This is a genomic window from Anabaena sp. CA = ATCC 33047, assembly GCF_963870205.1.
In the GTDB taxonomy this organism is placed as follows: Bacteria; Cyanobacteriota; Cyanobacteriia; order Cyanobacteriales; family Nostocaceae; genus Trichormus.
Genome location: NZ_CAWMSA010000071.1, coordinates 22,641 through 80,311 on the forward strand (window position 1 = coordinate 22,641; position 57,671 = coordinate 80,311).

Here is a 57,671-nt window from a genome sequence, read left to right on the forward strand (position 1 = left end):
AAACTCAAATCCCTTTTCAGCTAAGTCTAAAACGCCATTTGTAGCACCAGAATAGCCAGAACCACCACCATGAACAGAATCATCAAGATTGTTCAATTCGTTGAGGAAGCTTTCAGAATCTTGGAACAATTCTGAGCCAGTAGCACGTAATTCGTTAACAGCAATAAACGCCATGATAGACTCCTAAAACAATGTCTAAATTTAGTAGAAGCTGCTGGCGATTAAGTGGGATAATTTTATCTGACTTAATCGCTCATGCCAGCATTTCAACAGAGCTATTAGCTCATCAATTACTCATCAGTAATTGGAAATTATGACTACCAACCACCGGTAGAAGCGTCACTGAAGGACTTAGCCATGTGGCCAATCGCATCAATACCATAAGTGATGACACCGAACTCAAATCCCTTTTCAGCTAAGTCTAAAACGCCATTTGTAGCACCAGAATATCCATAACCACCACCATGAACAGAATCATCAAGATTGTTCAATTCGTTGAGGAAGCTTTCAGCATCTTGGAACAATTCTGAGCCAGTAGCACGTAATTCGTTAACAGCAATAAACGCCATGATAGACTCCTAAAACAATGTCTAAATTTAGTAGAAGCTGCTGGCGATTAAGTTGGATAATTTCATCTAACTTAATCGCTCATGCCAACATTTCAACAGAGCTATTAGCTCATCAATTACTCAGCAATAACCGGAAATGATTAGTACCAACCATTTCCAGCATCACTGAAGGACTTAGCTAAATGGCCAATCGCATCAATACCGAAGGTGATGACACCGAACTCAAATCCCTTTTCAGCTAAGTCTAAAACGCCATTTGTGGTTTTAGAATAGTTACCACCATGAACAGAATCATCAAGATTGTTCAATTCGTTGAGGAAGCTTTCAGCATCTTGGAACAATTCTGAGCCAGTAGCACGTAATTCGTTAACAGCAATAAACGCCATGATAGACTCCTAAAACAATGTCTAAATTTAGTAGAAGCTGCTGGCGATTAAGTTGGATAATTTCATCTAACTTAATCGCTCATGCCAACATTTCAACAGAGCTATTAGCTCATCAATTACTCAGCGATAACCGGAAAAGATTATTAATAATAACCATTTCCAGCGTCACTGAAGGACTTAGCTAAATGGCCAATAGCATCAATACCGAAGGTGATGACACCGAACTCAAATCCCTTTTCAGCTAAGTCTAAAACGCCATTTGTGGTTTTAGAATAGTTACCACCATGAACAGAATCATCAAGATTGTTCAATTCGTTGAGGAAGCTTTCAGCATCTTGGAACAATTCTGAGCCAGTAGCACGTAATTCGTTAACAGCAATAAACGCCATGATAGACTCCTAAAACAATGTCTAAATTTAGTAGAAGCTGCTGGCGATTAAGTTGGATAATTTCATCTAACTTAATCGCTCATGCCAACATTTCAACAGAGCTATTAGCTCATCAATTACTCAGCAATAACCGGAAATGATTAGTACCAACCATTTCCAGCATCACTGAAGGACTTAGCTAAATGGCCAATCGCATCAATACCGAAGGTGATGACACCGAACTCAAATCCCTTTTCAGCTAAGTCTAAAACGCCATTTGTGGTTTTAGAATAGTTGTAACCACCATGAACAGAATCATCAAGATTGTTCAATTCGTTGAGGAAGCTTTCAGAATCTTGGAACAATTCTGAACCAGTAGCACGTAATTCGTTAACAGCAATAAACGCCATGATAGACTCCTAAAACAATTCTTGTTTTGAGTATTTTCTTGCGGTAAGTTAAGCTGGCTTTGCTTAACTGATGATTCAATTTTTATTTACTTTTTTTGTGAAAATCAAGAGAAAAAACTTGATTCAAGAGACATAAATCAGTTATATATGTCTATTTTGAGATTGATATTGACTAGATTTAGTATTGATATATTTTTGAGAAACCTTGCATTAGTAATCACAGATTTAGGATAAGGTTATTGGTTTCTATAGCCACGACTTCCAGTCGTTCTGGCTTGCTGATTTTCAAACATCTTCTAAACGTAGAGAAGAAAGAATACAGAAAACAAGTAGGGTGAACAGTCAACGCCCACCCTACACCACATACCATTGAATTTTGCAATTATCATTGAGGATGCCTGTATAATCGCCTCAAAATACATAATGGTTTCCATTAAAAATCGTGTGTTTAACTTAATCTGCATTCAAACACACGATAATCATGAATATTAAGTTGTAATTGGTTAAAGACTATTGAGGTATACCAAGTTGTCCTCGCAAATCTTTAAGTTGTAAGTCTAGATTATCCATCCATTGACTAAGAATTGCATTTGTATCAGGCATTGAGGCTGGACTTGCTTCTTCTATAGGGGCAGGATTTGAATTTCTCCTTCTTCCGTATCTTCTTTCCAATCCAGCATATACATTCATCATTTCCCAAAGCGTCAGATCATGAATAAACTTTTGGTCATCGCTTGGAGAAAGATCAGAGATAATTATTTTTACCATTTGCTTGCCTCCGTCAATACGGTCATGCCAATTAACACGGTACAGAGATATAACTAATTTGCCAAATTAGGATTATCCCCTTATATTTTGATTTGCTATTGCAGAAAGTCAAGATTTTTTCTCGATATTTTCAGACAGAATACAAGGTATTTTGTCTATAAAAGCCTAGAATTTCTAATAGTAAAATTCATTTGTCTAGGGTTAAACAAAAACCCCGCTTTCTTCGAGAAGCGGGGTGATAATGCCCTAAATATAGGGAAATTGAAATACATCTCAGCTATTACTTTTTAGCCTGTGGTTGTGAATTAGGAATTGTCACATCTATTGGTGTCACCTGCGCTGCTAGCTGCGTCAATGGTGGTTGAATGGCGGTTTGATTACCAACGACTAAAGTTACTAAGTTATCTGGCTTGAGGTATTGCTTGGCTACCCGTTGCACATCTGCGCCTGTGGTTGCAGAGACGGCTTTTTGATAGCGGAACAGAAAATCAGCCGGATAGCCGTAATATTCGTAGCGCATCAACCGCGATAAGGTTTGAGCAGGGTCTTGAAAGTTGAACACAAAAGAATTGAGTGTAGACTCTTTAGCATAGGCTAATTCTTGTGCTGTGATTGGTTGGGTTTGGATGCGCTGAATTTCTGCCTGTAAAGCTTTGACAAACTGCACAGTGGCATCAGAACGAGTTTGTCCACCTGCAATGAAAATTCCAGGATAGTCAAAGCGGGGACTCCAGATACCATAGACAGAATAAGCTAAACCTTGACGCGATCGCACCTCATTGAATAACCTACCCCCAAACCCATTTAACACCCCATTCAATACATCCAAGGCTGCATAGTCAGGGTTATCAAACCTACCGCCCAGATGTCCCACTAAAATACTACTTTGCGTTAACTGGGGCTGATTCACCATAAATACCCCACCTGTATTAGCTGGTGATACTTCTGGTAAGGGAAGTTTAATCATTCTGGGATTACGTCGCCAATCACCGAGTTTAGCTTGGATGAGCGATCGCATTTTTTTAGCGTCAAAATCTCCCACAATTCCCAAAATCATCTGATTGGGGTGGAAAAAATCCTGATGGAAGTTAACCAAATCTTCGCGAGTAATCCTATCTACAGTCGCATATTCTGTAGTGCGAGCATAGGGGCTTTCCTTGCCATAAATTAACTTGCGAAACTCACGACTAGCAATATCATCTGGGTCATCGTTACGCCGAGCAATCGCACCCTTAACCTTAGTTTTCGCTAAATCTAGCTGTTCTTGAGCAAATACAGGCTCACGCAGCACCTCAGCAAACAACCCAAACACAGTTTCAACATCTTCACTAAGTGCATCAAAACTCGCACTAGCCGCAGCCTCACCAATGCTAGTTTCTACAGCTGCCGCCCGTTGTTCTAAAATTTCATTGAGTTGATCCGGTGAATGCTTTGTAGTTCCTCCAGTCCGCATCACCGTACCTGTAATACCAGCCAGTCCCACTTTATCACTACCTTCCCAACGGCTTCCAGCCCGTATCAACGCCGTACCACTCACCAAAGGTAGTTCGTGATCCTCCATTAAATAGACAACCAAACCGTTGCGTAATACATACCGTTCATACTGGGGTAACTTAATCTCAGGCAACGGCGCAAACTGCAACTCTGCATAATACTTGGCTGCTGCTGTCGCCACTGGAGAAAAGTTAAAAGTTACCAGTAAAAAGGCGCAAGCAACCATCAACACATAAATCAGCCTTTTTCCCGTAGTAACTTTCTTGAACATCTGCTGTTTAACCCTCTGCATAACTCGCCACATACAACATCATTATTTTTACTTGTCTGGTTTGTAGTAAGGACTTTAGTCCTTACTTTGAACTGGAATTGTTTAACCCTGTTTTGCTAACAACTTGCCAATTGTGCGATTTTCCGGCGTGAATGTGGCTTTTGCGACTCGCTGAATATCCGCAGGAGTCACCGCCGCAATATCATCTAATTGTTGAAACAAATTCCGCCAAGAGCCAGTTTTGACTTGATATTCTAAAAGTTGCTGTGCCATGCCCATGTTAGAGTCGAGGCTGCGTAATAAACCCGCCCTTGCTTGGGTTTTCACCCGTTCCAATTCCGAAGCGGTGACAGGTTCAGTTTTCAACTTCTCAATTTCTTGGCGTAAACCCGCCCCTACTTCGTCAACTGTGCGACCAGGAGCAGTGAGAGCATAGAATAACATCAGGTTTGGGTACTTATCTCCGGGGAAGCCGCTAAAACCTTGAGCATTTAAAGCCAAACGTTGCTGTTCTACTAAAGATTTATACAACCGTGATGTCCGCCCGTTGCTCAATAAACTGCCAATGATGTCATAAACTGCATTATCTGGGTGAGTGACAGCCGGACGGTGATAACCTTCTAAATACCAAGGTTGGGAAGGTAACTCTACCGTCACTTCTCGCGTTTGGGTTTGTTGCGGTTCGGTAGGAATTTTTGCTTGATATTTGGGTTTAGCCTGATAGCGTCCAAAATAAATCTGTGCTAATCTTTTCACCTCAGTTGGGTTAACATCTCCCACCACAGCAATAGTGATATTACTGGGTACATAGTGAGTTTCAAAAAATGTTTGCACATCTTTTGGTGTCAGGTTACGGATATCATTGTCGTAACCAATCACAGGCCGCCTATAGGGATGGACTTTGAAAGCTGTATCAATAAATTTCTCTACCATCAACCCGATAGGTGAATTGTCCACCCGCATCCGGCGTTCTTCTAAAATTACATCTCTTTCTTTATAAAATTCACGCCGAATTACTGGATCAAGAAATCGTTCTGATTCTAGTGACATCCACAGTTCCAACTTGTTGGCAGGAAAACTGTAAAAATAACGTGTTGCTTCTGCGGAAGTTGTGGCATTTAAACCTACCCCTCCGGCTTGCTGGACAATTTGCCCTAATTCGTTTTGCTTGACAAATGTAGCAGCTTGTGATTCTACCTGCTTGAAAGTGGTTTGCAACTTAGTAACTTCATCTTGTTTACCATTTGCTTTTGCTGCTTGAATTTGCTCATCCAACTGTTCCAAACGCTCAAGCAGGATTTTTTCAGCTTGGTAGTCTTTTGTACCAATGCGGGTAGTGCCTTTAAATGCCAAATGTTCTAGAAAGTGTGCTACACCTGTTTTACCGTCGGGTTCATCCACACCCCCCACATCAGCGTAGGTGAGAAAAGATACTACTGGTGCTTGGTGGCGTTCCAAGACAATGAACTTCATGCCGTTATTCAACCGAAACTCTGTGAGATTTTTAATTACCTGATCTAAATAGGGTTGAATTGAACTTTTAACACCAGGTGTGGAACTTTTGCCCCGTTGTAATGTGATTTCAGGAGTAGGTGCGGTTGTGGTTTGAGCTAAAGCGATGTCTGGTATTAGCCCTAACCAAACAAATGTAAGGAAAAGTAAAGTTATAACAAATCTCCGCGCTAAATTCGCCTGAGTTCTTAAAATGGGAGGAATATAAACCTGAGTCTTTGTTGAAGGCTGAAAATGGTTATCTGGTGTGTGTGAGCAAGGAAACTGATTCATAAGCAACAAGTAGAATAAATTTTCACTACCTAAGCAACAGGGAAATTAACAAGCAGAGCGTTAATCTTGTATTAAGCTTTCTATGGTTTTTGTACCTGAAGGTAGACAATAATGCTACAAACCATGTTCCGAAGATTTTACAATAACTATTATGCGAGTTTTTCATTCTTCCCCACCTTCAGAGGCACAAACACGTACCCGCATTTTAGAAGCAGCGTTAAAACTATTTGCTGCTCAAGGATTTGATGGTACTACCACCCGCGACTTAGCCCAAGCGGCTGGAGTCGCTGAGGGGACTTTATTTCGCCATTTTCCCAATAAAAAGGCCATTTTAGTAGAGGTGGCGACTGGTGGCTGGGTGGAGATTCTCACGGATTTGCTCACAGAATTGAGTGAAATGGGCAGCTATAAGGCTGTGGCTCAAGTAATGCGCCGTCGGATGTGGAATTTGCAAAAGAATGCGGACTTGATGCGCGTTTGCTTTATGGAGGTGCAATTTCATCCAGATTTGCGCGATCGCATTCAAACAGAAGTCATTACTAAAATGACAGATGTGGCTCAAGCTTTCTTCCAAACCGCAATGGATAAAGGCATTTATCGCCAAATGGATGCGAATCTGGTAGCGAAAGTATTTTTAGGAATGTTTGCGATCGCAGGTTTTTCTAACAACACCGTCATGGAACCCGACGCTTCCCCCCAACAAATGCAAGAAATGGCAGAAGGTTTAGCTGATATCTTTCTCAATGGCGTACTAGCTAAGGATTAATTTGAGAAGCTAGAGCTTAGTATTACTCATTTCCTGCTCACCATTCCCTAACCCCTAATATCTTCGCTTGTTGACTCCACTGTTGAACCAGTTCAATGGCTGGACACAAATCTCTGCGCTGCATGGTTGCAACCTGCAAGCGCATAATTTGTTGATGTAATCTGTGAGTAGGAGTCTGCGCTAACTGTGCTACTGAACCTACCCCAGTGTGTAGCAACAAACCACAATATTGAATTCCCACACTAGGAACACGCGCCAAATCAGCCAAGGCTATCCACTTATTAACATACTGAAGGTGAACCTGTAATTTATTAGCCAAGACTAGCCTATCTTGGGGGGTTTTACCTTGTTTGACTAACCCGCCTGTGGTTGTAATTCCGCAATTTTGCAATTGAGATTGTTCTTGTGAACTTAATCCCGGTAATTGTTCAATCGGCCAGTCACAAGATTGCATCTGGCTGCGCTGGGGAATACCCGTTTTTTTAGCACACATCTTTAATAAATAATCATAAGTTGTCTTTAATATTGTGGCTTTTTCTTCAGGGAATTGGGGACTCTTGACTGGGGAGATGAGGGGTATGAGGAAGCAGGAGAAGCAGAGTCAAAGAATTTTTACCCAGTCAACCGTCAACCCTCAACAGTCAACCGTCAACAATGACTAATCAACTCTCCCCTTAAAACTGTAACAGCTTGACCTGCTAAAAACACGCGATCGCCTCCTGGATAATTCACTTTAACTACACCGCCACGGCTCGATGCTTGATATGCTAAGAATTGATTTTTATTTAGGCGATCGCGCCAATATGAAGCCAAGCAACAATGAGCCGCACCCGTCACCGGATCTTCATTAATCCCCAAACCCGGCGCAAAGAAACGCGACACAAAATCGTATTCTGAATCAGGGTGCGTAATGCTAGTAACAATCACATCCGCCATAGGCAGAGTTTTCAATCGTGGAAAATTCGGCTGCATTTGCCGGACTAAATCTTCAGATTCGACTTCTACCAAATAACCTAAATAATTCTCTACCACTGATTTTAAAGGTACTCCTAAAGCCTCACTCAGTCCTGACGGTGGCATAATTGCTTGTGAGTGAGTCACCGGAAAATCTAACTCAATCCAATCACCTTGTCGTTGAGCAATCAATAACCCGCTTTTAGTATGAAAACGTGCAGCTTCATCCGTTGATAAATGTCCCTCAGACCATAATACATGGGCGGTTGCTAAGGTAGCATGACCACAAAGCGGTACCTCTGTCGTTGGTGTAAACCAGCGTAGATAAAAACCATCATCCTGTTTCACAACAAAAGCCGTTTCTGATAAATTCATCTCTTGCGCTATATTCTGCATCCACTCATCCGCCTGGGGAGTCTCTAAAACACAAACTGCCGCAGGATTTCCCGCAAAAGGTTTGTCAGTAAACGCATCAACCTGAGTAATTATCTGTCCCATAAAGTCACCCTGATAATCAGGGAACACCAAAAAATCAATTAATAAGACTTACGCAAAAATATAACGTTTTCTAGCCCAATCAAGTAAAAATTTATCTGCGTTTATCTGCGTCCATCTGCGTTTGTATTGATTCCGGTAAATTAAAAGAAAACTAGAGGTTCTTGGAGTTTTGATTTATGCTGATTCAAAACAGTGATAGTTCCCTGGCTGAAACCCTACGGCAACGGCGACAACGACTAGCCGAATTGATTGATTTTCCGGTGATTCTCTGGTCATGTCAGAGTAAACCGCGCAATTTTCCCGCCAATCTTTACCCCTTTCGTGCTAGCAGTCATTTCCTGTATTTTGCTGGCTTGCCTTTACCTAACGCCGCCATTCGCCTAGAAGCCGGGAAACTAGAATTGTTTATGGATAACCCCGAACCTAGTAGCGCACTTTGGCATGGAGAAATGCCTAAACGTGACGAAATAGCCAAAAAAATCGGTGCTGATGCTGCTAGAACCATGTCAGAGTTGAAGCATCGGGGCAGGGATGCAGCATCAATTCCCGTGCAGAATTATCGGACGACGCTTGTACAGTCACAAATTTTACAAAGAGAAATTTCTTCACCCTATGATTTAGAAGGAATAGACCGAGAATTAGCACAGGCGATCGCTACTTTACGTCTGACCCATGATACAGGCGCGTTAGTGGAATTGCGGAAAGCGGCGGCTGTGAGCATAGAAGCACACAAAGCCGGAATGACTGCCACACCCAAAGCTAAACTAGAAGCAGAAGTCCGCGCCGCAATGGAAGGGGTAATCATCGCCCAAAATATGACTACCTCCTACAACAGCATTGTCACAGTTCACGGCGAAGTTTTACACAACGAAGCATATCACCATGCTTTGCAACCAGGAGATTTACTACTAGCTGATGTCGGTGCAGAAACCCCGATGGGTTGGGCTGCTGACATAACCCGGACTTGGCCTGTTTCTGGCAAGTTTTCCCCGACGCAACGGGATATTTATGATATTGTGCTAGCGGCTCATGATGCTTGTATCGCCAAAATTGCCCCCGGTGTAGAATATCGGGATATTCATCTGTTAGCAGCGCAAGTTATAGCTGAAGGTTTAGTAAATTTAGGGATTTTGCAAGGTAATCCAGAGGATTTAGTAGAAATGGATGCCCATGCCCTGTTTTTCCCCCACGGTATCGGACATTTACTCGGTTTAGATGTGCATGATATGGAAGATTTGGGGGATTTAGCAGGGTATGAAGCAGGGAGAAAAAGAAGCGATCGCTTTGGTTTAGGCTACCTGCGTTTAAATCGTCCCTTAAAATCAGGAATGTTAGTCACAATTGAACCAGGATTCTATCAAGTTCCCGCGATTTTAAACGATGCCAACAACCGCGCTAAATACCATAATATAGTCAATTGGGAACGTTTAGCACAATTTAACGATGTGCGTGGAATCCGCATTGAAGATGATGTGTTAGTTACCGACACAGGCAGCGAAGTATTAACAGCCGAGTTACCAAACAAAGCTGAGGCTGTAGAAGAATTGGTACGTTGTTAAAATACCACCCTGCTCAACTCGCGGGAAAAACGACTAAGCTGGTAAATAGCACATTAAAATTTGCAAACTTCTGAATCGCAATTAACGCTGGTTCTGACATCCCGATTGGCTCAATAAGTGTAATTAAGATATGTTTGACGCATTAGCAGACCGTTTAGAATCCGCCTGGAAGAAACTGCGCGGGCAAGATAAAATTACTGACTCTAATATTCAAGATGCTTTGCGGGAAGTGCGCCGCGCCTTGTTGGAAGCAGATGTTAACCTCCAGGTCGTCAAAGCATTTATTAGCGAAGTTGAAGCCAAGGCGCAGGGAGCCGAAGTTATTAAAGGTGTGCGACCTGACCAACAGTTTATCAAGATTGTTTATGATGAGCTAGTCAAGGTGATGGGGGAAGAAAATGTTCCCCTAGCCGAAGCCCAAACAAATCCCACTATTGTCTTGATGGCTGGTTTACAAGGTACTGGTAAAACTACAGCTACCGCCAAGTTAGCCTTACACCTCCGCAAATTAGACCGCAGTTGTTTGTTGGTAGCAACTGACGTATACCGCCCAGCCGCTATTGACCAGTTACTCACCCTTGGTAAACAAATTGACGTACCAGTTTTTGAACTAGGAAGCGACGCAGACCCGGTAGAAATCGCCCGTCAAGGTGTGGAACGTGCCAAGGCTGAAGGCGTAAACACAGTTATTATTGATACAGCAGGTCGTCTGCAAATAGACGCAGACATGATGGCGGAATTAGCCCGCATTAAGCAGACAGTCCAACCCCATGAAACTCTGTTAGTCGTGGATGCGATGACGGGTCAAGAAGCAGCAAATTTGACTCGTACTTTCCATGAAGAAATCGGTATTACCGGGGCAATTCTCACAAAGTTGGATGGTGACAGCCGTGGTGGTGCAGCTTTGTCAGTCCGCACAATTTCCGGCGCGCCGATTAAGTTTGTGGGTGTGGGTGAAAAAGTCGAAGCCCTACAACCGTTTTTCCCAGACCGGATGGCTTCGCGGATTTTGGGTATGGGTGACGTTCTCACCTTGGTAGAAAAAGCCCAAGAAGAAATCGATATTGCTGACGCTGAGAAAATGCAGGAGAAAATCCTGTCAGCAAAATTTGACTTTACCGACTTTCTCAAGCAACTGCGCTTGTTAAAGAATATGGGTTCGTTGGGCGGTATCCTCAAGTTAATTCCGGGGATGGGTAAACTCTCAGAGGATCAACTTAAGCAAGGCGAAACTCAGCTAAAACGCTGTGAAGCCATGATTAATTCCATGACTGCCCAAGAACGTCGTGACCCAGATTTACTGGCGAGTTCTCCCAGTCGTCGGCGCAGAATTGCCTCTGGTTCTGGCTATAAAGAAGCAGATGTGAGTAAACTGGTGGCTGACTTCCAAAAAATGCGATCGCTCATGCAACAAATGGGACAAGGTGGCTTACCAGGAATGCCAGGAATGTTTGGCGGTGGCGGTATGGGTAACGCCTACGCCGGCATGGGCAACCGTCCCGCACCTCCCGGCTGGCGTGGTTATAACGCTGGCGCAGCTACGAAGAAGAAAAAACCCAAAGATAAGAAGAAAAAAGGGTTTGGCAATCTTTAGTTATTAGTCATTAGTTATTAGTCATTAGTCATTAGCTTGGTTGGTTTTCCCAGGAAATATCAACTCTGGGCTAGGGACTTTTGACTTTTGACCATTGACTCATAGCCGTAAACCCTGAGCAAGTGCTAAAATTAGCATTTCAGTACAGGAAGTTCTGAACTCAGACAGCTGCTTCCTAAAAATATCAACAAACAGGAGAATGTTTCTTCAATCATGATCAAATTGCGCTTGAAGCGATACGGTAAAAAGCGGGAAGCGAGCTACCGCATTGTCGCTATGAACGGCCTTTCTCGCCGTGATGGTCGTCCCCTAGAAGAACTGGGATTTTACAACCCCAGAACCGATGAAGTCAGATTGGATGTTCCCGGCATCGTCAAGCGACTACAGCAAGGCGCACAACCTACTGATACAGTACGTCGCATCCTACAAAAAGCCAATGTCTTTGAACAGGTCAGTGCCAATACCGCATCTTAGTACAAATTTACCAAATGCTAGTCCCAATTATGTGGGGCTAGTTAAGTTTTTGATGCAGCCGTTTTTAGAATTTCCACAGTCTTTGAGCGTCGATTGTGAAATTTCTCAAACCCTTAACCGGGTTTGGGTTCGCATCGCCTTTGACAACACAGATAAAGGGAAAGTCTTTGGCCGAGGAGGACGTAATATCCAAGCGATTCGGACGGTAATGACTGCTGCGGCAGAATTAGCCGGACAATCAGTTTACTTGGATATCTACGGTAGCACCAGCACAGGCCGGGATGGTATGTCTTTTGATGAAGAGCAACAAGAGCGATCGCCTATCCCCAAAACGCGAGAACGGCGCACAAATTCCTCTAGACCTGTTGTTAAACCCCGCTCCCGCTAGGATAAAAATAGAATCAGAAGCCTGAGCGGTAATCACCTCCGCTCAGAACCTTCAGATAATTGCGGGAAGCAATAGAAAGATTGTGCAATCTTTTGAGAGCTACCTACAAAATTTACCCACTAGATACAGTTAGTAATGCTTGTACATAACTCTGATAATCTCTGTCAGGAGGTGAACACAGGGAGTGGCTGAAGTCCGTTTGGGTGAAAATGAGTCTATTGACTCGGCACTAAGACGTTTTAAAAAGAAAATTCAAAAAGCCGGCATTTTGTCGGAAGTCAAACGTCGGGAAAGATACGAAAAACCCAGTTTGCGCCGGAAACGCAAGGCAGAATCAGCAAGGAAAGTTGGTCGCTACTAAATCAAAATCATGGTTTTGATGAAGTCAGTTAACCTACTAAATTCGTCAATTTAGGTTGGGCAGTATTTTTAGCTCAAACCTGAAAAAGTAGAGATGCCAGCGCGTCTCTACTTGTTACATATAAAACTAAATATTTCCAGATGATTGTAAATTATATCATTAAAAAAAATTAATATTTTTCTCTGATAAAAACCGATAAAAGCTTTGTAGAGCTTGGTATTAACAAGATTTTTTATTATAAAATAGTATAAAAATAAACTTGAGCAAAATGAGTTAGGACAACTCAAATACTTAACTTTCGTAACAATTGCTGCTAACCAATTAAAAAATACTTATGGCAGATGCCTTAATAATTCAGCTGCCTAACATTCCAAGTACAATGGCTTTAGCGGGCGATAGAGAAGAAAATCTCAAAATTCTATCGCGGCAAACAGGCGCGAACTTGGTAATGCGTGGGCAAGAACTACATATTTCCGGCACAGAAAGTCAAAGAGACTTAGCTGCAAAATTAGTGCGATCGCTCGAAAATATCTGGATTCAGGGCAATAATATTTCTAGTGCCGACATATTAACAGCCCGCCAAGCCTTAGATACTCACCGGGAAGACGAACTACGAGAATTACAGCGCGATGTCTTAGCCAGAACTCGTAGAGGTGAAGAAATCCGCGCCAAAACCTTTAGACAACGCCAGTACATCGAAGCTATCCGTAAACATGATCTTACCTTTTGCATCGGCCCGGCGGGAACTGGTAAGACATACCTCGCCGTAGTTGTCGCTGTGCAAGCACTCCTCGCCAACCAAGTAGAAAAACTCATTTTAACCCGTCCGGCAGTAGAAGCAGGGGAAAAATTAGGATTTTTACCTGGAGATTTGCAGCAAAAAATTAATCCCTATCTCCGCCCACTTTACGATGCAATTTATGAATTCATCGATCAAGAAAAAGTCCCTAATTTAATAGAAAGAGGCATCATTGAAGTGGCACCCCTAGCGTATATGCGAGGACGGACTTTAAACCATGCTTTTGTGATTGTTGATGAAGCCCAAAACACCACACCAGCCCAAATGAAAATGGTGTTAACTCGTTTAGGTTTTCGTTCTCGCATGGTAATTACAGGCGACACCACACAAACAGATTTACCCTTAAATCAAGCATCCGGTTTAACAGTTGCTTTGCAAATATTAAAGCACGTTGAAGGCATAGCTTTTTGCGAATTTACGCAAAAAGATGTTGTCCGACATCCCCTAGTGCAGCGTATTGTCAGTGCCTACGAAAAGCATGAAATTAGTCATTAGACATTAGGCATTAGTCATTGGTCATTAGTCATTAGTTATTAGTAAAAACTGAGAGTAGGATACAGAAATGAGTGTTAGTTTAAAAGACTTTTTAGAAGCTTGTGAAAAATTGGGAACTGTGCGGTTAATAGTTACTAGCAGTGCTGCTGTGTTAGAAGCACGGGGTAGAATTGAAAAGCTATTTTATGCCGTATTGCCTAAAGGTAGATATGCCAATATGCACACCGAAGGTTTTGAATTTCACTTGAACATGGACAAAATTACTCAAGTGAAATTTGAAACAGGTGAAGCGAAAAGAGGTAATTTTCCAACTTATGCCATCCGGTTTTTAGATGAGAATCAAGAACCTGCTTTGAGTGTATTTTTACAGTGGGGTAAACCCGGAGAATATGAACCGGGGCAGGTGGAAGCGTGGCAAGCTTTAAAAGAAAAATATGGCGAAGTTTGGCAACCTTTAGCAGTAGAAATTTAATGATGTTCGTAGTGGGTGGCTCTAGCCCTCATTAAAATTTAATAGGAGGACTAAAGTCCTCACTACAAACCAATAAAAATCAATATTAATGCTTACTATCAGGGTAATTTTTAGTATTTTCCTCGCTATTTTCCTCCTCTTGGGGTGGAATGAACCAGCAACCGCCGGTGAGTTATCTCAACGTTTAGCTAACTTTACCCAATGGGAAAAATTAAAGACTGTGCAACCAGCTAAAGGCGATTTAGTTTATCCTGAATGGATGGCAGGAACTTGGCAAGTTAAAAGCACTTTGGTAGACTTAGCAGCACCTCTAGCACCGGATATTGTTACACCTGGATTTGCAGGGAATCGTCAACAACTTAATCAACCCATGAGTTTTTTAGTCCGGTTTGTTAAACAGCAACTAGCTGAGTCTATTGCTAGTGTAAAATTCCTACCTCAGATAGATAATAAATCCCAAATTTTAGTAGCAGATAGAGAATTTAATAGCTTGAATTTGGCTAGGGCTTATTTAGGGGATGAAGCTGTGTTATCAGTGAAAGTAGATCCAGATTCGCCTAATCGTCAGATTACCTTTTTACGTGGCGATCGCCAATTAGTTTCTCTTGTCACTGCACGCGCTACAGAAACAACGCCAGATGGTGAATTCATCGCCGCAGAAGTATTCCAACAATTATTTAAAGGTGGTTCTCGACCTTATTTAAACTCAGTTGAATCTACCACAGCATATCATAAACTGCCTGCATCTACTCCAGCCATAGAAGCAGACCAAGTTACTGCTGTTTACCTTTCACCCCAAGATCCAGATTACTTTACCGCAGGTTCTCGACCAGTAGCCCTTTATCGCTATCGCCTGGAATTTTCCAGAGCAGACTAATCAATTCACTCGTAGGGATGATTTAACCATTGAACTCTTGACGACAATTGTATTATATATGTAGTATGTTTACTCCCAGCTAACACTCGCGCTCCTGGGCAGTGTGCATCATGGCTAAATTTCAAGACTTGATTAATTACTTTCGTTCCGACTGGAAGCTGAGTATTTTCAGCATTACAGCCTCTAGTATTTACGAAATTATCGATTTGGTAGTTCCTTACGGGATTGGGCAGATTTTGAACGTGTTGTCTGATCAACCTTTGGATCAACCATTGACACAGGCGATCGCCATTATTTCCAACTTTACCAATTATCCAGCAAATAAAACACTAAGTTTAGGTGTATTGCTGGGTTTAATTTTCCTGGTGACGGTAGTCAAAGCACCGACACAGCCTTGGTTAACCGCCTGGTTTCACTGGGATATAGCTTTAAGAGTGCGTCGAGATAAAACCCAGACAGCGATCGCAAAAATTCTGACTCTACCCCTGGAATTTTATGATGTCAATAACCCTGGACGCATCGCCGGCAGAGTAGCCAGAGGAATTTCTAACCACACATGGACATATCCGGAAATCGCCGGACAGTTAATCCCAAAATTGTTGCGGGTGCTGGGAATATTTGCATTTATCTTGTTCATTGAATGGCGAATTGCGCTGTTATATTTAATTTCCTTTGTAGTTATCCTCGGCTTGAGCTTGAAGAAATTACAGCGTCTAATTTGGCATGAAAGTCTTCTAGATAAATACATGGAAGACACCGAAAGCCGGACTTCAGAACTAATTACCAACATCAAAACAGTCAAAGCTTTCGCTACAGAAGCTCAAGAATTAAAAAGGCAAACACAACGTTTGGATAGGGAGTTAAAATTAGTCGATTATCGCATTCATAAAGGATATGTGAATCTGATAACTTGGCAAAAAACTGTCATCCAATTTTGTGTGTTTGCTATCTTGGGTTTAACTTTAGCAGCAACAGTCAACGGTCAAATTTCTCTCGGTCATTTTGTCATGACTTTAACGCTTTCTAGTATGGCTTATGCTGAACTAGAACCAATTAGCACACTAGCAGAAGTTTTTTCTCGTCGCTATGTTTCCATGTTGCGGTTTCATGAATTTCTGCAAGAACCAACTGGTAATGAATCAGTGGGGATTTTAACACCGGAAGATGAGACAACATCACCTTACAAATTTACTGGCAAAGTGGAATTTTCTCATGTCAGTTTTGGTTATGATGATAGCCGTCAAGTCTTGCAAGATATCAACTTATTGATTGAGCCATACCAAACAGTCGCCTTAGTCGGACGTTCTGGTTCTGGTAAATCTACACTGGTGAAATTGCTATTGCGGTATTTTGAACCTCAAAGCGGACAGATATTGATGGATGGTGAAGATATTCGCACCTTGAATGTAGGTAAGTATAGACGCAGACTAGCGATCGTTCACCAAGAAGTAGACATTTTTAACGGTACTGTTTTAGATAACCTCACCTACGGTAGACCTAACGCTACATTTGAGGAAGTTGAACAAGCCTGTAAAATTGCCAGAGTTGACGAAGTAGTAAAGCAGCTACCCCAAGGTTATTACACCGTCGTGGGAGAACGTGGAGTCAGGCTATCTGGTGGACAAAGACAGCGTTTAGGTATTGCTAGAGCCTTGCTAGTGCAACCCGATGTCCTGATTTTTGACGAAGCCACCTCTAGTTTAGATTACGAGTCTGAGCGTTCCATACAATTAGCCATGCGATCAATTCAAGGTACTTGTACCACAATCGTCATTGCTCACCGCCTGAGTACAGTACGGGAAGCAGACAAGATAGTAGTTCTAGACAAAGGCAAGATTGTAGAAGTCGGTAGCCATGAGGAACTCTTGCGTCATCAAGGTATTTACCGCCGCTTGCATTCCCTGCAAGAAACCGGAGAACTTCTAGAGTAGATTACAATTTTTGTAGGGTGGGCATTGCTTGCAGATTGCTAAGACCTTTAGTTTTACATTGTTGGCAATGGCCACCTGACGCTGATAGGACTGCTGAAGTGGGTTAAAGTAGTTAATTTGTAGGTAAACAGAATTATTGATCAACCCGCCCCTACTACGAACAGAAAAAATTTTTTCTCCACCCCTTGTCATTTCTAAAATCTGCTGCTAATATTAGAAATCGTGGGAGATACGGGTCGGTGTCCGAGTGGTTAATGGAGACGGACTGTAAATCCGTTGGTTTACGCCTACGCTGGTTCAAATCCAGCCCGGCCCACCTTCAATTCTAGATTTTGGATTTACGCAAATTCAAAATTTAGAATTATCCAAATTTTGCCCGTGTGGCTCAGTGGTAGAGCACACCCTTGGTAAGGGTGAGGTCACGAGTTCAATCCTCGTCACGGGCTTTTTATAAAACATCGAAAACTCAATCTTTTCAGCAATTTGCATATTTGTTGTCTCCAGCATATTTAGCTGGAATTTTTTATAATTTATTGTATTTATATGCAACAAAATCAAAAGGTGAATGTTCACACACACCAGGTGCAAGAATCAAGTAACCTTTAAGGGTAAGTTCAGCGATCGCTTTCGTAACTGCAATATCGCCTTTATGCTTAGTATGGTGTAACACCAAAAAACCCTTTTTATCAAAGATGATCACTCTAATTTACAGTTTTTAGAAGTGTGTATTAAGTTAAAACGAGCGCGGCAGGACTCGAACCTGCGACAGACTGCTTAGAAGGCAGTTACTCTATCCACCTGAGTTACGCGCCCAAGTCAAGTTTTTGGCTCAAAAATAAGTTACCTACAACATTATATCTTGTTAACTCATAATCAGCAATCAAAAAATTGCAGATTTAGCAGTAATATAACTAAGAAGCTATAAGCAAGTTAGCGAATACACCCTAAAAACAGCACAAAGTGGCTATTAATTAGCTACATTAACTGGTCGATGAGTGGTTATTTGGGTGTTGATGCCTATACTCTAGGGATAGGGTACTCTAGGGTAGTTGGTCAAACCCAACCACGTAAGTAATCGCACTCTTGGCGATGTTGCCAAATCCGATTATAAAACGCATATCTACAAAGCCCCTGTGAGGAGTGATTTGCTAGTGCCATGTTTATTTTGAAACGGCAGGATGTTGAAATATCAAGCATTCAGCACCCAAAAAAGGATCAGCAGGTGCCGATTCTCCATTATCAGGGGCAGGCTTTTCGCTTGATTAGTGTGTTCAAAGCTGGACAAGAAGAAGAAGCAAGAGCCTTATGGAGAGAATTAACAGATAATCGAGGTAAGGCTTGTGTGTTGCTAGAAGAACCAGAACGTTTTAGCGTCTGGGGTAAGGTACGCTTAGAGCAGATAGAAAATGAGACTGGCGGCAACAGCAAAAGCGGAATTTTTATCCAAGCGAGTATTTTACTGTTGCAAGCTGTCCACATGGACATTGAAGATTTTTTGGGGACAAAGCAAGCTTCATTATTTGAAAAAGATATTACGGAAGTTTTAAAACAGCAACAGTTTCCTGAGACTAATACCATAGAAGCCATAAAATATTGGGTGTCGATTAATCCCCTAGAAGCCCCTAAACTTCCACCTTGGAAAGAAAATCATGTAGTTAGCTTTCTACAAGAACTACATAAGTTAGGAAAAACATATTTTGGTAACGCCAACTTCGCCAATCAGGTGGCAGATAAGTTACAGGAGATGCCAGAAGGTGAGCGATCGCTCTTCCTCTCTTGGCTAAATCAATCTTCTCTGAGTAAACTGTGGCAATAGCATCAACAGTGTTAGCAAAAATACACTAATTAGCAGTTGCTACAAGGCTGCAATTATACTTGACACATTTGATGCCAGTTCAAATAAAGCCAGAGTGCATTGAGTCGATTACTATGAATAGTTCTTACAAAAATTCGCCATACCCGTTTAAATCTCTGCTGACTACCCAAAACATTGTCTTGGCTAGCATTGGCTGGGGGGTACTAGCTCTGCTATACTTTTTGTTGTTTAGTGCCAAAGTCCCAGGAGCTAATGGTGTAGAAAGCCGTGCCGAGTGGTACGTGATTGGTACAAATATCTTTGAAGCGGTAGCTTATCTGGGTGCCGGGATTTTATGCTTAAGGAATTGGCGCAGTCCACAAATTGTTAGTAGTCGCAAGGTGTGGCTAGCCATTGCCATAGGCATGCTTTCTTATTTCCTGGGAGGGATATTTTTTGGCTATACAGAAATAGTTTTAAAAGAAGAACCGGATGTATCTATCGGCGACGTGTTTTTTGTACTCAGTTATATATCCCTAGGCGTAGGCATGATTTTAGCAGTAGCAGCCAGACGAATTAATCTCGAAAAATGGCAATGGCTCATTGTGTTAGGAATTGGAGTATCCGGAAGTTTTTTAGCATGGTGGATTTCTATGCAACACAAAACCGGCTCAGATGAATTATTAGCCCAGATTCTGAACTGGTTTTACATAGTGAGCGATGTACTACTTTTAATTATCGCTACTACCGTGCTGTTAGCTTTTTGGGGAGGACGAGTTGCCCAATCCTGGAGAATGATTGCGGCGGCCGCGTTTTCGCTCTACATTGCAGATATGTGGTTTAAATATGCCCAGGGTCCTAATTATCAAAGTGGAGAAATCTTAGAAGTGTTTTGGGTGTTTAGTGGAGTGTTATTTGGTATGGGTGCTGCCCTAGAATATGACGCATCATTAAGCCGGAACCGGCGGGAGCGCGGACGAAAACGAGCATAAAAAAGATTGGTGTCTACCGTGAGAAAACTAACAAATTCTGACAAACAAGAAATTCTCAAACTCTATCGCGAAACTGCTGAAACAACCTCAACTTTGGCAGAACGCTATGATGTAAGCAACTCAACCATTAGCCGCTTGCTAAAAAGCACCTTACCAGAAGATGAGTACGAATACCTCGTTTCTTTAAAACGTGCGGCTCGGACTCCTGAAGGTAGGGCGCAGGTAAGTTATGACAACATCCCTGTTTTTAGTCGCGAACCAGAGCCAGAAGCAGAACCAGTTCCTAGCAAGGAAAAACCACGCTTGAAGACGCGAGAGGTTGAGCTACCCAAGCCAGTGGTAAAACCAGAGCCATCCCCACAAGAGGATGAGGAGAATCAAGAAACTCCTGGCTTGAGACGGGTGCGACGGCGTTCTTCAGCAGAGGAAAAACCCCGGCCCAAGCCAGCAAAGCAGTTGGAAATTCCCATAGTCAATCCACCGGAAATCACGCCTATTTCCAGTCCTTTGCTTGAGGATGAGAAGCCTGATGTGACGGCGATTGCCCAAATGTTCGGGGAAGACTTGCTAGATGAGTCTGAAGATTTGGAAGATTTAGAGGATGAGTTAGAGGAAGATGAAGAAGATTTAGAAGAGGAAGACTACGAGGAAGAGGAAGATTACTTTGAACGCCCCAGACCTATAGTCACAAAACGCCGATTGGGAGAAATTCCAGTTCAAGTTTTACCATTATCGGCGGCGGCTTTGCCCAGAACTTGCTATTTAGTAATTGACCGTTCCGCAGAACTAATTACTAGACCACTCAAGGATTTTGGGGATTTAGGGCAGATTCCCAGCATCGAAACTCAACAGAAAACTCTACCAGTGTTTGATAATCACCGAGTTGCCAAGCGGTTTTCTACCAAGCGCGATCGCGTGATTAAAGTTCCTGATAGTAAAATGCTACATAAGGCTCGCACCCATTTGCAAGCTAAGGGCATTACCAGACTATTAATTGATGGACAGGTCTACTCTCTATCTCTGGTGTAAAACCTCAAAGTGAGGAAATGCCTCACTTCCACCCCCTAGTAAATACCTGCCAATCCCCCTGTCACCACAGCAGTTGAATCTTTGTGTCCGCCCAAACTCCCCAAGATTCGCTGTTTGACAATATCACCACTACAACTCTAGTTGTAGTGGTGATATTATTAATGACTCAGCTTGTGCCAGTTTTAAATACAACCTCCAAAATATCTGGAACATTTCAATATCTTTTTCGACCAATGATTTAGCACTAAAAATTACAAAATTTTCGCAAAAATATGAAAAAAATACTCAAATCTGTGATGACAATCTCTGCATTGTCTTCCTTAGCCATAGCTGCTGTGACAATTAATCCTAGTCAAGCTGCGGCTGAAACGAAAAAAGGTACTGATGCTAGTTATATCGGTGCTGGTGTAGCAGCAGGTGTTACCAACGGCGGACAAAATAACGATGCTGCTAACTTTGGTGGTAACATCACAGGACGGGTGAAATTAGGCAATACACCATTTTCTGCACGGGGTAATGTGTTGTGGAATGATAATACAACGGCAATTATTCCTGAAGTTTCCGTAGATGTGCCGATTGCTAACGGCACTAATGCCTTTGTCACTGGGGGTTATTCTTTTGTAGAGAAAAATAACTCACCTAGTCCTTTGGGTAATCGAGAATCTGTGGTGGTGGGTGCTGGTATTGAGTCAGAAGTTGCTAACAACTTCCTGATTTACACCAATGCCAAAGTCGGTTTACGTGCTTACCAAGATAGTCCTGCTTCTGCTGTCAGCATCAATGGCGGTATCGGTTATCGTTTTAGATAGATAAATGCTGAATTATTTTTGGGTTAGTATAGTATATATTTAACTCAGCACTGAAAACTCAGAAACATAAAAAGCTGGTTTGATTAAGTGTAACATCACTAATACAGCCGGCTTTTTGTCATGTTAAAATTGAGGTATTATTCATATTTCCGACCGGATTACCGGGAAATATTCAGCCGAAAAAGTGCTGTTTGCTTGTTGATTCGGCAATTACCGATGCCTAATTGAGAATACTATAGAATCCTGATGGTTAAATCTGCTCCTCCCCCCACAACCGCTAATCGTAAACCTTCCAAAGTCGAAGGTCTGAAAGAAAATAGTAATTTTTTACGTGAACCTGTAGCAACGCAGATTCTTGAGGATACCACTCACTTTAGTGAAGATGCTGTACAAATCCTGAAGTTTCACGGTTCTTATCAGCAGGATAACCGCGATAATCGCGTTAAGGGACAGGAGAAAGATTATCAGTTTATGCTGCGGACAAAAAATCCGGGTGGGTTAGTACCGCCGCAGCTATATTTGGCTTTAGATAAGCTGGCTGATGATTATGGTAATCATACTTTGCGGGCAACGACTCGCCAAGGGTTTCAATTGCACGGGATTTTAAAGAAAAATCTCAAAGCGGCGATCGCTACTATTGTCAATAACCTGGGTTCAACCTTGGGTGCTTGTGGCGACCTCAACCGCAACGTTATGGCACCACCAGCCCCTTTTAAAAACAACCCTGAATATCAGTATGCTTGGGAATATGCCCAAAATATCGCTGACTTACTTTCACCCCAAACTGGTGCTTATTACGAAATTTGGCTAGATGGGGAAAAAGCCATCAGCGCGGAAGAAAGTCCAGAGGTGAAAGCCGCTAGACAACGCAATGGCAACGGCACAATTTTCCACAACACAGAAGAACCGATCTACGGTACGCATTATATGCCCCGTAAGTTCAAAGTCAGTGTCACAGTGCCGGGAGATAATTCCATTGATTTATATTCTCAAGACTTGACTTTAGTAGTTATTACTGACGAACAGGGCAATCTAGAAGGATTTAATATCTTTGCGGGTGGTGGTTTAGGCAGAACACATAACAAAGAGGAAACCTTTGCCAGATTGGCTGATGCCATTGGTTATGTCGCCAAAGAAGACGTTTATGATGCAGTCAAGGCGATTATTGCCACTCAGAGAGATTATGGCGATCGCACTGACCGCCGCCACGCTAGGTTAAAATACTTAATCCATGATTGGGGTGTAGATAAATTCCGCGCCCAAGTAGAAGAATATTTGGGTAAACCTCTTGCACCCTTTAAACAGCTACCAGAGTTTAAATATCACGACTTCCTCGGTTGGCATGAACAAGGCGATGGCAAACTATTTTTAGGCATTTCCATTGATAATGGACGGGTTAAAGATGAAGGTTCATTACAACTGAAAACCGCCTTCAGAGAAATTGTTGAGCAATTTAACTTACCCATCCGCCTGACACCCAACCAAAACCTGATTTTCTACGAAATTGAGCCAGCAGACAAGCCAGCCATACAACAGATTCTCGACCGTTGTGGTGTGGTTTCTGACCCCAGCACCATCGACTCTTTAGTACGCTATGCTATGGCTTGCCCAGCTTTACCTACTTGTGGTTTAGCAATTACAGAATCAGAAAGGGCAATACCTGGAATTCTCGAAAGAATTCGCGCTGTTTTGGATAAAGTAGGTTTACAAAATGAGCATTTTGTGGTAAGGATGACAGGTTGCCCTAATGGTTGCGCTCGTCCTTACATGGCAGAATTGGGTTTTGTGGGGAGTGCGCCAGAAAGCTATCAAGTGTGGTTAGGTGGTTCACCGCATCAGACAAGGCTAGCGCAACCTTATGTTGACCGCTTGCATCATAATGATTTAGAAAGCTTCCTAGAGCCGATTTTTGTCTATTTTAAGAAATCTCGGACATCTGGGGAAAGCTTCGGGGATTTTTGCGATCGCGTTGGTTTTGATGCGATTCGGGAATTTGCAGACAAGTATAAACCAGAAGCAGAGGAAGCGATCGTAGAACCAACCGTTAAGAATCGTAAATCAGCACATCGCATCAGTGTGCAAGATGATGTTTACGACAAACTCAAACAAACAGCCGCTAGCCAAGGTAAACCAATGTCCGCATTGGTGAATGAGGCGTTGAAAATTTACTTGCAGATGGAATAGAAAACTGAATTCCATTGCCAGTAAAGAAACAAGAAGATTAATATATAAAATGGCTGTACCGATGTTTTGGTGCAGCTTTTTCGTATTTATAGCGGTTTTCAACGAGATTGAGAAGAAAAATATTTGAACGCCGATGAACGCCGATGAACGCGGATGAATCCTTTAGAAGACAAAACTTCGTTTTTAGGCGATCGCTGTGCTTATTCTGAGGAGAGGCGATCGCGCAAATCTGCTAAATTTTTACGATAAATAACAGTCTGTGGGTGATTTACTCCTAAGCGTCTCTCGGCAATATCTATAGCTTTGATGAACAACGGTTCTGCTTCGCTGTATCTGCCTTGGGAGTTGTAGAGTAATGCTAGGTCGTTGAGGCTAATTGCGGCATCGGGATGTTCTTGTTCTAGCAAGCACTGATCTAGTTCTAAAACTCGCAGATACAAAGGTTCTGCTTCGCTGTATCTGCCTTGGGAATGGTAGAGTTGTGCTAGGCGGTTGAGGGTATCAGCGACCAGGGGATGCTCCGCTCCTAATAGTTTTTGCTTGAGTACCAATGCTTGTGTGTACAAAGTTTCTGCTTCGCTGTATTTGCCTTGGGAATGGTAGAGTAATCCTAGATTGCTGAGGCTGGTGGCAAAATCGGGATGATCTTCTCCTAAAAAGCGTTTATCTAATTCTAAAACTTGCAAATACAGAGATTCAGCTTCTTGATATCGTCCTTGACAGCAGTAGAGTAAAGCCAGGTTGTTCAGTACATGAGCCAGAGCAGGATATTCTACTCCTGGCATTTTGCGGCAGATTTCTAAAGCTTTTTGATATAGCGGTTCTGCTTTATTGTAAAGTTTTTGTTTTCTGTAAAGTTCTGCCAAACCGTTAAGGCTAAGTGCAACATCAGGATGTTCTTCTCCCAGCAGTTTGCGTCTGAGTGCCAAAGCTTGAATGTACAAGGGTTCGGCTTGGCTGTATCTGCCTTGATACCAGTAGAGTTCTGCTAGGTTGTAGAAGCTAGTGGCTAAGTCTTTCTCTAAACCTAAATGTTTTTGCAGTTCCACAGCCTTGCTTAAATACTCAATTCCTAATTCCTGCTCTTTTTTATAATCCTGACATTCGCCCCGTTCAAGTCTTGTTCTGTAAATATTTCCTATGCTACAGTACAAAGTCGCTAAAGTTGCATCTTGCACACCTCGCTGTTCTGCATCTTGAATAAATTTTTGTAAATCTTCTATAGGTAATAAATAAGGATTATCATCATCAAAGCGTGAAATTTCATTATCACTAAAAGCAAAACGAATCGGCTCTAATTCCCTACTTGAAATTGTGTTTTTCTTTCTAGACACAAACCGAAATACACCATTGCGCCAACTCCAAAAGTCAGGAGCTTTCTTCATCAACTCAACTAATATTTGATTAGTCACCCACAGCACGATTGCAAAAGGGAATTCTCTTAATGCTTCCCTAGTCCATTGCAAGTAACCGAAAAAAACATCTTGTTCTGAACGCTCATTGCCAAGTTTGAGAAAATAAAGCTGTTCTGCACCAGTCACAGTAATTACTGCTGGGTGATGTTGACGCAAATACTCTTCACTTTTTACCAATTGAGAAATAGCAGCCGTTAAACTCGGTTCACCCCTTGCCAATGTTACCCGATAGGTACGAAACAGAGGTTGTAATTCTGCTTCATACTGAGCAATAATTTCATCACGAAAACTAGCATTATCACAAACGGCAATTAGTAAATTTAATCGATGTGCTTTAGCTTCAATGGAAACAATTAAGTCATCATAAGCATCTCGATTTTCGTCATCTGGTAATAAGTCTTCATTCACCATTAATCAACCCCCTGCGTTTCAAAGTTTCAACAAGAATGGGGTGAACATCATACCAAGTTTCATCATTACGATATTCCAAAATATACAAACCATGCAGTAATTCTAAAAATTCCGGCTGCTGTACATCTTGAGGCTCGAACTGCTCATAAGTTATTTTCAAAATTTCAAAATCGTCTCTTCCTAACCGCAGAGACAGGTCATTACGAATTTGCTTAATTGCTTGTTCTATAATTTGGTCATCAATGACAATTCTTTCTCCTGGTGTTTGTCTGATGATTCGCAAACAAATACGACAACATACATTACCCAAACGAATCAACTCCCGCAGCACTCCTCCACTGTAAACAACAATTTTCTCTGCGGCTGACTTGTCGATTAATTCACTAGGAATTCGTTTTTGTAATATTTCACATAAAATATCTTTTGCTTCATTCCGGGGTTGGGCATCAGGTAAGCGGTTTTCACCCTTACGAAAAATTTTGATCACAGGCATCACCACAGTTTGGTAGTTAGTTTCTGCACCAATAAGTGGCCAGAGAAAAGTATCGCACATTACTGAAATAGGAATAGTATATATAATTCTAAAATTAGGTTGAAATAAAGCTTTAATATTATCTCGATAAATCTCGTTTACCCTTCCCAAGTCTAGTTTATCTAAATCATCGATGATGACTATCACCTCTTTTTGAGTAGCAACTTGAATCAAAGCAGCAATTTCATTAATCCGGGCAACTAAATCAGATATTTTGCGTTCAAATTCCTGTGTAATTTCCTCTCTAACTTTCGCATCAGCTTTTAATTGAGCTTTCAGGAAACTGAGTAAATTAAAACCCAACTCAAGCCCACCCCCTAACTCTGCTTCTGTAGTTCGAGTGCGAGTGGCAAACCACCCATAGATTTGGTTTTTAGTAGTTTTAGGAATTTCTACCTTGCGTGCTTCCGCCTCATACATTAAATTAAGTGCAATAGCAAATAAAATATTGATATGATTAACAGCCGACATTTCAATATTGTCAGCAATAGAGAATAACACTACAAAATAATTATCTTGAATTTGCCGACTAAACTCAGCTAACAAAGAAGATTTACCACATCCCCGATGACCAGTAAATACAATCTTGCCATCACCATTAGGACTGTCTTCAACTAATTGAATTAAATCTGCTATTAAATCATCACCATAATCTACTCGAAATTGCTCCATTTCTCTCTCACCCATCAGTGGAAACAATTCAAGATTGCTATAAGCTTCTTTAAAACACTGTAGTAATTCTTGAGACATTGGCTATGACAAAATCAATTGAATATAGGGTAGGGTGTGTGAGCGCACAATACGGCACTATTGTCTAAAATTCAGATGCCTTACTACAAAGATTTTAGTTTTATTTACTGGACTTACTGATCATCACCCATCTAGCTTCAAGTCTAATATATCTAACCACAATCTTCTCCCCTCCTCTCTGCGCGCCAGTTGCTTCAAGTCGGCAGAGCCGCCCAACGCACTGGCTTGCCTCTGCGCGACGGACACTTTGCTCAAGTCGGCAAAGCCGCCCACGCAAGTGTCCTCCTCTGCGTGAAAAAATCCCAACCATCCCCAAAAAACATTACCCCCCTCCGTCGCCGGAGAGGGGTTAGGGATGAGATATGAAAATTCTCACTAGCTGCAACTCAGGAATTTTTAGTAAGCGTCCTGCAACTCGTAGAAATCAGGCGAAATGTAATCCTTCCGCAAAGGCCAACCTACCCAATCTTCTGGCATTAAAATCCGTTTTAAATTGGGGTGTCCTTCGTAGATAATGCCGAACATATCGTAACTTTCCCGTTCCTGCCAGTCTGCTGTTTTCCAAATCCAGTAAACAGAAGGTACTACAGGATTTTCTCTCGGCAAGAACACTTTCACCCGAACTTCTTCAGGTTTATCAGCATTATCACCAACTTTAATCAAATGATACACGCTGACTAAATCTTCGCCAGGGCCGAGGTCAATACCGCCTTGAAACTGGAGATAATTAAACCCGTAAGCATACAGGGCTGTAGCGATAGGAAGCAGAAAATCAGGCTCGACTTTAATGATTTCTACACCATTTTTATCAGCTTCCAAAGACTCATGAGCAAAGCCATTGTCTGCCAACCACTGAGAAATAGGCCCGGCTTGAACTATAGCTTCTTCTCCTGCTGGTACTGGTTTTAAATCTTCATCAGCCACGTTTCTGTTCCTCCTTCTGAGTTTGGGCTGTTAACAGTGCAGGGGGAACTGGTAAACCAATTGCTTCTGTCAATTCTTTCGGTGGGTTGAAGCGAGTGTCTGACTGCATATACTTACCAGTTAAAATTTCTGGCACTGGCTTGAGGTTATGAGTTGTGCTGTAAAAACGGTGGGTTTGCTTAATTTGACCCCGTTCTTGCATGGAATCATTAGCAATTTTTTTCCGCAGCTTGATAATTGCGTCAATAATTGCTTCAGGACGGGGAGGACAACCAGGTAAGTAAACATCCACGGGAATTAACTTATCAACTCCGCGCACAGCCGTGGGAGAATCCACACTAAACATCCCGCCTGTAATTGTACAAGCTCCCATTGCAATTACATACTTTGGTTCGGGCATTTGTTCATAAAGACGCACTAATTGAGGTGCCATCTTCATGGTAATTGTCCCGGCTGTAATAATCAAATCGGCTTGACGGGGACTAGAACGGGGAATTAACCCGAAACGGTCAAAGTCAAAACGAGAGCCAATTAAAGCCGCAAATTCAATAAAGCAGCAAGCTGTCCCAAACAGCAAAGGCCACAGACTAGAAAGCCTAGCCCAGTTGTAGAGGTCATCAACCGTGGTTAAAATCACGTTTTCAGAAAGGTCTTGAGTGACTGTAGGACGCTCAATGGGGTTGATGATTCGCTCTTTACCCTGTGTGGTTAAATCAGAATTCAAGACCATTCTAAAGCTCCTTTACGCCATGCGTAAACTAAAGCGACTACGAGAATTGCAATGAAAATCAACGCCTCAATGAATGCCAATAGCCCCAGACGGTGAAAAGCAACTGCCCAAGGATATAAAAACACAGTCTCTACGTCAAAAACAACGAAGACCAAGGCAAACATATAATAGCGGATATTGAATTGAATCCAGGCTCCGCCAATGGGTTCCATCCCAGATTCATAGGTGGTGCGACGTTCCAGGCTATTACCAGTAGGTCTTAAAAGCTTGGACGCGGAAAGTGCTAAGGCAGGAACTAGGCTACAGATAATGAGAAAGCCTAGAAAGTATTCGTAACCGCTAAGAACAAACACAATGAATATGTACCGCTTAAGGTGTAAATAAGGCTGTTACTTTCTTTTACATTATATCTGTTTAGTTTTTCTGAAATCTGGGAAACAGACGGATTTCAAGTATTTGATTCATTTTTATAGGTGATAGAAAAGTCTAACGAATATGTCATAATTTTTAACGTATATTTAATATTTCCTCTCTGCGAGACCTGAGTCATGAGCGAACAAGCTGTTGAAACTACAGTGTTAGACCGCTACGAGTGTCGCGCCTGCGGTTATGTTTATGAACCTGAAAAGGGTGATGATAAGCATGACATTGCTCCAGGGACACCATTTGCAGAATTACCCGTTAATTGGCGTTGTCCAGTGTGTACGGCGAAAAAAGTAGCTTTTACCAACATTGGCCCGGTTGGTCAAGCGTCGGGTTTTAGAGAAAATCTTGGGTATGGTCTTGGTGTCAATAATCTGACTCCAACTCAAAAAAACATCCTGATTTTTGGGGCTTTGGCTTTAGGCTTTTTGTTTTTTATGAGTCTCTATGGCTTGCAATGAGCTAGGAAGCAATTCAGCCTTGAGGCTTTAGTGTTAAATACTTACTGTGTGTCATCACTCATCCACTTAAGGTAAACCTTCTAGAGAAACCTTACACAAATTGAGAAACAGCTACAAAAATTCTGATGCAATCAATGGTTATTTTGAAAAGTTGGCAAAAAATATTTGCTCTGTTGTTAGTGGTGTTCCTCTGTATTGGTTGTAGTAAAGTTCCATCTACCAGCTACAACCCTTGGGCGGTAATTTCTTTACCAACAGAGGCAAAAATCCTAGATATTGCCTTTACTGGCGATCCTCAGCATGGCTTCTTAGTTGGTAGCAACGCTACGCTGTTAGAAACCCATGATGGTGGTGACACTTGGGAACCTCTGACATTGGCGTTAGATGATGAACGGTATCGTTTTGATTCAGTAAGTTTTGCTGGTCAAGAAGGTTGGATTGTGGGAGAACCTTCTTTACTACTACATACCACTGATGAAGGTCGTTCTTGGTCACGGATTCCTTTAAGTGAAAAGTTACCGGGTAATCCGATTTATATCCACGCTGTCGCAGATAACACGGCTGAGATGGCGACTGATGTAGGAGCAATCTATAAAACTACTGATGGCGGTAAACACTGGAAAGCTCAAGTAGAAGCAGCCGTAGGTGTGGTGCGTAACTTGGAACGTTCTGCTGATGGCAAATATGTTGCTGTTTCTGCTAAAGGTAGCTTTTATTCGACTTGGGAACCAGGACAAAATGCTTGGGTTCCCCATAACCGCAATAGTTCCCGTCGGTTAGAAAATATGGGATTCTTGGAAGACGGTCAAATGTGGTTATTAGCACGGGGTGGTCAGGTACAGTTTAGCGAACCCAATCAACCGGAAGAATGGCAAGAAGCCAAAAATCCTGAATTTTCTACCAGTTGGGGTTTACTAGATTTGGCTTATCGCACACCCGCAGAACTTTGGGTTGGTGGCGGTAGTGGTAATTTATTGCTGAGTACCGATGGCGGTCAAACCTGGGAAAAAGACAGGGATGTAGAAAGTGTCGCTGCTAATTTTTACAAGGTTGTGTTTTTACAACCTGATCAGGGATTTGTGATTGGCGATCGCGGTGTTTTGCTAAAATATCAACCCAATGTCGCTAAAGCAGCTAAGACTGAAGCAGCAGCCTAATAACATACCAAGTTTTATGAGAACAAGTTTGCAACTTGTTACTCTTTCTAAACTTTGTAGGATAATAAACTCAATAACGTCTTTGTTGAAGGTAGGGATCTAAATGTCAGGTACCACTGGAGAACGTCCGTTTTCCGATATTGTTACCAGTATCCGTTACTGGGTAATCCACAGTATCACCATTCCAGCATTATTTATTGCTGGTTGGTTATTTGTCAGCACCGGGCTGGCTTATGATGTGTTCGGCACTCCTCGTCCTGATGAGTATTACACACAAACACGGCAAGAATTGCCCATTGTGAATAATCGTTTTGAAGCTAAACAGCAAGTTGAACAATTTATCGACAAGTAATTTGAAATCATGACTAGCGGTAACAATATCAATCAACCAGTTACTTATCCAATTTTCACGGTTAGATGGCTGGCAGTGCATACACTAGCTGTACCTACCGTATTCTTTCTGGGCGCGATCGCCGCTATGCAGTTTATTCAACGCTAGGAGTCGTCAATCATGGAAAGAACGCCCAATCCTAATAATCAGCCGGTAGAATTAAACCGGACTTCTTTATACCTGGGATTACTGTTAGTGTTTGTCCTGGGAATTCTGTTTTCCAGTTACTTCTTTAACTAACTGGAACAGTTTTTGTGAATCTTTGTTGATCTAAATTCTGCGTTGATTTTTTCATTTAGGGAGGAGGAAAATCTGTGTCAGCTGGAACTGGGAGAATTCCCCTGTGGGTCGTCGCTACGATCGCAGGTTTAGGTGTAATCACTGTTGTAGGCATTTTCTTTTACGGAGCCTACGCTGGTATCGGTTCTTCAATGTAATTTGGGTTTGAATCGAATACCAGATCATATTTCGAGAAATTGTTGAGAAATCAGCATAAAAAAAGCCGCCTGTCTCTTACAGATAGGCGGTATATTATTTACTGATTTATTGTCAAATCAGGTGAATCGAGAACTAAAAACAGATACTGGGTAAAAATTACAGCAAGCAATTGCTCAATTAACCAATATCATCGCGTTCAATGTATAGCAACATAAACGCCATTGCGACGGCTGGAAACACTAAGCCAGTCAGAGGCACAAAGATGGAAGGCAAAAATGAAGCTGCCATAGTAAAGATTCCTGTTAAATTACACTACAATTCAAGACGAGCTTACTGCAAATTCAGGCAATTTTTTTTAAATTCTAAAGATTTTTAACACTGGCTGGAAAGGGAGTAATCACAAATCGAGTAACTCATCTAGCTGCAAAGAAGGCAAGTCTGGGGGAACCACAGTCCGCAGCACGGTGACTTTATGACTTTCTTGCTGCGTCACCAGATTGAAAGCGATCGCCTCTATGCGAATTTCTAAGCAACCAAAGGGAATAGTCAATTGCATCATCACCTCTACCCCTCCAGATGCACTCTTAACCAAATCTTTCAGCAAGTGAGGCCCATCTAACAACCAGCGAGTCTGACAATCTTCCACCCATAACTTCACCGCTACTTGTGGTGATACTTCAGGTAGTTCTACTCTCACCCTGACAGCATTACCTGCGATCAACTCTCCTTCTGGAAGGTAAAGTTGAGGAATTGGTAAAGGCTCGGTGAGTGTTCCCACCATCTCTGGAGAACTAAATACATCTGTAATATCCGTATTTTCCACTTGTGAGCTATAGCTGTTGCTTACGTCCTCTTCCTCCATATCATCTACAACGATTTCTTCTGCTAACCAAGCTAAAGGAGTTTTAATTTGCTCAACCGGTGGTGCTTCTGGTGACAATGGCACTAACTCCGAAGATTCAGAAACAATATTTTCTGGCTGTTCATCTTCCAGATTTTCCGGTTCCTGTGCTACCACTGTCTCCATCGGCACGCTTGGTATTTCAGCATGATCATTGACTGCCGCATAGGGAAGAGAAACCGCAGGTACTTCATCCTGTATAGTCTGGTTCTCCGGCACATCATGAGATTGTGTATCTGGTAATTCTGGCAAAGAGTATCCTTGGCTGTGCATCCATTTTCTAATCAGAGGCGATGAGTAAGAAATTGCTGGAATGGGTTGTTGACTCACAGCATCATCAATGGATTCCTGATCAGGATTTTCTACCAGTTCTACCTGAGAATTATCACTGACTTCTATGGGTTGTTGGCTGACAATATCATCAGCAGACTCTCGACTGGAATTATCTGCTAGTTCTACCTGAGAATCATCACTTAATTCTAGAGTGGGTGAAACTTCTAGTTCTGCCACAGCCGGGTTATCTGCTGATTGTGTATCACCATTGAGAAATTCTGAGGGATGTTCAACCTCAGTTATGGGGAGATTGATCTGTGGTAAGTCTTTAGCCACCTGAACATCCGATGTTTCAGGCATCGGGCTGGGTAGGCGTTTCAAGTAGGGAAAACTACTGCTGAGTATCTGCCCTCGACGATTTGTAATCACCAGCTGCTCCAAGTTAATCGGAGCCGGGGTTGTGGTTACTATTGCTTCATCCTGTTCTACAGCATTTGCTAACAGCATTTGTGCGATTAAATCAGCACTAGCCCCATCAGTTTGATTCTCAGGTAATTTTGGTAGTTGTAACCCACGGGAATCGGCTAATTTCTTAAGTGATAACTTATCAATTTGCGCTGGTAAGGGCTGGTTAGGAGATGGAGAAATCACAAGCTGAGATTTTTCTGGTGTCGGAGTTTTGACCAAATTAAACAGTTCTAAATTAATGCTGGTAGTGACTTCATCCGTTGGTAATGCGAGTGTGCTAGTCTCGTTTGCTAGTTCTAGGGCGCGAGATTGGGCAGCCGTGACTGCCAGTAATTCTGTGACATCTGCTGTAATAGTAAAGGACTGGCTAGCTAACAGCGTCACTTCTCCACCTTGAGTCAAAGCCCCACATAAATTAATATCTGCCAAGATTAGCTTCGATTCACAGTCAGCAGGAATATCCAAGACGGAACGAATCGTAAAAGGTAGAGATTTATCTGTTAAAGTTTGGCGAATTTGGGTGAGGATTTCAGAGCTAAGAGGCGATCGCAGTTCAATGCTCAGTTCTAAAGCGTAAAGATTGTCTGACAATAAGTCTTGAGCATTCTGGGCATTTGGCTCTAATTCTACACGCCCCTGAATGGTGAGGACATGACCCCAACGAGTAATATAGGTTGCCTTATCCAGTATCAGTGATAAAGGCAATAATGGTTGTGTAGGTGGAGTATGCTCAACTTTTTCTTCTTCTAGTAAGTTGGCAGAGGTAGGTAAAGCTAAATCAATTAAATTTTGTAAAATTTGCTCTGCCGTTTCACCTTTAAACCAAACTGGACTGACAGGTTGATCAATTAATGCTTCTTGCCCATGATCTGTAGTTAAAAATTGGCTGTGTTTGGCAATTAAGAATTCTGAAGAATTGAGTGAAATTGAGGCTACATTCTCCCCTGTATCCGGTTGTCGCTCTGCCCCGTCTACTGACTCAGACATCACTTGTAAATAAACACCAGACTGCCAAGACTTACCTAGCATATCTGACATCAAGTCGCCGGAGCAGCGTAACTCCCATATTCCCGCCTTCAGGTAAGTAAAGGGAATCACCGCCATTAAGCCGTCGGAGTTAGTGCGTCGCAATTGTTTTTGAACGCGCCGCTTTGGCGGTACTTCTTGAGTTGACAAGTGAATAACTCGCACTTCCACATCTGTATTAGGAAGGCTAGAACGAGCTAAAACCCTATATTGTCCTTCCTGAATTTGTGTGTTTGGCGATTCTAAAGCGTACCATGAGCGATCGCCCTGTTTCTGAATCAGAAATTGCCAGTTTTCCATTGTAAATGATGCCCAGACCGAAGAGCAGCTGAGTAATATTTTGCATTATCTTGCTTGCCAGTTTACCTCAGCAATATCTAATTGCATGATTTTCATGTCATGTTTTTATTCAGACACGATAAATCAGAGTTTTGGTAGATACCAAGGCTTGTTGAGATGGCATACGTCAAGTTAGTAGTTGGTTACTTGACTTCTCGCACTTCACCCAGGCGTGTGAAGCGAATTTCAATTCTTCGGCGTGTGACATCATTTTGACGAGCGATCGCCGCCAATTCCCCACTTGGTAAAATCAACTGCGCCGCAGAGTAGGCGCGAAACTTCAACCCCTTTAGCCTTCCTTGTTGAGTTTGCAAATTACGTAGCACCTGAACTACTGCTAAAGCACGCATCAAGCCTAAATCAGCATTAGAACCAGCTTGAAGATTAGCAATGGGTAGTTGACCAATCACTACTTTTTCTAAATTCACGTCTAAGTTACTGACAACCTGACCATTTGGCTGTCCATCAGTATGACCAATCACTTCCACAACATTAATTTTATATTGTTGTGTTGTCTTTTCTATCTCTGGAACTATTTTTCTGACAATATAATTAAACATTGCTGGCGGAATTTGTGCACTACCAGAATTAAACCGATAAGCACCTTCGTCTTTAATCTCAATAATTGGCGGAACCTGATTATTTTTGATATTCTCTTGGAATATTTGTTGTGATATTGATGATGTAACAATAGTCAGCAATAAAAACAAAATCAATATCAAAAAAGCATTAGACATTAAATCTGTAAACGCCGGCCAAATATTCAACTCCTCATAATCTTCTCTATGCTTTAACCGACGAGCCATAGTCATCCCAGGATTTTTAGATCAAAAATTTTATTCTGCGGGAAATGCTTTTAAAAAAGCTTCTTCATCTTTCATGTTTATCACATTTTTATCCTGACTGCTTGAATTAGCATCTTGATAATTTATATTAGTTACTTTCTTGATACCTTTTGCTAAAGTTTCGCCAAATTTATGATATTCCTGAATTAATTTGCTATTATCTGTGTGGATTGACTGCATTTCTATAATTAAGCTTTCTAGCTTCATGCTGATTTGATTCGCCAAAACTTCAATGTTATTTGCCACATTCTGCAAATTCTGACTATTACCATCCATCTTATTAGATACATAAGCCAAAGATAAATTTACTTTTCCTGTATATTGATTGATAGAATTTATTAATTCCTTTAAACTCACTTCAACAACATTCAAACTATCAGCTTTATCTATAATTCTTTGTTCTAATTTGTCTAGCTGATTAATCGCTTGAGAAAATCCATTCACCCCTTGCTTGATTTGGGGGATGATTTTCTCCAGATTGCTTTGATTAGACTTATTTAACGCGAATACTTCTAAGGAAGTTTGAGTCAGATTTTTAATATCTCCTCCTAATCTAATCAATTCTTGATTACAAACCTGTACCTCTTGCAATACTGTGGCAAACGATGTAACTGTATCAGCTAAACTTGCAGCCGATGCTGAAAATTTTGATTGTGTTCTACTCAAATCTGCTGTAGCTGCTGACAACTTTTGGGGAAATTTACTTTTTTCAAAAATTTCAGCAGACTGTTTAAATATCTGAGATTTTTCATTGAGTTCAGCAATTGTCTGTTTAAATTCATCTGCTGCTTTGGATATAGTACCAGCAGCATGATAAAAACTCTCATAGACTTGCTTGGCTAACTTAACAGTTTCTTGGTTTCCTTGAGAAATTTGTTCAGCTACTTTTCCAATAGATTGTTCTACTGCATCCCTGACTGTAGTACCAAATCTAGTTAAAAATTCATCCTGCTGTTTTACCATTCTATTAACGATTTTATCTAGACGAGTATCACCCTGTACTTCAGGTTGATAAACGTTATCTAGGTAATCTTCTAAAGAACTTAACAGTCTGTATTTAACAAAGGTAGTATTTTTAAACCAGTTAAATAATGTCAGTATTGCACTGAATACAAGTCCAATCAAACTGGTTGTAAAAGCAATACTCATACCTTCCAATGGTTTTTGTAGCTGCGCTACTAACTCATTAATATTACTGGCATTTGTTTGATTGATTGTTTGACTCAGTGCTGATAGATTTATTGTAATCCCTAAAAACGTACCCAGTAAGCCAAAGGCTAACAGCAAATTCGGCAGAATTCGACAGAAATAATCAATCTGTTCACAGGTGAATAACCAAACCTTTTCTCGACTGTAAATCTGGTCTACTAATGCTGCTGTGTTCACCTGATCTAACTCTTTACTAGCCAGCTTAAACCTGTATTTTATTTCCTCTAATATTTTTTTCTGTTCTCCGGGTGATTTTCTATCAATTAAGCGTCTGACACTCTCCTCTAAAGATAACAGATGTTGATAGAGTGCTAGGCGGAGAATAATAGTACCGATAGATGGGATGACGACGAGTACAAAAGTGAAGAAAATTAAATAAGGTGGGATTGATGGCATGAAAGTAATTGGTGTGTGAGGATATATTTAAGAGATATTGGGGGATGCTAATTCTAAAGAGGATATTTAGCAAAAATTCTTTGTTTTTCCCGTTCGTATTCCTCTTCATTCAGGAAACCTTCTGCTAAATCTTGTTTTAACTGCTCCAATTCTAAACGTCGTTTGGTTCTATTATCATTACCATTTACATTGACAGGTGCATCAATAACTATTTCTCCACTCAGCACTTTTTGATTTAATGTATCGCTAGTTGGTGCAAAAGTAGGAGTTTGGAAGGTTCTAAATTTCTCATTCATTTTTCTCCGAAACCGATTAATAATTCCTTCTTTAGCGGTAGGATCTGTAGTGTCGGAAGTCCCCACTACGGCGAGTTTATAAGCATAGTTAGGACTATCTGGGGGTAAATTATCTACTGCTTGTACAAATTGACGTAGTTTTGGTAAATATTTATTTTCCCAGAGTTGAGGTTGTGCAGCTATTGTGTTAATTTCTTGGTCTAAAAGCTGTTGCAATGCTGCTGTCATGTCACTGCGGTTAGCGAGTTCTTCTAAAGCTTGATTCCACTCAGGACTCAATGCGGCAGTGTTGTAAGTATCTCGCAAGGAATCATAATATTGAAATTCCAATTGCTGATTTTGTGGGTTTTCTGTCAGTAACCCAAACGCTAAACAAGGATAGAAGATATCTTCTAGTTTTTCCAGTGCGATCGCATCCGGTGGAATAATATCAGGGAATGTAACCCGATAATCGTTATGTAAAAAAGCTGTAGCAGAATTCTGTTCTCTCAAGTAAGGGTTTCTCATTCTATCTAAACCACCAATTAGTCTCAAAGGAAACCCAGCATATTCATTAACAATTAAAATTTCGTCTTCTGCTTGTGTCGGTTTTAAAACAGTTGCATCAACTCCCAACTCTTGTTCTAATAAATTTTTAAACTGTTGTACTTCTAACTCATCTGTATTTTTAAACCCAATTAACTTACTACTTTTAGCGGGATCTTCCCGGAAATAAGGATCAGCTAAAGTCAGTCTGAGCAAAGGTTTAGCTTCTTGCATCACTTGTGCTAACCGAGTCGAACGCGCTGCTAAAGGATACTTTTGCATAAACCGCTTAATCACAGAATTAACAATATTGATGACACGCGCAGCAAATAAACTGTCAACATTACGATTAATTTCTTTTTGCAACTGTTCTTGAGTGGTGCGTTCTTTATCTATAAAAATTGCTAAAGATTGACCTCTACCAGTTGGTTCTGTAATTTCAGCACTTACTAACACTAACTGTCCGCGAAAACCATCTTCTGGTAACATTGTTTGATAACAACGTTCAATATCTTCACTATCAAAGATAGCTTCGCCACTCATTTCATCAAAATTTAATTGTCTTAAGTCGCCGTCTTGCTTCTCATAGCTAGTTTGTAAATCTTCCACTAATCTGCTAAAAGCAGTCACTTGATTACTTCTCTCTTGAATATGCTTTTGTAATTCATTGACAATTTTCAATGCTTCCTGACAGACTGTAAAATCAAAGTTGTGCTGAATAGTTTTGCATACTTCCTGCACTACTCTTTTAGCTTCCGCTTGTACTGGTGTATTCTTATTGTTAAAGAAAGGAAGACTGGCTTTATTCTCAATATCTTCTACTGTTTGTTCAGCATCCCGCCATTTTCTTTCAATATCTTCCCAGCGTTTCATCCCATTAAAATCAGTAATAGCTTCTTGCAAATTACCTTGATAATTATTCAACTCATGTTGCAAAGCGTCTAGCCAATCCCGACAACTTTTGATCGAAAAGTTCAAATCGCTGGGTGTAAGCAACTGAATTATATAATCATCAATATTATGTTTTAGTTCTTTAGCGGTGTTTGGAGAAGTCTGTAAAACTTTTGTGAGCCAAATTCCTCTGGTACTTTCTGTTTCCCCTGGTTGAAATTTACGGAATTGCTCCCGAAATTCTCTTGGTAACTGTTGGCGAATGCCATAACGAGCATCTTTATTTTGACAATCAGAAATTGAACGTTCTAATTTACTTCTCCAGGTGTTGATAGTATTACTAAAATTTTTATTGGCTTCTTCTACTGACTCTGATATTTTGGTTCTGAAGCAATCTTTATTAATTAGGTCATTTTGCCAATTATATTGGATTAAAAATTGCTCTAATAATTTGAGAGTATCTGGACTTTGACCCTTACCATATAACCAAAATTTTACCAGGGATAAACTCACCTGCATTAAGGCTATTTGTACAATAGTGTCACGAGGGAAATAAATAGCCGCTAACCCAAATGTTAAATATCGTTGTACATTAGGACGTGGGTGTTTATCCCACTGAATTATGTGTTGCAGAAAATTATCTCTATTTCCTTTAATTACAGGTGATAACTCGCCAGAAAAATCTAAAGCAATCTTATGAGCAATAACATTACATAATTTACCTTGTTCAAGTATTTGATATTCACCACCTGTCTGATGCGAAACTAAATAAGTATAGTCAAATGGCGGACGCTTTTCTTGAATAAATACTAAATTTTGAATATCATAACAAGCTGCAAATTGTGTACTGGGATTACTGTAATAATCTAATTCTTTGAGAGCCGCATAAGTATTGGCACTCATATTAGGAGTATTGCCATATAATTCAGGACTAATTACTAAATAGCTGACAATCTGAGTTTCTTGTTCTTGATAAAGATGTCTCAGGCTATAAGCAATATCCAAAAACATCCCGCTTCCTGTACCGCCACATAAAGAACCAATGACGAAAATATTTAAACCAGATGCGACTCTGATACCTTTTCTGAGTAATAAAGAATCATGTCCTCTGGTAAGTCTTTCTGCGGTTTCAATCGCTGTTTTTATCTTTTGATAGTTATGAAAAAAAGCTAGTCTACCTACAGGTCTAATTCCTTTTGCACCTTCTTCAACTGCTTTTATATTTCGCAATAGTTGGGGAGGAAACCATCTAGCAATATGCTCATAGGGGCCATAACGAGTATATTCAGAACGCCGTTCTAGTCCTTCCACAAACATTGTTACTTCTTTGGAGGACATAGTGGCACTAACTTTTTCTGCTTCGCGGAAACTTAGGTCAACACCGTGATAGGTACTACCTGTACGAATACCAGCTACTTGTGTTGCGGCTTTATCAGTGTCGATATGCACAAAACTCACAATTGGCAGATTATTTAAATCTCCATAGCGGTCAACAATTAGCCGCCTAATTCGCATTAAAACATCCCTTCCAGTACCACCCAAACCAATACAAATTGTGCGGTTAATACCTCGATATTGTAGGTCATTGACAGTTGCTTGGCTCATTTGATGCACCTTGTTTGCTATTTTTTGACTTGAATATTTATCTCGTAGTCACGCTTACGATTATCTGGACAATTTAGCCGAAACCGAGAACTAGATATCAGAGTACGTGAAGTAATTTCTCTACCTTGATAGTAAATAGGGGCGGAATTAGTTGGTACTAAATAAAGCTTTTCTCCTTTACGTTCTAAATATGCTCTGACTTCTACACCAGGACAATCAATAGAATCTACACAAGTAGAGTCATATTCACCAATAGCAATGCGTTTTTTAGGAGGTAATCGGCATTTTTGGTCTTCTGGTTTTGCTGTGGCTTCAAAATCTACGCTTAACTCCCATGTTTTCTGTAATCGATAAATTTTTACAGCAGCTACAAATGCACTAATTAATGTTACTAATGCAATTAATCCTGGTAGCCATAATTGTTTAGTTAGATAAGGATTAACTAAACAAGTTTTTTCACCACCTGGTGCTGGGGTACAAAATTCTTGTACAGTAGGAGCAATATCTACAACCGTGAGTTTATATTGTTTATTTTGCTTAGTTGTAATTAACTGCGATCGCTCCTTAATTGGTAAAGCCTTTAACCAAGCTTGTCGCTGTTTACTTCCTGGAGAGTCGGCAATGCGAAAAGGACTCTCAGCCGGGGTTTCAATCCAAACTTGAGAAGTAATTCCTGGTTGGGTAAATAAAGGTGCGTCAGTAATCCACACTACTGACTGCGCCTTAATTGGTTGCTGCTTTTGCAGACGATTTTGATTAATTTGAGCAATACCTTGATAAATCTTTAACTCGGCTTGCTGAATATCTGTGCCATAGCGATTGGGGTCAGAAACAAAAGGTATTTTTGCTAAGATTTTGTCAATATTTTCTTGATTTTTACTATTAAAATATATGGGTGTTCCCAATTGATTGCTATCTGATGTCACCTCGTTTAAATTGACATCCCTAGCAAAAGGAACAACGTAAACTAAATCTCCCGGTTTGAGGCTATCTTCTACTATCTGACGTAAGCGGATACGACCTTCATCATTCAATCCCACACTTTCGGTCATATCTATCGCCAAGACAACATCTCTTCCGCCAGCCAAAGCGGAAATTAATTCTAAACCGAGTTTTTGTGTAGATGTAAGCGGTTGTCCAGGAACAATTCGTGTGATTGTCACAAGTAAGGCAGCCTATCAATTAACAGGATTAGATACGCATAGATACCCGATTAAGTAAATTTTAAAATATAATTCTTAAATTAAATTAGTTTTATTTCAACTTATTTAATGATTTTTTATAAAAATCAGTATTTTTTAACTTATTAAGTTAAGAAAATTTTATTACATAGGGATTTTACCTGAGAATCTACGTTAAAATCAAGTATTTATTATAACTGAGCATTTTAGACATGGGTTTAAAGAAATGTAAATTTAACAAATTGTCTGAGCATATTAAATTCCCCCAACAGCTATTTTAAAAAGCACTGCTGGGGTAAAAATAATATGGCATTTAAGTTAACTCAGCTTCAGTTTGATTGCACTCAATTCCTCAGCAACCATAGCGTTGTTGATAGTAAGCTAAAATTTCCTGAACACGTTGCCGACTCTCAGAATTAGAGTTAGCAGCCCAAGAAATAGACAAGCCTCCTATTTGACTTTGATAGTAATCAAAATGTGGAGAGGATTGGGGCATTAACTCCACTGCCACCCCCTCAACTTGACGCAGATGAGCAGCTATCTCTCGATATACTGCTAACGGTAAACCAGGAAATTCAATTTTTTCTGTCGTCTCCATCCTTATAGAGTTCCCAGCGCAACGCTATTTGAGGTGGGTGTTGTCACCGAAACCGGAGTGCTAGGTGGATTTGTAGTTGAAGGTGTAGAACCAACTGCTGCTTCACCTACCATTCTGGCGACCTCAATACCGTATTGTTCCAGAATTACAATCGGATTGGAACCTTCATTCATTTCAATGCGTTTAATCAACAGACCATTTGCGAGTCGCTGTCCTGCTTCTACATAACGGCTGTTGGTTTCATTTGGTATTTTAATAATTGCTTGGGGTTCTTTCCCCACAACCACTACACCAGTGACGACAACTGCTTTGGCTAAATCAGGCTCGGTTGGCGGTGGTAGGACAGAAACTAAAGTGGGATTGGGGACAACTTGCGGTAAAACTTTAGGTAAGACGGGAGTTAAGCTAGGGGGTTTTGCTACTCGTGCTACCTTGTTTGGGGTTGTAGTTTTCTTCGTATTGCCATTATTAGGATTTCCCGCTTGTGGTTTGGTAGCTATTGGTAGAGGCGGCAAGGATGGAACTGTTCTAGTAGTTGTATTTTGTCCAATTTCGGCGACTGGTTGCCCGACAATTTGGGCAAATGGATCATTTCGCCCCTTGGAAACTACAACTACCCTTTCTGTGGCATTGGTAAGTTGAATCAAGCTAGGGCTGGCGGTGGCGCGCTTTGTTTCCTGGTTACCAGAAACTACAGGATTATTAAAAGACTGAGCTGCTGGGGGTGGGGTTTTAGCAGGCGGTGCTGCTTGAGGCACAGGATTGACAGCTTGTGGTGTTTCTTCCGAAGCACAGCCAGCGATCGCTACGGTAACAATAGCTGCAACTAAAATTTTGGTTTTTCTGCCCATTAGCCGTTCTCAAAAGCTATAGGAAAATTGATCGGTTAAAATCCGCTATGCCTGTGTTTCAAACATAGCATTGTTACCTTTATAACCTAAATTTTGACATTTAAACGGTTGTTTTTAACACTAAAATTTCAGGATAAATGCTGATGGCATAGTGAGAACTTAATCCTCTGCCGCACACATCAGATTTTTCAACAAGTCCAACCCTTTTTTAACTCGCCGGGAAACTGTCACCACACTAATCCCCAACTGTTCTGCTACTTGCTTCTGAGTTAAATCCTGCAAAAATACACATTCTAAAACCTCACGGGTGCGTTGTTCTAGCTGGAACAAAGCTTGTTGCAGACGAATTTGGTCTTCTTGCGCCAATTGAAAACTACGATACTGATGATCAGGAACTAATTCTCCCAGGCTCGTAGCTCCTTCATCGCTATCTTGTACTGGTACATCCAGACTCAGAGGTGAACGATTCACCCATGCTAATTTGATATCCTGCCACTCGTCTGGGGAAATCTGTAGTGCAGCTGCTAATTCCGCATCAGTGGGTTGACGATTGTATTGTTCTCGTAAGCAACGTGAAACTCCGATTGCCCGTTGTTGTATGGCTAAGTAGCGTCTGGGAATTCGGACTGTCACACCTTTATCTCGAAGATAGTGTTGAATTTCACCCCGAATATAAGGAATAGCAAAGGAACTGAAGGCGTGTCCTTTGACAAGTTCAAATCGTTCAATCGCTCGAATTAAACCCAGACAACCAACCTGAACTAAGTCGTCATAGCTTTCACGACATTGATTCATCCAATAGTGAGCTTCTTTTCTCACCAGTCCAAAATTAAGTTGTACCAGTTGATTGCGAACAGTTTCTGAGCGAGATTGTTGATATTCTCGCAATAACTGCCAAATTTCTTGCTTTAGTTCGTTGGTAGTTGTAGTAGGCATAGCATCGCGTTTATTGAGGAAATAAACAATCTAATACTCGGTGGAAAACCAGGCTGCGATCGCGCGATATCAAAGCAAATATGATGCTATATGCCCCCTGCAAATTTCTAGTCATTTAAACTTGTAATTATTTAAATGCGTAGAGGCTGATATCGAGCTAAATTTAAATAAGCTAAAATGGCTTTGTCTTTTGATTTCTTGTGGGTATTTAATGTAGCTTTAACTGAGCTAACTAGAGCCACAATATATAATTTTTGGTTATATTTGAAACCGAAATAGTACCTAATTTGATTTATAATAATAAGGTTGACCCTTCACTATATTTTGGGAAGATGTCCCCAAGAAATTCTCAGTAAAGTTACTAACAATTCATCTAATCCTTAAATCTGCTTAGTCAAATAGCCGTAAATTAACATAGTTATCTAGGTTGTTTCTTAAACTAAAAGAGTAGTCTGAGCCACTAATAGCTCCATCCTGATTACGGAGAAGTAACAAAACTTTACTTGTTTTTATTCGCTTAAATATGGCAAAAAGCAGCTTAACCGGAGACAAAAACTAAACTCTGGCAATGACTAGCATTCACGCTTTCAAAATACCCTCATCTATGGTTCGACTGCCATATTAATCAATCATGATTTCAACCCATAAAAAAAAGGGCTAACTAGCCCTTTTTGTTGGTCAACCTACTGTGATTTAGTTCGAGAAGGTAATTTGCCAGGTACAGAATTTGTTCGTGAATCCTAACTGATAGAGGTTATCAGAAGAATTAAGCACGATTGGGTTCAACCCTAGCGTAAAATAGACCACGAATTTTGACTTCTTTGGGTTCAGCCGAACCTAAATCAGTATCAGATGGTTGTTCACTCTCGAAGGTTCCAGCAATTTCACCAGTAGAGCTGTCTACTTTAGCTACTTGCAGAGAGATTTTGCCGTTGAGAATTTCAGCGCGCTTAACGTTAGCACGGGTTAATTCTTCGTCATCAGCTTGTGCTGGGAGAGCTACGGCATTATCATAGCCGCTAACGATACCACGACCTTTAGGATCTAAGAAAGCAGCACCACGGTAGGAAGGTACTTTGAAACTGCCTTCAAAGTCAGTGGAAGTATTCAGACTGTTTAAACCAGGTTGTGTTTGAGCTACTAAGTTTTTAATGGTGAATAGGAAAGGTACGCGTTCACCACCAGGTAGCTGCACGGTAATGGCTTGGAAGTCCAAACCATCATCTTCTACAAAAGTCAAGCTGTTATCTGGGTTAATTTTCAGATTACCAGAAACTTGGTCAATAGTAGAAGTGTATCTGGTTAACAATTTGCCAGGTACGAATTCTGCTACTTGACGTTTATTCGCAGGTTCTTCCTTAACGAAGAAATTGGTTGGTTCCAAGCAGAGTTCTTTAATCGCATAGGATTGGCTAGAATCCAAAGGAATGGAACCACGGCTGGTTTCTCCCAGTTGGGGGCATTTGTTCGCCAAGCCAGTGCCGCGAATTTGTTCATAAGTGAGTACATCTCTACTGCTAGCAGTAGGAGCTTCACTACAAGCAGTGATTAGTCCCAGGCACAAAGCCAAGAATGCCACAATTAAAGCGCGATACCTCATGATCAACCTCAATGTCAAAAATTAATATCTCAAAAGTTTGGGCAGGTGAATAAGCACATTTTGACAGAGAAGTGCGTACTTTCAGTAACACGAAACTGTTGATGTTCGTGTTTGGCCAATGGGTAGACATTGGCAGCGTCGCTACAGTTTTTCTGTACTATGTATGTAACATTACTACACACAGCCCATAGCTTTATAGGGAAATCAGCCAGATCATACGATTTTTTTTAACTCAAAATCAAAGCAGTCTAAATCTCAATTGAGTAGCTTTGATCCCATCTAGCTACCTTTGAGCCTGTGGGAAGCGTTACAGCTCACCTATATGAATGCCCACAATCTTCGGTAAATTTGAGGAGACAGGATTTTAACGGAGCGGTTGAGATGAACAAACACAATGATTCTGAATCAGGGCTGTTGCCGGATGAGATGCACAAAATTGTGGCTGTAGTGCATGATGTGGCATTGGCCTATCAAGGGGATGTGATGGCTCTTTTACAATTGCTGCGCCAGTTGGAGCAGTTACACCGGGAGATTCGAGATGGTGCTTTTCATGAGAGTTTGCCGAATAACCGTCAGCAACTCTATGCACTACTGAAAGATATAGAGTCTGAGGGAGGTTGGCCTTATATTGAGCGTATGAGACTACAGCGATTTTTAACCAATTTTTTCCCAGAAGCAATTGATGAAGATAGCCCACAGGAAATTAGTGAAGATATGTTAAGTAGCGATCGCTCTTGAGCTAGTCAGCAGTTAGACGGCTGTGAGTGGAAAACTATTTGGAAATGGTAAACTTAATCACATAAGATAATTTGTTGTTCAATGTAGCAGTTTGTCATTAAACTCAGTAATTTATCCTCATGGAACAGGAAAAATAACTCATGCCTAAATTCTAATCAGGTTGCTGTAATGTATTACTAGAAATCAGTTTTCTGAGCGCAGGAAAGCTAGTCAGCCCTAGTGATTGTACTGAGATTAACGATGATTCAAGGCTAACAATGAATTAGACTGCAAACGACAAGAGGTATCAATGCCTGGCATAGTATCCGTTTCCCGTAAAGATTTATCTCAACGCCGTCAGCAGCTACGCCGACAGCGACAAATGCAAATTTTGCAAGCTATTTGGCGCACAGGGGCTATTACTGGATTGGCGGGTGGGTTGCTGTGGCTGGCAATCCAGCCAATTTGGATACTCAAAACGCCTCAACAAGTATCGATCACATCCAATAATCAATCCTTGTCACAGGAGGCAGTGCAGTCGCTATTAGTGCTGTCATATCCGCAATCTTTATGGCGAATTCAACCAGCAGCGATCGCCGAATCATTGAAAAAACAGCCAGCTATTGCCCAAGCTACTGTCAACCGTCGCCTTTTTCCTCCAGGTTTAATCATTGAAGTTCAAGAAAGAGTACCTGTAGCAATAGCTCAAAAGTCTCAATCCCAAGCTAATGACACTAGCAAAAAACAAATATCTACAGGGTTATTAGATGCTCAAGGGGTTTGGATTCCTTTAGAAAAATACAAAATGATTAACCCCGAAATTAAATTACCTAGCCTGAAAGTGATCGGGTTTACGGAAGAATACGGAAAAAACTGGAGTCAACTTTATTCTTCTGTTAGCCAAAGCGCAGTAAAAATTACAGAAATAGATTGCCAAGACCCAGCTAACTTAAAGCTGAAAACTGAAATCGGAACTGTCTATCTTGGCTCTCTCAGTCCCCAGTTACCTGAACAAATTAATGTACTTGACAAACTACGCCACTTGCCTAAAAAAATTAATCCTCAAGAAATAGATTACATTGATTTGAAAAACCCTAATTCTCCATTAGTACATATAAACCAAAAGAAAGAAATGGTTAATTCTCAGACTCCCTCAAAAATTTAGTAGGTTTTATGTTTTAAATTTCCCAGACTGTTAATCAATTAAGAAAATTTATTTTTATAGAAAAATATTTAGAGTAGTCAGTTTCAGACCTGACAATGTTGCTTTCCAATTACCACCATAGGAATTCTCCGTCTGCCCATTCTCCCATAAAGAAATGCACAAGTTGATCATGATCCGCCTAACCTAGTATTTCCTTGTGATTTCTCGCAGTAGTGATGTATTTCATCCCGATGAAATTTAATGTAGCTAAAACTTCACTTGAGTCACTACTCGACAACCAGCCAATGAAGTAGGGTTTAAAGACTAATTTTGCTCTTACTCATGGGAATTTCATCAACACAGGCTGAAATCTGATTACTGTCAAGCTTTTCTCTAGCTACAACGACCAACACAGCAAGTAAAGTGTTATATAACTAATTGGCATAGTGTTTATAGCTGTAAATTTCGGCATCAACAACCCGTGAAACTAAATTTTTGTTTAAAGTAGCAATTATCCCCAATTGACAAACCTATCAACTATATTATTAATGCAGACAAGACCTGCTTTTGCTCAGGCTGACAGGTTTTGCCCTCACCTCAAAATTGTGATTGTTTTATAACTTGTATTTTTATTAAGTTGATGTTTAATTGCTGAGATTTAGCCGCTAAAACTAATCATCCAGGAATAGAGAACAAGATTTTTCAGTGTTGCATTCCTGAAAATGTATCTAAAAACACAAAAAACATGATTAATATCAGGCAGTGAGGTGAAAACCAACGTTGTGAGTAGTAATATCAATGACCAATTACAATCATCAGCAAAACTAGAAAGAATGTATCGGTTATGTCAGAGATATACTAGGGAAAATTGGCGATATAGTGACAATATTCATGTCTTATTGCAGTTATACAGCTCAATTTTAGTGAAATATAGGTATACTTCTCTAGAATTAGCTATGCAATGGTCTGCATTGCTGGCTGATCCCACAGCAAGACTTCACACTTGCAATCCACTTCAGGTTGGAAGTAGTGAAACAATCAAGAGCAGTGCCATCGTTTTTGGCATTGACAAACTATAGTTGACTCTTAGGCATGTAGCATCTAAATAAAGTCGTTTATCTACCTTTCTGAATCCAATGACACTTGATAATAACCAAGAGCTTACCTATAAAAATACCCAATCTTTCGGGCAGTCGGGTTTTTCACTAGCAGTTAACTCAACTAACCCCTTTAATCACTCTGGGCTGAATTTTGCCCAAAACCATGACAGTAAGAAGATTACTACGGAAACTAGCCGGATTGGGGAGATTGTACCAGGACGGGTAGCTAATATCAAAGTAATCGGTGTCGGCGGTGGTGGTGGCAATGCCGTTAACCGAATGATTGAGTCTGATGTTTCAGGGGTGGAGTTTTGGTCGATCAACACTGATGCTCAAGCTTTAACGTTGGCAGGTGCTCCCAGTCGCTTACAAATTGGACAGAAGCTAACACGAGGTTTAGGCGCAGGTGGCAATCCGGCTATTGGTCAAAAGGCGGCAGAAGAATCCAGAGATGAAATTGCCACTGCTCTGGAGGGTGCTGATTTGGTGTTTATTACTGCTGGCATGGGAGGCGGGACAGGTACAGGTGCGGCCCCAATTGTTGCCGAAGTCGCCAAAGAGATGGGTGCTTTGACTGTAGGTGTAGTAACACGTCCTTTTGTGTTTGAAGGTCGTCGTCGCACGAGTCAAGCCGAGCAAGGCATTGAGGGACTTAAAAGTAGAGTTGATACCCTGATTATCATCCCAAACAATAAATTGCTGGAAGTTATCCCTGAGCAAACACCAGTGCAAGAAGCTTTTCGCTATGCGGATGATGTGTTGCGTCAAGGGGTGCAAGGCATTTCTGATATTATTACGATTCCTGGCTTGGTAAACGTAGACTTTGCCGATGTGCGGGCTGTGATGGCAGATGCAGGTTCGGCATTGATGGGAATTGGTGTGAGTTCAGGCAAATCGAGAGCTAGAGAAGCCGCGATCGCCGCTATTTCCTCTCCATTGCTAGAATGTTCTATTGAAGGTGCTAGAGGTGTAGTATTTAATATTACAGGTGGTAGCGACCTGACTCTACATGAAGTCAATGCTGCCGCCGAAACAATATACGAAGTAGTTGATCCCAACGCTAATATTATTTTTGGTGCAGTCATTGATGACAGGCTACAAGGTGAAGTCAGAATTACCGTGATTGCTACTGGTTTTACAGGCGAAATACAAGCCGCACCTCAACAGAATGTAGCCAACGCTCGTGTAGTACCTTCTCCTTCCAGACGCACGCCCCCACAACAACCATCAGCTAACCCACCCGCACCTGCTCCTATTCCAGAACCAAAAGAAAAAGCTGGACTGGATATCCCTGATTTTCTGAGAAATCGGCGGCCACGGAATTAAGCGGTTGAAGATTTGAGATTATTCAAAAGTTTAATCTTAGGTCAGGCTGAGTGCTATATAAAATCTGCTAGTTCTCCAGTTGCACCGGAGGTAGGGTCAGCAATGCTGCAACTATCTCGGTTACTGTACGTTGCTGTCACCAATATATCTAGACCATTCAAAAACAACATCAAGTTATCAAGCAAGTCGATAGGCACAAAACACAGCCGTATGTGGGTGACTCAGGAACCCACATACGTCCTACCCTTCGGGAACGCTCCGCGAACAGCCAGGAGATGTAGTACCAACGCATATTTTAATATGCGGGACATCAAGTAGTATCATAAGATGCTGGCATTTTTTTAGGGTTATTTCTTTCTATTATGTCCTAACCTATGCTGCGACTGCTATAAAACTCATTTAAAATTTGTTTATGCCAGATTAACTAGATATTTATACATATTGAAATTGAATCTTAAAATATAGTTTATTTCTGGTTAAGTAAATACAACACCGTAGTTTTTCTAGTGTTTTTTTTCAAAAAATTCATATTAACTTTAATTAAATTTCCCACTAAGAACTTATAGTATCCCAGTAACTACCTTTTCAGTATTTTATACAGTGAATATGCTAAAACATATTGATAGTATAAGAGGATAAAGAAGTAATAATGTACTTTCTAATTTAAGTAAAAATACGATACTTGAGTGTTTGAGACCAACTTAAAAATTAAAAATTTGTCACCATTTGTAAAATCCTTAGTGTTAGCCGATATAGATAAAGATATAAACAACCTGTGTAATTTTTATACACAAAATCTTTTTTTTTATAAGATAATTGAACAATCTTGAGATAGTAGAACAAAGATGACAACAGTACAGTGATTCAAGAATAAGACAGGGGAAGAAAATCAAAATGACGAAAAATTTTTCTAAGTTATTTCTGAGGATATCAATTACATCGTTTATCGGAATCTACTGTTTAGCTTTAGCCCCCTCGGCTTTAGCAAAGAATGGTAACGGCAATGGTAAAGGCAATGGCAATTCCAACCAGACTTCAACTACCAACACCACTACCACTACCACCGCTTCCAGTGCAACTTGTAGTCTTACAGATGTATTCCTGGGAAATGTCAGTGCTTCAGCTTGTCAAGGGCCTTTTAGTGGTAATGACACGGGATCGAGCAGTACGTTGCTTGATGATTTGAATAGCGGACTGTTTAATCTTGGTGTTGATGCCACTTGGGAGTTAGTGGGAAAAACTGATAGTCCAGATAATTTTGGCTTTGAAGCAACAGGCAAAAATTCTGGTAACTGGAGTCTAAATCAAGCACTTGGCGAGGGTTTATCTACATTTGTGATTAGCCTGAAAACAAGTAGTGCATATAGTACCTATCTGTTCAAAGACGTTGATTTTGCTAAAACAGGTTTAACAGGTTCCTTCAATACAATCGGTGTTGCCCTAGATGGGAGTGGTAAACAGGGTAAGGATCTGTCCCATGCCTCAATCTTTAGGGCTACTTATGTCAACCTTCCCGAACCAGCGAAAGCCAAAGTACCAGAACCAACTGCTACTATAGGTCTTGGTCTAGTTATGGGTGGTATGTTGATTAATCGTCGTCGCAAGTCTCATGGCATCCAGCAATGCCGTAGTTCACAACTAAGTTAAGCATCTACTATCAGTAGCAAAGTTCTAAAATGAATTATCAGATCAAGTTGAGGACTTTATGGCTGCTAAAGTAGAAATTTACACTTGGAGAACTTGCCCTTTTTGCATTCGAGCTAAAAATTTGCTCAATCAGAAGGGCGTGGAATTTGTTGAATATAGCATTGATGGAGATGAGCAAGCACGGGCTAAAATGTCTGAAAGAGCAAATGGCAGACGTTCCGTACCACAAATTTTCATCAACGATCGCCATGTCGGTGGTTGTGATGATATTCACGCTTTAGAAGCTCAAGGCAAGCTAGATGAGTTACTAGCTGGATAATTCCTGAGATTACCCAATCATTAGCATGGGCTGTTTTCCAGTAGCAAAGATGGTGAATCAGTCAGATCATCAAGGGATAATCTAAATTGACTATCCTGAGAATGTTCTGGCGATTGAGGCAAAAAGTGTGAAACTGGCTTTTATTATTGATCCCATCCATCAGCTTGACCCATGCCATGATACCAGTGTTGCTTTGATGGAAGCAGCGCAAATTTTAGGACATGAAGTTTGGGTAACTCAGGCAACTTGGCTGAGTGTGGTAAACAGCAAAGCTTGGGCTATTTTGCAGCAGGTGGAATTAGTCCCAATACAGTTGGTAGAAGGACGCTGGATAGCAGCTAACCCCTGGTATAAATTAAGCCAGCGTTCTTTTATGTCCTTAGAAACGATGGATGCTGTATTTATGCGGACAGATCCACCTGTTAACGATGCTTACCTATATGCTACGTACATTCTGGATTACATTGACCAAAACAAAACGCTGCTCATCAACAATCCTCGTGGTATCCGAGGAGCAAATGAAAAAATGTATGCCCTCCAGTTTACCAAGGCTATTCCAGAAACTATTGTGAGTGCTGATAAGCAGTTCATTCGTGAATTTGTGGAAGCTAAGGGCGCGGCAGTTCTCAAACCTTTGGGTAATAAGGCTGGGGAAGGGGTTTTATTTTTACCTTCAGGCGATCGCAACTTCAACTCTATCGTTGAACTCAGTACCCATCAAGGTCGATTACCAGTCATGGTACAAACTTATTTACCAGAGGCTAAAGAGGGAGACAAGCGAATTATCCTCCTGGATGGTGAACCAATTGGCGCGCTCAATCGGCTTTCGAGTGGGAGCGATTTTCGCAATAATATGGCTGCTGGTGGTACAGTCGCGCAAACTGTGATTACCCCAAGAGAACATGAAATCTGCACCGAATTAGCTGAAAAACTACGTCAAGACGGCTTAATTTTTGTGGGTATTGATGTGATTGGTGGCTACCTCACAGAAGTTAACGTCACAAGCCCTACAGGAATCAGGGAAATCGACAAACTAGATGGTACTCGCCTGGCTAATCAAGTGATTCAATGGGTGGAGCAGACTTTAAATGGTTTCACTGCCATAACAAAATAAATTGAGGCCAAAAAACAGCGATAACACCTGTCTAAATCTGTCTATGCAGTTTGCAGACAGGTGTTAGTGACATACTCCTACACTGATTGCAAGCAATACAGTGTAGGCTACGCCAACGCGTCAGCGTCCCGCAGGGTAGCAAGAATCCCTGAAATAGAATTTCAGGGAGTGTCAATGAGAGTCAACAGCATATTGAATCAGTTGACTCAGACGCAGACGCAGGGTTTCCAGTCCTAAACGCTGACTAGCTGAAATAAACACCGCTAAAGGAAACTCTTCTTGAGCTAAAGCTAGAGTCTGGCTATCTACTTGATCAATTTTGTTAAAAGCCACAAGTGCGGGGCCGGGAGTTACTGGCATTTGCGCGAGAATCTCTCGCACTGAGCGAATATGACTCAACCAAGCAGGATGAGATAAATCTACTAAGTGTAGTAAAGCATCCGCTTCTGTGACTTCTTCTAAAGTAGCGCGGAAAGCATCCATTAGTGATGCTGGTAGTTCATGGATAAACCCTACCGTATCTGTAATCAGAATTTCTTGGGTTTCTCCATTCTCAGCCCCAGGTATGACTAAACGGCGTGTAGTCGGGTCAAGGGTAGCAAATAACTGGTCGGCTGTGTAAACTTCCGCGTTGGTGAGGGCATTCAATAAAGTAGATTTGCCGGCGTTGGTATAACCAACTAAAGCCACAGAGGGAACTTCCTGATGTTGTCGCCGTTGGCGTAAGCGTGAACGGTGGGCTTGTAGTTGGTTAACTTCTTGTTGCAAGCGAGAAATGCGTCGCTGAATGGCGCGGCGTTCGGTTTCTAATTTAGTTTCACCAGGGCCACGAGTCCCGATACCACCCCCTAGTCGAGACATTGCTTGACCTCTACCGGTGAGTCTGGGCAGCATATATTCTAGCTGTGCCAATTCTACCTGCAATTTACCAGCACCAGATTGAGCGCGTTGAGCAAAGATATCTAATATAACTTCGGTGCGGTCAACTACCCGGATGCCAATTTGCGCTTCTAAGTTGCGGACTTGGGCGGGTGAGAGGTCGCGGTCAAAGACGACGAGATTACACCCCAAGGTTTGGGCTGTGAGGGCGACTTCTTGGACTTTACCTTCACCAATGACGGTTTGCGGGTGAATGCGCGATCGCTTTTGTTGTATTGTTTGTAATACATCACCACCGGCCGTATCCACTAACCGCGCTAATTCCGCCAAGGTGTCCTGAAATTGCTGGAGTGACATATCATCAGTCATCACACCCACAATTAACACCCGGTCATGATCCGCATCTACTTCTTGGGCGACGAATTCCCGACGGAACTCTTCTTCTAGCCCTTCCACCAAGTCGATGAAATCCTGCTGTGCTAGGTCATCTAAATCTAAAGGTGGTGATATACTCCAACTGCCAGATAGGACTTTAGAGCCAGAAAACGCGCCACTAGGAATCAAAGCACGAGCATCTTGGGGGACTAGGTGGGCTACATAAGCTTCTTTAACGTAGCCTGTCGCCCCACCACCGCGCCGTGTAAAGCCCGTCCCGGTAATATTGATTACCACTAAAGCATCTAAACGCTGCATAGCCATTGCCGTGAGAGCCGCTTCATTAGGCGGTTCTGCCTTGAGATGGGTAGCGATACAACGAATACCACTGAGACGTTCCGCACCATAACGGGGTAATTCCATTGGTGGGATTTGGGTTTGACGCGGAGTGCCTACGCCAACACGAATCACTTGTCCGCGACGGTTGAGGTAGGCACACACAGGTAGATTAATTTCCGTGCTGATGGCTGCCAGACGCTGGGAGAACTCAGGCGTAGTGATGCGATCGCCTGGGATGCGCTGGTGGTACAGTCGCTGTAGTTGCTTCAGCTGACTGGATTTCAAACCCTGAAGATTACCGAAAATAGTTTCTATAGGCGTTTATGACCAGTTACCTGGCCCTCCGAATCCTTCTATTGTCTATTTTACAACAGTGTTCAAGGTGCAAACTCAATCTTTTGGGGGTAACGTGGGTGAATGGAGTTGAGACAATTTGTGTAGGGTGGTCATTGCTTGAGAGTTGCTAAGACCTGAGTTTAACGTTATTGGCTGTGCATCGCCTAACGCTGAAAGAGAATGGCGCAAGATATAACTTATTTTCAACTGTAGAGACGTTGCATGCAACGTCTCTACATCATTCATTTGGTGCAACTTCATAGAGAATTGGTATTACTAACATAATATCAAAATATATAATTATCGTAAATTTGCTAAATCAGAACCTCAAGAGAAGGATTCTTAAGAAAATTGTAAAAATACGCCGCAGTTTTTGTAGCAAATTATCAATAATTTGTTTCTTCTGTATGTCCAACAGAGTATCCACGAATTCGGGATTGATATCAATAGCATTGCTAATACTTTTATTTCCTTCTATCCATCGACCTAATTTTATTAATGCACTTCCCCGATAGTACCAAGCTTCGTGTAAATCAGGTTTAAATTTCACAGCTTGGTCGTAGGATGCGATCGCCTCTTCATAGCGTCCTAAATTGTATAGCGCAATCCCCCGATTGTACCAAGCTTCGTGATCATCAGGTTTAATTTTCACAGCTTGGTCGTAGGATGCGATCGCCTCTTCATAGCGTCCTAAATTATATAGCGCATTCCCCCGATTGTTCCAAGCTTGGTGATCATCTGGTTTAAATTTCACAGCTTGGTCGTAGGATGCGATCGCCTCTTCATTGCGTCCTAAATTAACTAGCGCATTCCCCCGATTGTACCAAGCTTCGTGATCATCTGGTTTAATTTTCACAGCTTGGTCGTAGGATGCGATCGCCTCTTCATTGCGTCCTAAATTAACTAGCGCATTCCCCCGATTGTACCAAGCTTCGTGATCATCTGGTTTAATTTTCACAGCTTGGTCGTAGGATGCGATCGCCTCTTCATTGCGTCCTAAATTAAATAGCGCAATCCCCCGATTGTTCCAAGCTTCGTGATCATCTGGTTTAATTTTCACAGCTTGGTCGTAGGATGCGATCGCTTCTTCATAGCGTCCTAAATTTCTTAGCGCATTCCCCCGATTGTACCAAGCTTGGTGATAATCTGGTTTAATTTTCACAGCTTGGTCGTAGGATGCGATCGCCTCTTCATAGCGTCCTAAATAATATAGCGCATTCCCCCGATTGTACCAAGCTTGGTGATAATCTGGTTTAATTTTCACAGCTTGGTCGTAGGATGCGATCGCCTCTTCATAGCGTCCTAAATAATATAGCGCAGTCCCCCGATTGTACCAAGCTTCGTGATAATCAGGTTTAAATTTCACAGCTTGGTCGTAGGATGCGATCGCCTCTTCATTGCGTCCTAAATCATCTAGCGCAATCCCCCGATTGTACCAAGCTTCGTGTAAATCTGGTTTAAATTTCACAGCTTGGTCGTAGGATGCGATCGCCTCTTCATAGCGTCCTAAATTAACTAGCGCAGTCCCCCGATTGTACCAAGCTTCGTGATAATCAGGTTTAAATTTCACAGCTTGGTCGTAGGATGCGATCGCCTCTTCATTGCGTCCTAAATTAACTAGCGCAGTCCCCCGATTGTACCAAGCTTCGTGTAAATCTGGTTTAAATTTCACAGCTTGGTCGTAGGATGCGATCGCCTCTTCATTGCGTCCTAAATTATATAGCGCATTCCCCCGATTGTTCCAAGCTTCGTGATCATCTGGTTTAAATTTCACAGCTTGGTCGTAGGATGCGATCGCCTCTTCATAGCGTCCTAAATTTCTTAGCGCAATCCCCCGATTGTTCCAAGCTTTGTGATAATCTGGTTTAAATTTCACAGCTTGGTCGTAGGATGCGATCGCAGCTTCGGGTTCTTTTGCTGCATACAGCAAATTACCCAGTTCAAATAGTAAACTTACCTTTGTATCTTCTGTCTGATGTTGTTCTGCCAACAAGTCTTGAATTTCCAAAACTTTTTCAATTTTTTCTTCTTGGCTAAGTTTCAAATATTCCTCATAGTCTCCTGACAATATCAAAAGACTTGATTCCAGTAAAACTAATTCTGGTGTAGTTGGTAATTCAAATACTCCAGAACGCCAATCAAAGAAATCTGGGGCGCGGTGGATCAGATAGTTAATCGAAAATGAACGCAACAGAAAAACAAAGCAAAATGGAAAATCATCTCTAAACCGTTCTCGCTGTTGGTTTAAATGATTTAAAATATGTGGCACACTGGTTAAATTGCTAAATTGTCCTTCAGTGATTTCACCAAAAGTTCTTTTCTCATATTTATATAAAGAATATTCCAGACCTTTAATTAATAAAATATCTATTTGCTTGTTTTTAACAAACTCATCCACTCGCTGATATAAATTATCAATCGACTCAACCAAGCGCAAAACTTCTATATGCTTCTGGGGAATATCCTGTGGAAGTTTAACAATTAAATTATCTGCTTCCACAGGAGTACACTGCACAAAAAACAAGCCAAATCCAGATTTGCGTTTCAGTGCGCGAACTAAGTCTTGATAGGCTGCTTCTGGTTCAGGCGGTAAATCATCATCCCAGTCATTAAAATCTGAGTTCATGTCAGTTTCGCCACTGCTTCTTTAAATTCTGCAACTCCTTGAATTAATGGATGAATATCATACCAACGCTGCATCTCTCCTTCATCATCCAGATAGCGGTATTCTAACAGGCATCGGTTATACATCAACTTTCTATACTCATCATCATT

58 protein-coding genes and 3 tRNA genes (1 of these 61 only partly in view) are annotated in these 57,671 nt (G+C 41.3%); 30 read left to right on the forward strand and 31 right to left on the reverse strand.

Features of this window, described 5'->3' with window-relative positions:
• Window positions 1-317: 317 nt before the first annotated feature.
• The 7 genes from AACS98_RS21080 to AACS98_RS21110 form a co-directional block, all read right to left on the reverse strand.
• Window positions 318-569, reverse strand: a complete 252-nt coding sequence (locus AACS98_RS21080; protein ID WP_066383666.1) for a hypothetical protein — start codon at window positions 567-569, stop codon at window positions 318-320.
• A gap of 140 nt (window positions 570-709) precedes the next feature.
• Window positions 710-955: a hypothetical protein gene (locus AACS98_RS21085; RefSeq protein ID WP_066377310.1), complete on the reverse strand. Its 246-nt coding sequence runs from the start codon at window positions 953-955 to the stop codon at window positions 710-712.
• A 143-nt stretch (window positions 956-1,098) separates the two neighbouring features.
• Window positions 1,099-1,344, reverse strand: coding sequence for a hypothetical protein (locus AACS98_RS21090; protein WP_066383669.1), 246 nt, complete (start codon window positions 1,342-1,344; stop codon window positions 1,099-1,101).
• Window positions 1,345-1,484: 140 nt separating this feature from the next.
• Window positions 1,485-1,733, reverse strand: coding sequence for a hypothetical protein (locus tag AACS98_RS21095; RefSeq protein ID WP_066383671.1), 249 nt, complete (start codon window positions 1,731-1,733; stop codon window positions 1,485-1,487).
• 510 nt (window positions 1,734-2,243) lie between these two features.
• Window positions 2,244-2,501: a hypothetical protein gene (locus AACS98_RS21100; RefSeq protein ID WP_066383673.1), complete on the reverse strand. Its 258-nt coding sequence runs from the start codon at window positions 2,499-2,501 to the stop codon at window positions 2,244-2,246.
• 280 nt (window positions 2,502-2,781) lie between these two features.
• Window positions 2,782-4,266: a M16 family metallopeptidase gene (locus AACS98_RS21105; protein WP_198161174.1), complete on the reverse strand. Its 1,485-nt coding sequence runs from the start codon at window positions 4,264-4,266 to the stop codon at window positions 2,782-2,784.
• Window positions 4,267-4,368: 102 nt separating this feature from the next.
• Window positions 4,369-6,051 (reverse strand): M16 family metallopeptidase, encoded by a 1,683-nt coding sequence (locus tag AACS98_RS21110; protein WP_084386949.1) that lies wholly within the window; start codon window positions 6,049-6,051, stop codon window positions 4,369-4,371.
• Window positions 6,052-6,202: 151 nt separating this feature from the next.
• Between AACS98_RS21110 and AACS98_RS21115 the strand changes: the two genes are divergently transcribed.
• A complete protein-coding gene (locus tag AACS98_RS21115; protein WP_066383678.1) occupies window positions 6,203-6,817 on the forward strand; it encodes a TetR/AcrR family transcriptional regulator in 615 nt (204 codons plus the stop codon).
• Window positions 6,818-6,854: 37 nt separating this feature from the next.
• On the opposite strand, the gene AACS98_RS21120 is transcribed toward AACS98_RS21115, so the two are convergent.
• Entirely contained in the window at window positions 6,855-7,310 is a 456-nt protein-coding gene (locus AACS98_RS21120; RefSeq protein WP_066383680.1) for a DUF4332 domain-containing protein, read from the reverse strand.
• Window positions 7,311-7,465: 155 nt separating this feature from the next.
• A complete protein-coding gene (locus AACS98_RS21125) occupies window positions 7,466-8,269 on the reverse strand; it encodes a PhzF family phenazine biosynthesis protein (protein WP_066383681.1) in 804 nt (267 codons plus the stop codon).
• 176 nt (window positions 8,270-8,445) lie between these two features.
• On the opposite strand from AACS98_RS21125, the gene AACS98_RS21130 reads away from it, so the two are divergent.
• The 11 genes from AACS98_RS21130 (at window position 8,446) to AACS98_RS21180 (ending at window position 17,665) form a co-directional block, all read left to right on the forward strand.
• Window positions 8,446-9,828: an aminopeptidase P family protein gene (locus tag AACS98_RS21130; RefSeq protein ID WP_066383683.1), complete on the forward strand. Its 1,383-nt coding sequence runs from the start codon at window positions 8,446-8,448 to the stop codon at window positions 9,826-9,828.
• Window positions 9,829-9,958: 130 nt separating this feature from the next.
• Window positions 9,959-11,422, forward strand: coding sequence for a signal recognition particle protein (gene ffh, locus AACS98_RS21135; RefSeq protein WP_066383684.1), 1,464 nt, complete (start codon window positions 9,959-9,961; stop codon window positions 11,420-11,422).
• Between the two features lie 213 nt (window positions 11,423-11,635).
• Window positions 11,636-11,896 (forward strand): 30S ribosomal protein S16, encoded by a 261-nt coding sequence (gene rpsP / locus AACS98_RS21140; RefSeq protein WP_066383686.1) that lies wholly within the window; start codon window positions 11,636-11,638, stop codon window positions 11,894-11,896.
• On the forward strand, window positions 11,859-12,284 hold the full coding sequence (locus AACS98_RS21145; protein ID WP_066383688.1) for a KH domain-containing protein: 426 nt from the start codon (window positions 11,859-11,861) through the stop codon (window positions 12,282-12,284). The genes rpsP and AACS98_RS21145 overlap by 38 nt, the downstream gene beginning before the upstream one ends.
• A 184-nt stretch (window positions 12,285-12,468) precedes the next feature.
• Window positions 12,469-12,645 carry a 30S ribosomal protein S21 gene (gene rpsU / locus AACS98_RS21150; protein WP_015139836.1) on the forward strand — a complete coding sequence of 59 codons (177 nt, stop codon included), beginning with the start codon at window positions 12,469-12,471 and terminating at the stop codon, window positions 12,643-12,645.
• 334 nt (window positions 12,646-12,979) lie between these two features.
• On the forward strand, window positions 12,980-13,939 hold the full coding sequence (locus AACS98_RS21155) for a PhoH family protein (RefSeq protein WP_066383691.1): 960 nt from the start codon (window positions 12,980-12,982) through the stop codon (window positions 13,937-13,939).
• Between the two features lie 67 nt (window positions 13,940-14,006).
• Window positions 14,007-14,411 carry a ChuX/HutX family heme-like substrate-binding protein gene (locus tag AACS98_RS21160; protein WP_066383694.1) on the forward strand — a complete coding sequence of 135 codons (405 nt, stop codon included), beginning with the start codon at window positions 14,007-14,009 and terminating at the stop codon, window positions 14,409-14,411.
• Between the two features lie 88 nt (window positions 14,412-14,499).
• Window positions 14,500-15,288 carry a DUF6816 family protein gene (locus tag AACS98_RS21165; protein ID WP_066383696.1) on the forward strand — a complete coding sequence of 263 codons (789 nt, stop codon included), beginning with the start codon at window positions 14,500-14,502 and terminating at the stop codon, window positions 15,286-15,288.
• Between the two features lie 110 nt (window positions 15,289-15,398).
• Window positions 15,399-17,219 carry an ABC transporter ATP-binding protein gene (locus AACS98_RS21170; RefSeq protein ID WP_066383699.1) on the forward strand — a complete coding sequence of 607 codons (1,821 nt, stop codon included), beginning with the start codon at window positions 15,399-15,401 and terminating at the stop codon, window positions 17,217-17,219.
• Between the two features lie 233 nt (window positions 17,220-17,452).
• Window positions 17,453-17,535: transfer RNA gene (locus AACS98_RS21175), tRNA-Tyr, on the forward strand.
• 58 nt (window positions 17,536-17,593) lie between these two features.
• Window positions 17,594-17,665, forward strand: a tRNA-Thr gene (locus AACS98_RS21180).
• 77 nt (window positions 17,666-17,742) lie between these two features.
• Here the strand turns inward: AACS98_RS21180 and AACS98_RS21185 are convergent.
• Complete coding sequence (locus AACS98_RS21185) at window positions 17,743-17,919, reverse strand: group I intron-associated PD-(D/E)XK endonuclease (protein WP_369816002.1); 177 nt, start codon at window positions 17,917-17,919, stop codon at window positions 17,743-17,745.
• Between the two features lie 39 nt (window positions 17,920-17,958).
• Window positions 17,959-18,032 (reverse strand) — tRNA-Arg (locus AACS98_RS21190).
• Window positions 18,033-18,375: 343 nt separating this feature from the next.
• Between AACS98_RS21190 and AACS98_RS21195 the strand changes: the two genes are divergently transcribed.
• The 5 genes from AACS98_RS21195 (at window position 18,376) to sir (ending at window position 24,028) form a co-directional block, all read left to right on the forward strand.
• On the forward strand, window positions 18,376-19,035 hold the full coding sequence (locus tag AACS98_RS21195; protein WP_066383702.1) for an Npun_F0813 family protein: 660 nt from the start codon (window positions 18,376-18,378) through the stop codon (window positions 19,033-19,035).
• Window positions 19,036-19,148: 113 nt separating this feature from the next.
• A complete protein-coding gene (locus AACS98_RS21200) occupies window positions 19,149-20,006 on the forward strand; it encodes a hypothetical protein (protein ID WP_066383704.1) in 858 nt (285 codons plus the stop codon).
• Between the two features lie 18 nt (window positions 20,007-20,024).
• A complete protein-coding gene (locus AACS98_RS21205) occupies window positions 20,025-21,035 on the forward strand; it encodes a transposase (protein WP_066383711.1) in 1,011 nt (336 codons plus the stop codon).
• A 272-nt stretch (window positions 21,036-21,307) separates the two neighbouring features.
• Complete coding sequence (locus AACS98_RS21210) at window positions 21,308-21,844, forward strand: outer membrane beta-barrel protein (protein ID WP_066383712.1); 537 nt, start codon at window positions 21,308-21,310, stop codon at window positions 21,842-21,844.
• Window positions 21,845-22,090: 246 nt separating this feature from the next.
• Window positions 22,091-24,028, forward strand: coding sequence for a sulfite reductase, ferredoxin dependent (sir, locus tag AACS98_RS21215; protein ID WP_066383713.1), 1,938 nt, complete (start codon window positions 22,091-22,093; stop codon window positions 24,026-24,028).
• A 200-nt stretch (window positions 24,029-24,228) separates the two neighbouring features.
• Here the strand turns inward: sir and AACS98_RS21220 are convergent, their stop codons facing one another.
• From AACS98_RS21220 to ndhC, 6 genes are all read right to left on the reverse strand, one after another.
• Window positions 24,229-25,854: a tetratricopeptide repeat protein gene (locus AACS98_RS21220; protein WP_066383715.1), complete on the reverse strand. Its 1,626-nt coding sequence runs from the start codon at window positions 25,852-25,854 to the stop codon at window positions 24,229-24,231.
• Window positions 25,844-27,136, reverse strand: coding sequence for an ATP-binding protein (locus tag AACS98_RS21225; protein WP_066383718.1), 1,293 nt, complete (start codon window positions 27,134-27,136; stop codon window positions 25,844-25,846). Before AACS98_RS21225 ends, AACS98_RS21220 begins: the two co-directional genes overlap by 11 nt.
• Before the next feature lie 123 nt (window positions 27,137-27,259).
• On the reverse strand, window positions 27,260-27,409 hold the full coding sequence (locus tag AACS98_RS21230) for a hypothetical protein (protein ID WP_156481696.1): 150 nt from the start codon (window positions 27,407-27,409) through the stop codon (window positions 27,260-27,262).
• Window positions 27,410-27,532: 123 nt separating this feature from the next.
• The gene (locus tag AACS98_RS21235; RefSeq protein WP_066383720.1) at window positions 27,533-28,060 is read right to left on the reverse strand and encodes an NAD(P)H-quinone oxidoreductase subunit J; all 528 of its coding nucleotides are present in this window, start codon (window positions 28,058-28,060) and stop codon (window positions 27,533-27,535) included.
• The gene (locus AACS98_RS21240) at window positions 28,053-28,790 is read right to left on the reverse strand and encodes an NADH dehydrogenase subunit K (protein WP_066383722.1); all 738 of its coding nucleotides are present in this window, start codon (window positions 28,788-28,790) and stop codon (window positions 28,053-28,055) included. Before AACS98_RS21240 ends, AACS98_RS21235 begins: the two co-directional genes overlap by 8 nt.
• The gene (gene ndhC / locus AACS98_RS21245) at window positions 28,781-29,143 is read right to left on the reverse strand and encodes a photosynthetic/respiratory NAD(P)H-quinone oxidoreductase subunit C (RefSeq protein WP_066383733.1); all 363 of its coding nucleotides are present in this window, start codon (window positions 29,141-29,143) and stop codon (window positions 28,781-28,783) included. The genes AACS98_RS21240 and ndhC overlap by 10 nt, the downstream gene beginning before the upstream one ends.
• Before the next feature lie 195 nt (window positions 29,144-29,338).
• On the opposite strand from ndhC, the gene AACS98_RS21250 reads away from it, so the two are divergent.
• The 6 genes from AACS98_RS21250 to AACS98_RS21275 all read left to right on the forward strand — a co-directional run bounded on the left by AACS98_RS21250 (window position 29,339) and on the right by AACS98_RS21275 (window position 31,659).
• A complete protein-coding gene (locus AACS98_RS21250) occupies window positions 29,339-29,674 on the forward strand; it encodes a rubredoxin (RefSeq protein ID WP_066383736.1) in 336 nt (111 codons plus the stop codon).
• 134 nt (window positions 29,675-29,808) lie between these two features.
• Window positions 29,809-30,831 carry a photosynthesis system II assembly factor Ycf48 gene (locus AACS98_RS21255; RefSeq protein ID WP_157087545.1) on the forward strand — a complete coding sequence of 341 codons (1,023 nt, stop codon included), beginning with the start codon at window positions 29,809-29,811 and terminating at the stop codon, window positions 30,829-30,831.
• A 103-nt stretch (window positions 30,832-30,934) separates the two neighbouring features.
• On the forward strand, window positions 30,935-31,183 hold the full coding sequence (gene psbE, locus AACS98_RS21260) for a cytochrome b559 subunit alpha (protein ID WP_066383741.1): 249 nt from the start codon (window positions 30,935-30,937) through the stop codon (window positions 31,181-31,183).
• 9 nt (window positions 31,184-31,192) lie between these two features.
• A complete protein-coding gene (gene psbF / locus AACS98_RS21265) occupies window positions 31,193-31,330 on the forward strand; it encodes a cytochrome b559 subunit beta (protein ID WP_015139785.1) in 138 nt (45 codons plus the stop codon).
• A gap of 12 nt (window positions 31,331-31,342) precedes the next feature.
• Window positions 31,343-31,462, forward strand: coding sequence for a photosystem II reaction center protein L (locus tag AACS98_RS21270; RefSeq protein ID WP_010997988.1), 120 nt, complete (start codon window positions 31,343-31,345; stop codon window positions 31,460-31,462).
• A gap of 74 nt (window positions 31,463-31,536) precedes the next feature.
• Entirely contained in the window at window positions 31,537-31,659 is a 123-nt protein-coding gene (locus AACS98_RS21275) for a photosystem II reaction center protein J (protein WP_015139786.1), read from the forward strand.
• Between the two features lie 178 nt (window positions 31,660-31,837).
• Here the strand turns inward: AACS98_RS21275 and psaI are convergent, their stop codons facing one another.
• The 10 genes from psaI to AACS98_RS21325 form a co-directional block, all read right to left on the reverse strand.
• The gene (psaI, locus tag AACS98_RS21280) at window positions 31,838-31,948 is read right to left on the reverse strand and encodes a photosystem I reaction center subunit VIII (protein WP_015139787.1); all 111 of its coding nucleotides are present in this window, start codon (window positions 31,946-31,948) and stop codon (window positions 31,838-31,840) included.
• Between the two features lie 109 nt (window positions 31,949-32,057).
• Window positions 32,058-34,628 carry a hypothetical protein gene (locus tag AACS98_RS21285; protein ID WP_066383743.1) on the reverse strand — a complete coding sequence of 857 codons (2,571 nt, stop codon included), beginning with the start codon at window positions 34,626-34,628 and terminating at the stop codon, window positions 32,058-32,060.
• A 182-nt stretch (window positions 34,629-34,810) separates the two neighbouring features.
• Window positions 34,811-35,473, reverse strand: a complete 663-nt coding sequence (locus tag AACS98_RS21290; RefSeq protein WP_066383744.1) for an OmpA family protein — start codon at window positions 35,471-35,473, stop codon at window positions 34,811-34,813.
• Between the two features lie 30 nt (window positions 35,474-35,503).
• Window positions 35,504-37,117, reverse strand: a complete 1,614-nt coding sequence (locus tag AACS98_RS21295) for a hypothetical protein (protein ID WP_066383745.1) — start codon at window positions 37,115-37,117, stop codon at window positions 35,504-35,506.
• A gap of 53 nt (window positions 37,118-37,170) precedes the next feature.
• Window positions 37,171-40,434: a tubulin-like doman-containing protein gene (locus AACS98_RS21300; protein WP_066383746.1), complete on the reverse strand. Its 3,264-nt coding sequence runs from the start codon at window positions 40,432-40,434 to the stop codon at window positions 37,171-37,173.
• Between the two features lie 17 nt (window positions 40,435-40,451).
• On the reverse strand, window positions 40,452-41,597 hold the full coding sequence (locus tag AACS98_RS21305; RefSeq protein ID WP_066383748.1) for a VWA domain-containing protein: 1,146 nt from the start codon (window positions 41,595-41,597) through the stop codon (window positions 40,452-40,454).
• Window positions 41,598-41,967: 370 nt separating this feature from the next.
• Window positions 41,968-42,213: a hypothetical protein gene (locus AACS98_RS21310; RefSeq protein WP_066383750.1), complete on the reverse strand. Its 246-nt coding sequence runs from the start codon at window positions 42,211-42,213 to the stop codon at window positions 41,968-41,970.
• 2 nt (window positions 42,214-42,215) lie between these two features.
• Window positions 42,216-43,064, reverse strand: coding sequence for a hypothetical protein (locus AACS98_RS21315; RefSeq protein ID WP_066383753.1), 849 nt, complete (start codon window positions 43,062-43,064; stop codon window positions 42,216-42,218).
• Window positions 43,065-43,223: 159 nt separating this feature from the next.
• Entirely contained in the window at window positions 43,224-44,000 is a 777-nt protein-coding gene (locus AACS98_RS21320) for an RNA polymerase sigma factor SigF (protein ID WP_066383754.1), read from the reverse strand.
• A gap of 766 nt (window positions 44,001-44,766) precedes the next feature.
• The gene (locus AACS98_RS21325) at window positions 44,767-45,600 is read right to left on the reverse strand and encodes a photosystem II manganese-stabilizing polypeptide (protein WP_066383755.1); all 834 of its coding nucleotides are present in this window, start codon (window positions 45,598-45,600) and stop codon (window positions 44,767-44,769) included.
• A 381-nt stretch (window positions 45,601-45,981) separates the two neighbouring features.
• Between AACS98_RS21325 and AACS98_RS21330 the strand changes: the two genes are divergently transcribed.
• The 4 genes from AACS98_RS21330 to ftsZ all read left to right on the forward strand — a co-directional run bounded on the left by AACS98_RS21330 (window position 45,982) and on the right by ftsZ (window position 49,887).
• A complete protein-coding gene (locus AACS98_RS21330) occupies window positions 45,982-46,338 on the forward strand; it encodes a hypothetical protein (RefSeq protein ID WP_066383756.1) in 357 nt (118 codons plus the stop codon).
• A 289-nt stretch (window positions 46,339-46,627) separates the two neighbouring features.
• A complete protein-coding gene (locus AACS98_RS21335) occupies window positions 46,628-47,482 on the forward strand; it encodes a cell division protein FtsQ/DivIB (protein ID WP_066383757.1) in 855 nt (284 codons plus the stop codon).
• 746 nt (window positions 47,483-48,228) lie between these two features.
• Entirely contained in the window at window positions 48,229-48,540 is a 312-nt protein-coding gene (locus AACS98_RS23660) for a hypothetical protein (protein ID WP_157087543.1), read from the forward strand.
• 57 nt (window positions 48,541-48,597) lie between these two features.
• Window positions 48,598-49,887, forward strand: a complete 1,290-nt coding sequence (gene ftsZ, locus AACS98_RS21340; RefSeq protein WP_066383758.1) for a cell division protein FtsZ — start codon at window positions 48,598-48,600, stop codon at window positions 49,885-49,887.
• A 53-nt stretch (window positions 49,888-49,940) separates the two neighbouring features.
• Here ftsZ and AACS98_RS21345 read toward each other — a convergent pair whose 3' ends face one another.
• Window positions 49,941-50,084, reverse strand: a complete 144-nt coding sequence (locus AACS98_RS21345; protein WP_156481699.1) for a hypothetical protein — start codon at window positions 50,082-50,084, stop codon at window positions 49,941-49,943.
• Window positions 50,085-50,781: 697 nt separating this feature from the next.
• Between AACS98_RS21345 and AACS98_RS21350 the strand changes: the two genes are divergently transcribed.
• From AACS98_RS21350 to gshB, 3 genes are all read left to right on the forward strand, one after another.
• On the forward strand, window positions 50,782-51,534 hold the full coding sequence (locus tag AACS98_RS21350) for a PEP-CTERM sorting domain-containing protein (RefSeq protein ID WP_084386950.1): 753 nt from the start codon (window positions 50,782-50,784) through the stop codon (window positions 51,532-51,534).
• A 58-nt stretch (window positions 51,535-51,592) separates the two neighbouring features.
• Window positions 51,593-51,853 carry a glutaredoxin 3 gene (grxC, locus tag AACS98_RS21355; protein WP_066383767.1) on the forward strand — a complete coding sequence of 87 codons (261 nt, stop codon included), beginning with the start codon at window positions 51,593-51,595 and terminating at the stop codon, window positions 51,851-51,853.
• Between the two features lie 127 nt (window positions 51,854-51,980).
• On the forward strand, window positions 51,981-52,967 hold the full coding sequence (gene gshB, locus AACS98_RS21360; RefSeq protein ID WP_066383769.1) for a glutathione synthase: 987 nt from the start codon (window positions 51,981-51,983) through the stop codon (window positions 52,965-52,967).
• 171 nt (window positions 52,968-53,138) lie between these two features.
• Here gshB and hflX read toward each other — a convergent pair whose 3' ends face one another.
• From hflX to AACS98_RS21375, 3 genes are all read right to left on the reverse strand, one after another.
• Window positions 53,139-54,875 (reverse strand): GTPase HflX, encoded by a 1,737-nt coding sequence (hflX, locus tag AACS98_RS21365; RefSeq protein ID WP_198161176.1) that lies wholly within the window; start codon window positions 54,873-54,875, stop codon window positions 53,139-53,141.
• 340 nt (window positions 54,876-55,215) lie between these two features.
• Entirely contained in the window at window positions 55,216-57,522 is a 2,307-nt protein-coding gene (locus AACS98_RS21370; RefSeq protein ID WP_084386951.1) for a tetratricopeptide repeat protein, read from the reverse strand.
• Window positions 57,519-57,671, reverse strand: partial view of an AAA family ATPase gene (locus AACS98_RS21375; RefSeq protein WP_066383772.1) — the final stretch only. The gene runs 1,173 nt beyond the window's last position; the window shows 153 of its 1,326 coding nt (coding positions 1,174-1,326); the start codon falls outside the window, past its right edge; the stop codon is at window positions 57,519-57,521. Before AACS98_RS21375 ends, AACS98_RS21370 begins: the two co-directional genes overlap by 4 nt.

Bases quoted from the DNA above. Each gene is read 5' to 3' on its own strand.
- ftsZ (WP_066383758.1), top strand. From the start codon at position 48,598: ATGACACTTGATAATAACCAAGAGCTTACCTATAAAAATACCCAATCT.
- psaI (WP_015139787.1), bottom strand. From the start codon at position 31,948: ATGGCAGCTTCATTTTTGCCTTCCATCTTTGTGCCTCTGACTGGCTTA.
- AACS98_RS21370 (WP_084386951.1), bottom strand. From the start codon at position 57,522: ATGAACTCAGATTTTAATGACTGGGATGATGATTTACCGCCTGAACCA.
- AACS98_RS21170 (WP_066383699.1), top strand. From the start codon at position 15,399: ATGGCTAAATTTCAAGACTTGATTAATTACTTTCGTTCCGACTGGAAG.
- grxC (WP_066383767.1), top strand. From the start codon at position 51,593: ATGGCTGCTAAAGTAGAAATTTACACTTGGAGAACTTGCCCTTTTTGC.
- AACS98_RS21095 (WP_066383671.1), bottom strand. From the start codon at position 1,733: ATGGCGTTTATTGCTGTTAACGAATTACGTGCTACTGGTTCAGAATTG.
- psbF (WP_015139785.1), top strand. From the start codon at position 31,193: ATGACTAGCGGTAACAATATCAATCAACCAGTTACTTATCCAATTTTC.
- AACS98_RS21085 (WP_066377310.1), bottom strand. From the start codon at position 955: ATGGCGTTTATTGCTGTTAACGAATTACGTGCTACTGGCTCAGAATTG.
- AACS98_RS21210 (WP_066383712.1), top strand. From the start codon at position 21,308: ATGAAAAAAATACTCAAATCTGTGATGACAATCTCTGCATTGTCTTCC.
- AACS98_RS21310 (WP_066383750.1), bottom strand. From the start codon at position 42,213: ATGGAGACGACAGAAAAAATTGAATTTCCTGGTTTACCGTTAGCAGTA.
- psbE (WP_066383741.1), top strand. From the start codon at position 30,935: ATGTCAGGTACCACTGGAGAACGTCCGTTTTCCGATATTGTTACCAGT.
- AACS98_RS21160 (WP_066383694.1), top strand. From the start codon at position 14,007: ATGAGTGTTAGTTTAAAAGACTTTTTAGAAGCTTGTGAAAAATTGGGA.
- AACS98_RS21115 (WP_066383678.1), top strand. From the start codon at position 6,203: ATGCGAGTTTTTCATTCTTCCCCACCTTCAGAGGCACAAACACGTACC.
- AACS98_RS21300 (WP_066383746.1), bottom strand. From the start codon at position 40,434: ATGAGCCAAGCAACTGTCAATGACCTACAATATCGAGGTATTAACCGC.
- sir (WP_066383713.1), top strand. From the start codon at position 22,091: ATGGTTAAATCTGCTCCTCCCCCCACAACCGCTAATCGTAAACCTTCC.
- AACS98_RS21320 (WP_066383754.1), bottom strand. From the start codon at position 44,000: ATGCCTACTACAACTACCAACGAACTAAAGCAAGAAATTTGGCAGTTA.
- AACS98_RS21250 (WP_066383736.1), top strand. From the start codon at position 29,339: ATGAGCGAACAAGCTGTTGAAACTACAGTGTTAGACCGCTACGAGTGT.
- AACS98_RS21335 (WP_066383757.1), top strand. From the start codon at position 46,628: ATGCCTGGCATAGTATCCGTTTCCCGTAAAGATTTATCTCAACGCCGT.
- AACS98_RS21200 (WP_066383704.1), top strand. From the start codon at position 19,149: ATGAATAGTTCTTACAAAAATTCGCCATACCCGTTTAAATCTCTGCTG.
- AACS98_RS21330 (WP_066383756.1), top strand. From the start codon at position 45,982: ATGAACAAACACAATGATTCTGAATCAGGGCTGTTGCCGGATGAGATG.
- AACS98_RS21295 (WP_066383745.1), bottom strand. From the start codon at position 37,117: ATGCCATCAATCCCACCTTATTTAATTTTCTTCACTTTTGTACTCGTC.
- AACS98_RS21290 (WP_066383744.1), bottom strand. From the start codon at position 35,473: ATGGCTCGTCGGTTAAAGCATAGAGAAGATTATGAGGAGTTGAATATT.
- AACS98_RS21240 (WP_066383722.1), bottom strand. From the start codon at position 28,790: ATGGTCTTGAATTCTGATTTAACCACACAGGGTAAAGAGCGAATCATC.
- AACS98_RS21145 (WP_066383688.1), top strand. From the start codon at position 11,859: ATGTCTTTGAACAGGTCAGTGCCAATACCGCATCTTAGTACAAATTTA.
- AACS98_RS21315 (WP_066383753.1), bottom strand. From the start codon at position 43,064: ATGGGCAGAAAAACCAAAATTTTAGTTGCAGCTATTGTTACCGTAGCG.
- AACS98_RS21165 (WP_066383696.1), top strand. From the start codon at position 14,500: ATGCTTACTATCAGGGTAATTTTTAGTATTTTCCTCGCTATTTTCCTC.
- AACS98_RS21270 (WP_010997988.1), top strand. From the start codon at position 31,343: ATGGAAAGAACGCCCAATCCTAATAATCAGCCGGTAGAATTAAACCGG.
- AACS98_RS21220 (WP_066383715.1), bottom strand. From the start codon at position 25,854: ATGGTGAATGAAGACTTATTACCAGATGACGAAAATCGAGATGCTTAT.
- AACS98_RS21225 (WP_066383718.1), bottom strand. From the start codon at position 27,136: ATGTCTCAAGAATTACTACAGTGTTTTAAAGAAGCTTATAGCAATCTT.
- AACS98_RS21100 (WP_066383673.1), bottom strand. From the start codon at position 2,501: ATGGTAAAAATAATTATCTCTGATCTTTCTCCAAGCGATGACCAAAAG.
- AACS98_RS21120 (WP_066383680.1), bottom strand. From the start codon at position 7,310: ATGTGTGCTAAAAAAACGGGTATTCCCCAGCGCAGCCAGATGCAATCT.
- ffh (WP_066383684.1), top strand. From the start codon at position 9,959: ATGTTTGACGCATTAGCAGACCGTTTAGAATCCGCCTGGAAGAAACTG.
- rpsP (WP_066383686.1), top strand. From the start codon at position 11,636: ATGATCAAATTGCGCTTGAAGCGATACGGTAAAAAGCGGGAAGCGAGC.
- AACS98_RS21090 (WP_066383669.1), bottom strand. From the start codon at position 1,344: ATGGCGTTTATTGCTGTTAACGAATTACGTGCTACTGGCTCAGAATTG.
- AACS98_RS21325 (WP_066383755.1), bottom strand. From the start codon at position 45,600: ATGAGGTATCGCGCTTTAATTGTGGCATTCTTGGCTTTGTGCCTGGGA.
- AACS98_RS21130 (WP_066383683.1), top strand. From the start codon at position 8,446: ATGCTGATTCAAAACAGTGATAGTTCCCTGGCTGAAACCCTACGGCAA.
- AACS98_RS21080 (WP_066383666.1), bottom strand. From the start codon at position 569: ATGGCGTTTATTGCTGTTAACGAATTACGTGCTACTGGCTCAGAATTG.
- AACS98_RS21255 (WP_157087545.1), top strand. From the start codon at position 29,809: ATGGTTATTTTGAAAAGTTGGCAAAAAATATTTGCTCTGTTGTTAGTG.
- AACS98_RS21105 (WP_198161174.1), bottom strand. From the start codon at position 4,266: ATGTTCAAGAAAGTTACTACGGGAAAAAGGCTGATTTATGTGTTGATG.
- AACS98_RS21350 (WP_084386950.1), top strand. From the start codon at position 50,782: ATGACGAAAAATTTTTCTAAGTTATTTCTGAGGATATCAATTACATCG.
- AACS98_RS21285 (WP_066383743.1), bottom strand. From the start codon at position 34,628: ATGGAAAACTGGCAATTTCTGATTCAGAAACAGGGCGATCGCTCATGG.
- AACS98_RS21110 (WP_084386949.1), bottom strand. From the start codon at position 6,051: ATGAATCAGTTTCCTTGCTCACACACACCAGATAACCATTTTCAGCCT.
- AACS98_RS21195 (WP_066383702.1), top strand. From the start codon at position 18,376: ATGTTTATTTTGAAACGGCAGGATGTTGAAATATCAAGCATTCAGCAC.
- AACS98_RS21125 (WP_066383681.1), bottom strand. From the start codon at position 8,269: ATGGGACAGATAATTACTCAGGTTGATGCGTTTACTGACAAACCTTTT.
- AACS98_RS21155 (WP_066383691.1), top strand. From the start codon at position 12,980: ATGGCAGATGCCTTAATAATTCAGCTGCCTAACATTCCAAGTACAATG.